Below are 57,671 nucleotides of genomic sequence, written 5' to 3' on the forward strand. Positions count from 1 at the left end.
TTTGTGTTTAGGAGTGTATTTATCCTCATTGTCAAACTCAATCTCCTCTACTTCTAAAAACAGATTATAATCATTACAACTAATTAGCCCATCTTTTAAAAGTTCCTTCAAATTGTCTACCATCTCTTTATTACTTAGTAATCTATCATCTTCATTTAGATTAACTAATTTCCGTTTATTTTCTTTATTCATATGATGTATAGCTGCTACTAATGCTCTTCCTCTATACCCTGTAAAATTACACCTACTGCATCCTCGTTTTTTATATACATTGATTTTTTTGCCTTCACTCTCAATTTCACCTTCTAATACTTTACAATCATCGCAAAGTATCCTTATTAGACGTTGTGAAATAATTCCTACTAAAGAATCTTTTATAATATAATTCTTTACTCCCATATCTTCTAATCTAAAGAAAACCTCTCTTGCTGTTTTAGTATGTATAGTCGAATATACCTTATGTCCTGTTATTGCAGCAGTAGCAGATATTACAGCAGTCTCATCATCCCTAATTTCACCAACCATTATTATATCTGGATCTTGCCTTAATGTGCTTCTTAAAGCCTCTGCAAAATTCAAGTCAATAGTCTTGTTTAGAGCAATTTGATTTATACCTTGCATAACAACTTCTACGGGATCTTCAAGAGTCGTTATGTTTACCTCTTCTGTATTTACCTCTTGTAATATTGTATATAATGTTGTTGATTTGCCAGATCCTGTTGGTCCGTTAACTAACACAAGTCCATTGCTCACTTTTATTATTTCTTTAATCTTCTTCATTTGATTTTTAGTTAATCTTAAACTTTCCAATTTATAATTAAAAACCTGCCCATATAATATTCTTACTACAAGTTTTTCTCCAAATATTGTGTTAGTAAATGAAAGTCTTAAATCATAATTTTTATCCATTTCTTTAAAAGTAAGTTTACCATCCTGTGGTCGTCTTTTTTCTGTAATATCTAAATTACTTTTAACCTTTAACTTAGATATTATCTTTAAATGTTCTTCTAATGTTAAAATATTGGTAATAACAAGCTTACCATCTATTCTCATTCTAACTACTGTAAATTTCTCTCTTGGTTCAAAATGTATATCTGATGCATTTAATTCTATAGATTTTCTTATTATTATCTCTTCTACATCATCTTCTAAACCTACATATAATCTTTCTATCATTCCAAAAAGAGTATTTTCATCTATTTCTTTTATCTCTAATTCTTTATCAAAAATAAATTTCAATTCATTTTTAATGTTTAGGTTTACATTAGAAGCAATAATATATATTTTTTCACCTTCATTCCTATAAGGAATAGCCTTAAGTCTCTTTGCATCGTCTTTTGTTATTTTTCTTAAAATTTTAATATTAATTTTTTCAAAGTCTATCAACATCTTTTCACCCTTTAAAGTAATTTCCAATTTATTACTTCTTTAATCATTACTTTTAATATTAAAAGTAAAAAAATAAAGATTTCAGACTTTAAAGTCTAAAATCCCTTAATTCATATTAATGAAAGTATATTTCCCTTTACTTTTTGATATTAAATTTACAGTTCCATCAGAATAACTGTATATATTTTGTTCATTATAATCTTCATTACTTCCCATAAACAATAATTCACCCTTTGGACTTACAGATAAACCTTTTTCTAAATTAATCATAAGCGGAAAATCATATACTACCCTATGTAAATCATTACCTAAAATTTCATAAATAGAATATACATCATCTTTTACTTTTCCTAATATGTATATATTTTCATCTATTTTTATTATATCTTTTATATCTATTATTTTTTCAGTAATTTCTTCAAAGCTATTATTTTTTTCTAAGGAAATTAATATTTTCCTATTTTCCATATTATCTTCTATAAACACAACTTCATCGTCTATAGCCTTTAAAAATGAAACATATCCCTTATTTATTTCATATACTAGCTCTTCTGTTTTATTTGATAAGTCATACGTAAAAATTCCACTTTTTTTATCTTCATTTCTTATTCCATAATAAATAAGTGTATTATCTGCTACCCAATCAGCAAATTGACCTGAAATCATAACCTTATTATCAATAATTACTTCTGTTTCATTTTCCAAATCAATAACTTTTGGTTCTAATATTCCATTATCGCAAAAATAAAATATATATTTTCCATCATTAGATAACTTAGGTGATTTTATCTTATTATCATTAATTTTAATATTTTTACCTAAGTACTTAATAAATACATCATCATCTTGGATAAAAATATAATTTCCACTTTCACTATTATATGAAATCACCAACTCGTCTGTATCTATCTTTTCATAGATATTATCTTCATTTAAAGAATATATACTATTACTTTCCAAGTTCCTATAAGCACCTTGACTTAATGTAATTCTCTCTTTTTCTTCTCCTGTTTCCCTTTCCTTTTCTTTCTCTGCACACCCAAACATTAGCATAATTATAGATATAACTATTACTACAAACTTTAAATTATTACTTTTCACTTTCATCTTTACCTCATTTACTTATAAACTATCCCCCACATTTAAGTTATATCTTAAATACATATAATCTCTTATAACTTTTTTTACTTATACCTTACCCCTTGTTACCTTGAACATCTATGCATAATAATGTTATACTATCCTTAAAACAGAAAAAGAGAGGAAAACATTTATGGCATTAGATGGTATCTACTTATATAGTTTAGTCCAAGATTTAAAAAAATCAATAACAAATTCAAAAATTGATAAAATAAATCAACCAGAAAAAGATGAAATTATTATAACATTAAGAAAAGACAGAAAAAATGTTAAACTTTTGATTTCTGCCTCTTCAAAATATCCTAGAATTCATCTTACAGAAGTTAGTAAAACTAATCCTCTTCAAGCACCTATGTTTACAATGGTACTTAGAAAATATTTAATAGGTGGAAGAATACTAGAGGTTGAACAAGTTGATGGTGATAGATTACTTAATATATATATAGAAGCTACAGATGAATTAGGGTTTAACAGTATCTATATACTTGTAGTTGAGATTATGGGACGTCATAGTAATATTACATTAGTTAGACAAAGAGATAATAAAGTAATGGAATGTATAAAACATATTGGTGCAGATGTAAATAGCTATAGAATTCTTTATCCTGGAGTTACTTATAAATATCCTCCTAAATCCAAAAAACTTAATCCTTTTAATTTTTCTAAAGATGAACTTGAAGCTTACTTAGAAAAAAATGATATTCCTTTTGACGCAAATTTATTTTCATCAATTTTTACTGGAATCAGTAAGCCACTTTCTCACCACTTTTATTATGAATATTCTAAATCAGAAAGTGATATAAAATCAGATATTATTTATAATTTTATGAAAGATATGTCTACTACTCTTGTAAATAATTCTGTATTTAACATTACACTTGATTGTAATAGAGATTTTATAGATTTATTTTCTATCAAATTAACTAATATAGAAAATGAAAGCAATTCTCTTGTATTTGAAAACCCTCACTTAATGATGGATAAATATTACATAGAGAAAGATAAGCAGGAGCGTATAAAAAGCAGATCTATCAATATTCAAAAACTTCTAACTACTAATATAGATAGATGCTTAAAGAAAGAAGAAAAACTTAATTCATTACTAAAAAAATGTGAAGGAAAAGATGATTTTAAAATAAAGGGCGACTTATTAACTTCATATATTTATACAATAAAAGCTGGTAGTTCTTCTATTGAACTTTTAAACTTTTATAGCGAAAATGAAGAGTATATGAAAATTCCTTTAGATCCTAATAAATCTCCTTCTGAGAATGTTCAAAGTTATTATAAAAAATATAATAAACTAAAAAAATCTGAAGAATCTTCATTAGAACAATTAGAGAAAAATGAAGAAGAACTTCAATATCTTTATTCCGTATTAACTAATATACAAAATTGTGAAAGCTATGTTGAAATAGATGATATAAAAAATGAGCTTATCTCAACAGGATATATAAGAAATAGAAAGTCAAATAAAAATGATAAAAAATCTAAAGCTTCAAAGCCTTTGCATTTTGTTTCTTCTGAAGGAATTGATATTTTTGTAGGTAAAAATAACATTCAAAATGATTATTTATCTTTAAAATTTGCAAATAAGAATTATATGTGGCTTCATACAAAAAACATACCTGGCTCTCATGTAATTATTTGCTCAACAGATGTTCCTGATAAAACATTAATTGAAGGTGCAACACTTGCTGCTTACTATAGCAAAGCACAAACTTCATCAAAAGTTCCTGTAGACTATACTTTAGTCAGAAATCTAAAAAAACCTGCTGGTTCAAAGCCTGGTATGGTAATATATCATACAAATTACACACTTTACACTGAACCGTCAGAATTAAATTCTTTTAACTTAGAAAAAAAGTAAATTCAAAATAATTCTTTATTAATAAAGCCAGCTTATGCTGGCTTTAAATTATTATCATCTTATAAACTTCTAATTAATTTCTTAACAGAAAAAAATCCAGTATAAACTGGATTTTCTCATTAACTTTTAATTAAATTAAATGTGGTTTATTAACATATCTCCATCATTTTTAATTAATGTATTATCAAAATATTGATAATAATAACATTTTATTTTACCATTATATAATTTTCTATTCTTACTTGCTTTTCTTGCAAATGGTCTTTCAAAGTTTTCAAAAGAAGTTAATATATTAAAATCCCAAGTATTATGTATCTTTTTATATTCTCCAAATATTCTATAAAGTTCTCCTACTTCATCCTTATCTCCTAATCTTTCTCCATAAGGCGGATTAGTTATAATAAATCCATTTTTATCTGAAGTCTTAAATTCTCTAAAATCTCTTTTTTGGAATTCTATATATTTTGAAACACCAGCTTTCTCAGCATTACTTCTTGCAACTCTTAAAATTCTACCATCTATATCATAACCAATAAGCTTAATATCATTATGCTTTATGCTTCTTTCAGCACCTTCTTTAACTTGTTCATAGATTTCACTACCTATTGTTGGCCAAGTTTCTGATACGAAATTTCTACATAATCCTGGTGCTATATTTTGAGCTATCATAGCAGCTTCTATTAATATAGTTCCTGATCCACAAAAAGTATCAACTAAAGGATAATTTCCTCTCCATCTAGATATTAATACCATTGCTGCTGCTAAAGTTTCTTTTAACGGTGCTATTCCAGCTTCCTCTCTATATCCTCTCTTATGTAAACCAACACCACTTGTATCTATAGATAGTGTAACTACATCTTTTAATATAGAAACCTCAATTTTATAAACAGGTCCATCTTCCTCAAACTTATCTATTCCATAACTCTCACTCATACTTGTTACTATAGCCTTTTTAACAATTGATTGACAATCTGGAACACTAAATAAAGTAGATTTCACAGATTTACCCACTACATGCATTACCCCATCTTTAGGAATGATTTCACTCCATTTAACTTTTTTAGTACCTTGAAATAATTCTTCAAAGGTTCTAGCTTCAAATTCAGCCATTTTTATAAAAACTCTGTCAGCAGTTCTTAAATGAACATTTGCTATAGCAATATCCATTTCATCGCCTACAAAATGAACCTTACCATTTTCTGTTTTTAAATCTTCATATCCTAACGCTTTTAATTCCTTAGCCGTTATTCCCTCTAATCCAAAGGTAGTAGTTGCAACTAAATTATATTCCATTCTTTTTCTCCTTTTTTATGATTCATATATTTTCACTGAATCATCTTCATCTATCTCTGTTATCTCTACTGCTACAATTTCTGATTTTGATGTAGGAATATTTTTACCAACATAATCAGCTCTTATTGGCAACTCTTTATGCCCTCTATCAATTAACACAGCTAATTGTATTGATTTAGGTCTACCAGCATGAATTATCGCATCTATAGCAGCTCTTACAGTTCTACAAGTGTATAAAACGTCATCTACAATTATAACTTTTTTGCCTTTAACCTCAACACCTAAGTCTATATTTTTAACCTCTGGCATATCCATTATTTCTGATATATCGTCTCTATATAAAGTAATATCTACATAACCTACTGGAACTTTTATTCCTTCAATATTTTCAATATTTTCAGAAATTCTATTAGCAATAGGATAACCTCTTCTTTTTATTCCTATTAATACTATATCTTCAACACCTTTATTTTTTTCTATAATTTCATGAGATATTCTTATTAAACTTCTTCTTATAGCGTTTTGATCTAATAAGTTAGCTTTTAATTTCATAGTTAATCCTCCTATCTTAACTTTCTTATTAACTCTTCAAAATATTCTGGAAGATCTGATGTAAACTCTATGTATTCACCTGTACTAGGATGTATAAACCCTAAGGTTTTTGCATGTAATGCTTGCCCTTCAATTTTAAACTTTTGTTTTTTGAATCCATATGTTTGATCACCTACTAGTGGATGTCCAATTGATGCCATATGTACTCTAATTTGATGAGTTCTTCCTGTCTCTAAAGTACACTTTATTAAAGATACACCTTTATCATATTGTTCTAAAACTTCATAGTGAGTAACAGCTCTCCTTCCGTCTTCCACTATATCCATTTTTAATCTATCCTTCTTATTACGACCTAAAGGTTTATCTATAGTACCTGACTCTTTAGAAAACCTACCTTCAACTAATGCATAATATTCTCTTTTTATAGAGTGATCTTTAAATTGTTTTGCTAAAGAATTATGTGCTTCATCATTTTTAGCTACAACTAAAATTCCTGTAGTATCTTTATCAATTCTATGTACTATACCAGGTCTTATAACACCATTTATACCTGACAAATCCTTGCAATGATATAAAAGCCCATTAACTAAAGTTCCACTATAATTACCTGGTGCAGGATGTACTACCATATTCTTAGGTTTATTAACTACAATTACATCACTATCTTCATAAACTATATCTAATTTTATATTTTCAGCTTTTACATCTAGCTCTATAGGTTCTGGTAAAATCACTACTACCTCATCGTTTATCTTCACTTTATAATTACTCTTTATTATTTTACCATTTACCGTTACAGCTTTTTCTTCAATAAGACCCTGAATAAATGATCTAGTTTTTCCTTCAATAACAGTAGATAAATATTTATCTATCCTTTCTCCAGTATTTTCTTCAGTAACTTTCAATATTATTTCTTCCATATAATTTATTTCTCCGTTTATAATAATTCTTACCACATTATAATATATCTATATATGTTACTCAAGTATTATACAATAATAAATCATATAAAATTAAAAGAGACGTCTCCGTCTCTTTAATATGTATTAGTTTTTTGCGAAGAAACTCTTGATTTCGGAAATATCATCATCTTTAACAGTATTGCTCTCACTTTCCTCATTTACGTTTGACTTCGTCTCAATCTCTTTACTACCTAACTCTAATTCTTGTATAACTTCTGAAACATTATAGTTTTTAGTTAAATCTTTTTCTAACTCATCAAAAGTTTGAAGTTGTGTATTCATAAAGCCTCTAAATTTTGCTCTAAATTTAATAAACTCTTCTTTAACTCTCTCATATTCATCATTTATTCCGATAACATCACTATGTGCTTTATCTAGAATTTTTTGAGCAGTTTCATTTGCATTGTTAACAATTAAGTCTGCTTCTTTTTGTGAACTCTCCTTTGCTTGCTCTGCAGCATTTTGAGCTAATAATAATGTATTCTGTATTGTAGCCTCAAGTCTTTCATAATGGTCAACTTTATCTTTAAGTCTTGTAACAGTTTCTTTTAGTCTTGAATTTTCTTTATATAACTCTTCATAATTTTCAACAACTTCATCTAAAAATTCATCAACTTCATCGGGATTATATCCTCTAATTCCCCTCTTAAATTCTTTATTATTAATATCCATTGGCGTTAATTTCATTTTTCCCCCACCTCGTTCTTTAAATATATTTCTTTATGTTAACTTTAAACCTACCGCTTTTAGTATTACCTACAATATTCCCCATAATATACTTACCTACTCCAGCGATAGTTATCCTTTGTCCTTCTTTAACTTCTAAGCTTTTGCTATTTACTTTACAGTAATCTACTAAAATTTTATTTTGATTTATTAAGTCCAACGCTTTTGACCTTGATATATTTGAAAGCTTAGACACAATACTATCTAATCTTAACGATGATACATTAATTATAACTTCTAAAAAGTTAACCTTAGATAATGTTGTGTCATTTATCACTTCACAGCTAACCGGTGATTTACCTACGGAATTTAATGATGATATAACATACTCAACAACATCCTCATAAACCGGAACAACTGCATAGTTTTCATAAACTCTTAAGTCCCCAAACTTCTCTCTCTCCATACCTAAGGCCATAATTGAGCCTAGATAATCTCTATGAGATAAAGAATCAAACTTTGATTTTTTTTCAATTTTTATTAACTTATATGGATAATCACTTCCATATATATTATTAAAAGATAGTACCCTTCTATCACTTTCTTCAAAGTATCCATTAGCTTCTACCTTAAAATTTTTCGAATTAAAATTGTTAACAAAATATAACCATATGTTTGGAGTACAAAAACTTCTTGAAAACAACGGTATTTCCTTTTCATAAGCTAACTCCATCCATTCATATATTTTTACAACTTCATCTCTTTCTTCTTTACTAAAGTTTCTTATTACTTCTTCTTTTTTTATCATTAGCTATTTTTAGCTCCTCTATTTATTCCAGCTAAATAAAGCTTTACTGCTTATTTCTGTTTTTAATTCGCTAGAAACTTCAACATTTGAAGGTGATAAAAGATATACTCTTTGTTCAATTTCTTGTAATTGTGCTCCTAAGACACAAACGGCACCACTTATGAAATCAACTAATCTTTGTGCTACTTTTGCCTCTAATGCTGTAGTATTAACAACTATAATCTTTCTATTTTTAAGAGCATCTGCAATCTCTTTAGCTTCTTCATAACTTGATGGTTTTACAACCATAATCTTTGGTGAAGCACTATTGTGTATATTAACAACCTTATTACCCTTTTGCTTAGATATAATAGGCTCGACTTCTTCTATTTCTTCCTCTTCTTCATTTTCTTCTATATCTTCAAAATCCTCATCATATTCTCCAAAAACCATTTCTTTAAATTTACTTAACATACTCATTATAACTCCTCCTACAATTTATCTTGCTCCAAAAATTCCAGTTCCAATTCTTATTAAATTAGATCCTTCTTCTATTGCTATTTTGTAATCATGGGTCATCCCCATTGATAAAATTTCCATTGTTATATTTTTATAATTACTATTTTTTAGAGTTTTAAAAATATCATAAGTCCTTCTAAAGTAATATCTATTTTCTTCATCATTACCTTTTGGTATTATAACCATAATACCTTTAACTTTAATATTTTTACATTTCTCTACAGCTTCAATTAATTGATCCAATTCTTCTTCTAATATACCACTTTTAGACGATTCTCTTCCAATATTAATTTGAATTAAAACATCGGCAGTAATATTTTTCTTTCCATATTCTAATTCAATTTTCTCAAGAAGCTTTATACTAGATAAAGAATGAATTAAACTTACTTTACCTACTATATATTTAACCTTATTCATCTGAAGAGCCCCAATTAAATGCCATTTTATATCTTTAGGTAATTTTTCGTATTTATCAACTAATTCTTGCACCTTATTTTCGCCAAAATTTCTTATACCAATATCATAAGCTTCTAAAATATCTTCAACTGGCTTTGTCTTAGATACAGCTACAAGTTGTACGTCATCTGGTATAGAATTTAAAATCTCTTTAATTTTACCTTTTATATCTATAATTAGTCCCTCCTTTATGGAGAATCTTCTACATATTTTTATTCTCCAAAAACCCAAAATTTCCTTCATAAAATTCACATTTTCATAAAATTTTTTAATAATTTTATTATAAAAATTAGTTTTGCTTAAGAATCTGCTCTTTCCATATATTGAAAGTCTAGGATTCTGTTTGTTGGTGGAAAATATAAGTCCTCTCTTTTTTCAACTTCTATTTCTAAGCCTCTTATTATAAGCCTATTTAGATAACTTCCATCCGAGAATAAAGCAGCTTCTAATTCTTCTGGCTTTCCTAATGCATAAAAATAAAATGGCTGCCCTTCTATTGTCTGATTATTATCATTAAAGCCTATAAAAGCCCATTCACACTGTACTCCAGTATCGTTTAATACTCTATAACCATTTATCGCTATAGCCTCAGCCCCTATAGCTCTTAATTCATTTATTAATAAGGCTGCATCAGTTGCATGCAATGTTCTTCTATCAATTTCATATGAAGTGCTTTCACTTATATCATAATATCCATCTTTTATTTTTATTACTATACCACTACCTTCTAATGCTGTAGTTCCTGCAATCTCACTGTAGTCACTAAGCTGCAACTTCATATCGTCTATTACCTTCTGGTGTTTTTCTTCCCCTTGATTGTAATCCCTTAATTTATACATAATTTCGTTATTATTTTCTTTTAAATCAGATATTTCTTTATATAATAAATTTCGTTGCTCAATTGCATCCTTATATTCTATACTTTTCATTGAAAAAAAAGTATCTACTTTACTATCACCAAAACTAATAGATATAAGCGTACCTGTTATAATTGCCGCAATAAAAATCAATATTTTATCTATATGCTTCTTCACTTAATCACCTCTTTGTCGATTTTTAAGTTTTTCAAGCAAGAATCTTCTTATTATTGCGAAATTATCAAATATACGTCCTCCAAAAACAATTACTGCTGCTATATATATAGGAATTCCTAATTTATCGCCTAAATACGCAAGTGCTGCCGCTAAAATAGCATTTCCTACAAAGCCTGAAATAAAAATATCCGGTTTAAAACTTTTAGATAAACTTGCACGTAACGCTCCAAAAACTGAGTCTAAGCACGCTAAAATTGCCACAGACATATATGGAGAAAATTTATCAGGTATATTCACATTCAAAACTAATCCTAGTAGTACACCTACTAATAATCCTATAAATCCAATCATAACTATAATCCTCCTTTATTGTACAGGCTTTATATATTCATTTCTTAAACTTTGTGTAGTCTTATTTATAACTATATCATCACTAGTTTTTGTCTCTACACTATAATTTTTCAACGCTCCATACGCTAAAGAATTACCATAGCTTACACCTACATTAAGCTTTGCTTTATCTCCTATAGCCTTTATTACTATTTTAGATTTTGGATCAACTAATCCAACTGTTCCTATAGAAATACTTCTCCCTGACGTTTTAATTCCTGTTTGAGGTGTTATTCTAATATCATTTACTGAAATAGCCTCAGCTCTTGAATACCATAAAAGGTTTATAATATGAATTAATTCCTCTTCGCTAATCCCAACTGTACTATCTGTAGTATTTTCTCCAAAAATAGTTGTTTTAGGTGTAATTGTTATTACTATTCCTGAGCCTTTAACATCTAACAATCCTAAATGCATCCTTGCATTATCTAACTGTTTCTTTATTTCATTTTCTAAAGCTCCTTCTTCAGCTGCAACTTCTTCTAATCGCTTAATCTCTTCAGATAAGGTTTTATTAGTTTCGGACAGTTCTTCTTTTTCTTTTTTCAATGCTTCTATTTGATATAAAATATCTTGATTTTGTGCAGTAGACTTTGCATCCTCTTGTAATCTTAACATTTTAAATTGGTATGTTAATAAAAATCCTAAAATTGCACATACTATAGCAACCACAAGTTGTGATATTATTTTTTTCATAAATACTCCCCCTAGCTTGATATATTCTTAATTATAGGTGGTCCATCAAAGCTAACGTCTATATATCCTTTAGTTAACTTAATTTCATCTGACAATAATATTCTATAAACATTTTCCATTTTTTCATGTAGATCGGAATCATCACCAAAAAATATTTCCACATTTCCAATTCGACCTTTTATATTTACAATATCTGCAATATTTATTTCATCAAATTTAATAGACTCTCTATTTTGAGCTATGTAAGGATAAAATTTCTTTAATATACTAGGAAGTATCTCATCATCATTAATTTTTTCACCAAGTGATATCTTTTCTGATTCTATTCCTGATATTTTCACTAAATTTCTCCCTTCTATGCTATCGATTTCTTCTATCACTACTAAATCTTCATTTATAACTTCTATAACTCCATTATTCTCAACATAAAACACAGGAGACTCTTCAACTATATTTATAACTAATTTAGATATCCCTTTTCTAGATATCTTAACCTCTTTAACATATTTATCTTGCATTAATGCACTTTTAATATCATTTTCATTTATAATATAAATATTTTCTCCAATAAAAACTTTTAAATTCTCTTTCAAGTTATCAGAACTTATTTTAGATGTCCCAATCACATCGATTGTTTTAATATTAAAGATAGGCGCTTTAGTTAAAAACAAAAGTATAGCAATTGTTAATACAATCATTATCATTATCATCTTTTTCAACTTTTTCTTTCTTTTTTTACTCTTTAGATATTTCTTAATCTCATTACTTTGTTTATATTCTGTCATTTTGCAATATTTCATCCTTTTCTAAATATATCTATATATAATAATATCATTTTTCTTCAAGTTTTTCACCCAAAATTTAGTTACAATTTTATTACATTATTTACATTAACAACAAAAAGTACCTCTATATTTAGAGGTACTCTCTTAAGTTACACTTTTTTCTATTTGTGATGATATATTTAATAGAATTCCCATTGCCATAAGATTTATTACTAGTGATGTTCCTCCATAACTTATAAACGGCATAGGAACACCTGTTACAGGCATAGACCCTGTGACAACAGCAATATTTATTATTGCTTGAACTGCAATTATTGAAGTAATACCTACTGCAAGTAATTTACCATAAGTATCTTTAGCCTTCATTGCTACTCTTATTCCTCTCCAAATAAGAAATAAAAATAATCCCACAATGAACAAGCATCCAACTAAACCTAACTCTTCTCCAATAATTGAAAATATAAAGTCATTATGTGGCTCTGGCATATATAAAATCTTTTGCCTTGATTCTCCTAATCCTAAACCTGTTATTCCACCTGCACCAAGTGCATAAAAAGATTGTATAAGTTGATACCCATCACCAGCTGCATCTTTCCACGGATCTATAAAGTTTAACATTCTAGCTCTACGATAATCAGAGCTAAAAATAAAGAATATAGCTAACGTAAGCATAGCCGGAAATATTATTCCAAATAAATGCTTAATTTGTCCACCCGCAACAAAAAGCATTATAAATGTCACAATCATAATGATCGTAGCAATACTCATATTCTTCTCTGCTAATATCATCGCAGCAAAAAAACCTGCTACACCTAAATAAGGTACTAGTCCATCCCAAAATCTTTTAATTCTATCACCTTTCATATCAATACTCATAGCTAAAAACATAACTACTACGTATTTCGTTAACTCAGAAGGTTGAAATGATAATATACCTAATTTAATCCATCTTCTAGCTCCATTTACTTCTGGAAAAAAGAAAACTGCAATTAACAATGGAATTGTAGCTATTAATAAATATGGTGTTATTTTTTTTAGCTTATGATAATCAAATTTCATCATCATTACTAATGCTATTACACCAATTATAGCAAATGCACCTTGCCTTATTAAGTAATACATACTGTTTTTATATTTAAACATAGCATAGAAAGAGCTAGCTGAATAAATCATAACTATTCCTATAGCCAACAATAGAAATAAAGAATAGAATATACCATAGTCTACTTCCCCTAACTTCTTTTTATTTAGGGGTTCATTAAATCTCATAAACACTCCTCCATATTAAATTTCTAAAGTGCCCAGAATCCTATCATGCATAAAATAACAGTTACTATTGAAAATACTGTTACAATCTTAACTTCGCTCCATCCACATTGTTCAAAATGGTGATGTATTGGAGCCATCTTAAATATTCTTTTACCAGTTAATTTAAATGATGTTACTTGAATAATTACAGATAATGTTTCAAGCACATATATTCCTCCTACTACTGGAATAAGTAGAGGTATCTCTAATATAATTGCAATTGTTGCAATTGCTCCACCTATAGCTAACGAACCAGTATCTCCCATAAATATTTTTGCTGGATATGCATTATATTTTAAGAACCCTATCAATCCACCTATTAAAGCTATACAGAAAAGACCAACTGAATCATGTCCTAATATAAATGCGCTTACTGCAAAAAATGTTAAAACTAAAACTGATACTGTAGATGCTAAACCATCTAAACCGTCTGTTAAATTAACTGCATTTGTTGTTGCTGCATAAATAAAGATTACAAACGGAATATAAAACATTCCAAGAGCCACTTTTTTACCTAAGAAAGGTATTATCATACCTGTACTTAAATTTAAATATCCATAATACGCTATAGCTCCAGAGAAGACCAATAATAGGACCATCTTTTGCCAAGCTTTTAATCCTTCGTTATCCTTTTTTATTATTTTAAGTAAATCATCTAAAAATCCTATAAATCCAAAGGCTATAAGTGAGTATAAAGCTATCATAGCTTCATCATTCCACTTTAATCTTAAAGCAATCATCGTAATTAAAGTAGATCCTATAAATATTAATCCACCAATTGTCGGTGTACCGGCTTTTTTAAGATGGCTTTGAGGTCCTTCTTTTCTTATGTTTTGTCCGAATTTTAATCTTCTTAATGCTGGTATAGCAATAGGCCCTAATGCTAATGAAATTAGCAAACTTAGTACCGCTGCTATTGCATATTTTGATGTTATTATGTTTATCATTTTATCCCCCATTTTTCACTGCTAAAAGCAGTTCACCTCCTCTAATATATTGAGATAGATTCAAGCTCATTTACTACCTCTTCAAATTTCATTCCCCTAGATGCTTTAACTAAAATAATATCATTTTTATTTATATAATCTTTTAGTTTATCTAAACATTCATCTTTAGTTTTAAATGCAACTATACTTTTACCTTTATAGCCACTTCTAAATTCTTCAATATTTTCTCCTATGACTATTAACAATTCAACTTTGTCAGTTGCATAACTTCCAACTTCAGCATGAGCTTCTTTAGATTTAGAACCTAACTCATACATATCACCAAGTATAGCAACCTTTCTTCCTCCGTTATAAGTAGCTAAAACATCTAAAGATGATTTCATTGAATCCGGGCTAGCATTATAACAATCATTTATAATTGTTATATTTTCTTTTTTTATAACTTGCAATCTCATCGATGTTGCTTCTAAATTTTCTAGTCCTTTGTTCATATCTTCAAAAGATAATCCTAAGTTTAATGCAATATCAATTGCTAACATAGAATTTAAAACATTATGCTTTCCTGCCATAGGTAATTTAAATGTAAATTCATTTCCCTTATGATGGGCAGTAAATTCTGTAGAGTTCTCTCTTAATATAATATTAGTAGCGTAAACATCATATTCATGATTATATCCAGTTTTTTTAATTTTAAAACATTTATTATCTAATTTGTTTAATAGTCTATCTTCTCCATTAACAACTAAAACACTATCCTTATCAAAGAAATCAGTAATCTCCATTTTAGCTTTTAAAATATTTTCTTGTGTCTTAAGATTTTCTAGATGAGATAAACCAATATTAGTTATAACAGCCATATCAGGAAGAGCTGTCTTAGCAAGATTGTGTATCTCCCCTAAATCGCTCATTCCCATTTCTAAAACTGCCACATCATATTCACTAGTTAATTCAAAAATCATAAGTGGTAACCCTATTTCACTATTGAAATTCCCTTTAGTCTTAAAGACTTTAAACTTATGACTTAAAAAAGCTGCAACTAAATCTTTTGTAGATGTCTTTCCTGTTGATCCAGTTACCCCAATAACTTTTAGATTTAACTTTTTTCTATAATAGTTAGCTAAATCTAACAAAGCTTTATGACAACTTTCCACCTTTATTATTGTTCCTTCTTTTTTAATATCGGCCTTATCAAAAAATACTTCATCTACTAATACTATATTTGCACCTTTATCAATAGCTTCAATGGCATTTTTATTTGGGTTAAATTTTTCTCCCTTTAAAGCTACAAAAATATTACCTTCTTCAATCTTTCTAGTATCAATACAAAACTTATTAAACTCTTTTTTGCTACTATCTATAATAATTTCACCTTTTATAGCATCCAAAAGTTCTTTGAAAGTTATTTCCATTACTACACCTCTTATTACTTATTTAAAATATCAGCAATTACTTCTCTTTCATCAAAATGCACCTTTCCTTCAGGCATTATTTGATAAGTTTCATGACCTTTACCAGCAAGTACTACTACATCTCCTGGCTCAGCCATATCCATTGCTAACCTTATAGCCTCAACTCTATCTTCAATTGCTAAATAGTTAGTTTTTTGTATATTACAACTAATCTCTTTTAGAATAGCAATAGGATCTTCTGTTCTCGGATTATCAGATGTTATAATTACTAAATCTGCTATTTCGCTACCTATTCTACCCATTTCAGCTCTTTTAACCTTATCTCTATCTCCACCACTACCATAAACAGCAATTAATCTATTTTTTGTAAGTATTCTTAAAGTTTCTAAAAGATTTTTCAATCCATCTGGTGTATGAGCAAAGTCTATTATTAATTCATAAGGAAGGTTGTACTTGATCCCAACTCTTTCGCATCTACCAGGAACTACTACATCTAATAAACCGCTTTTTATATTTTCTTCACTTATTCCTAATGTCTTAGCTGCTGCTATACATCCTAATGCATTATGGACATTATATTCTCCTGGCAAAACAAATTCATATCTTGTACCATTAACTGTAAATATAGTATCTTGGCCTATAAACTCAACTTCTGTTGCCCTATAATCACTTTCTTCACTAATAGAGTAAGTTATAGCTTTTTTATTTAGTTTTTCTAAATCTCTAATTACATTGTATCCGTAGTTGTTATCTACATTTATTATAGAATAATCACTTCTTTCAAAAAGCTTAAATTTTGCATCATAATAATTTTCAAACGTTTTATGGAAATCTAAGTGATCTCTTGTAATATTAGTAAATATACCTATATCAAAATGACAGCCATATACTCTATCTAAAGCTAAAGAGTGAGATGATACTTCCATTACACAATATTTACAACCTTTATCCACCATATTCTTAAATAATTTTTGTAACTCTAATGATTCTGGAGTAGTATGAGTAGATTCTATCTTTTCATCACCTATATAATTAGCTATAGTTCCAATTAAACCAACTTTTTCTCCTGACTTTTCTAAAATTGATTTTAGTATGTATACACTTGTTGTTTTACCATTAGTTCCTGTAACACCAATTAATTTAAGTTTTTTTGTTGGATGATCATAATAATTAGCTGCCATAGTAGCTAATGTTTTTCTTCCTTCATCAACTTTAATAATAGTTACATCATTTGATTCATTAACTAATTCTATATCTTTCTCACATATTATTACTCTTGCACCATTTTCAATTGCCTTATTAGCAAAATTATGTCCATCAACCTCAAACCCTGAAAGACATACGAAAATGTCATTGTTAGTGACTTTTCTACTATCATACTGAATATTGACTATTTCTTTATCTAAAGTTCCTTTTACTACTTTATAATTTACCCCATCTAACAATTGTAATAGTTTCATTACTTCATCTCCTCTTATAAATAGATATCTTAAAAGATAAAAATTTAGCATGTGATATTCCACATGCTAAACTAATGGCAAACTTCTAATCTCCGTAATCCGAAGTAAGTATAAGTTTTACCGTATCACCTATAACAATTACCTCTCCTTGTGGAGTGCTTTGATTGCTAACAACCCCATCTCCCTGAAGAGTATAATTAATTCCTAAGCTTTCTAATAGTTCTATAGCTGCCTCTTTAGAATATCCTATCAAATCTGGCATAACAACATTTCTATTATAATTTCCATCTCCATCAGTGTAAAGATTAATCTTTGATCCCTCTTTTACTACATATCCAGGATATGGTTTTATATCTGTTATTATAGACCCACTTCCTTCAATATTATACTCTAAATTGTTATCTTTGAGAACCTTTTTAGCTTCATCTAATGATAGTCCTCTTAATTCCGGAATTACAACTTCTCTTAAAATAGAATCATTATCCTTAAAAATTTCATCATTCATATAATTTATAATATCATCTATCAACACTTTAGCTACAGGAGCTGTTACAACACCTGCATAGTAATCACCATTACTAGGCTCATCTATACTAACAAAAACCGTAACCTTTGGATTGTCAGTTGGAACCATAGCAGCCATAGATGATATATACTTTCCTGATTCATATCCCCCAGTAACAGGGTTAACTTTTTGTGCTGTACCAGTTTTACCTCCTATATGATATCCAGCTATATATGATCTATTAGAACCACCTTTATTAACTGTTCTTTCTAGATAATCTCTTAAAACTGCAGTCATCTCTTCAGATAAAACATTTTCTTTTACTGTTGGTTCAAAAACCTCGTCAACAACCTCTTCTCCTGTTGATGTTGTATGAGTTACAGTTTTCATTATATGTGGTTGAATAAGGGATCCACCATTAGCTAATGCATTAAATGCGGTCATATACTGTACTGCATTTACAGTGTTAGTTTGTCCAAAAGAAATTGTCGCTAAATCTGCTTCTTTTATTGACTCAGCACTTTTTATTATACCTTTTGCTTCACCTGGTAAATCTATTCCTGAAACCTGTCCAAAACCTAATTTCTTTATATATTCAGTTAATTTTTCCTTACCAATCTTTTCACCTAACTTCATAAATCCTACGTTACATGAATTCTGAAGTATTTCTGGTAATGTTTGCTCACCATGTCCCCCATGCTTCCAACATTTTATTGTATGAGGTCCTACTTGCAAACTTCCTCCACATGTAAACTTATCTGTCTCACTTACAAGACCTTCTTCTAATGCTGTTACCATAGTTACAACCTTAAATATAGAACCTGGTTCAAATGTATCATTCACTAAGCTATTTCTCCACATTTTTTGTAGTTTTTCAGCATCAGTGTTTCCAGTAAAATCAGAATATCCATCAAACGGATTGTTAGGATCAAAATCTGGTTTATTTACCATCGCCAAAACTTCTCCATTATTTGGATCCATTACTAATATTGAAACTCTAGCTGCTTTATTATCTACTAAAGCCTTTTCTGCAGCTTTTTCTGCAAAAGCTTGAATATTTTTATCTATTGTAAGGGTAACATCCTTACCTGTTATTGGCGCTGTAAACTTAGATATCGTATACGAAACATTTGCACTATTCCTATCTAATTCTGATATTCTTATTCCTGGAACTCCAGATAAATATTCATTATACTGTAACTCTACACCTGTCAATCCTTGTCCATCTACATTAGTACTTCCAAGAACATGTGCTAAAAACTCACCATTTGGATAATATCTTTTTGTATCTGGAGATACAATTACTCCACTTATTTCTAAAGCTTTTACTTTATCTGCTGCTTCTTTCTCTATTCTTCTAACAAGATTAGCAGATCCAGCATCAGCTCCACTTGGCAATTTAGTTTCTAACTTTTCAAGTACTTCATCACTTTCTAAATCTAAAGCATTAGCAATTAATGGTGCTATATCCTTTGTTTCCAACCCTTTCTTGTTTAGACTTTGTCTAATTGAATTAAGGTCAAAATCAACCCTATATACATCAGCAGAAACAGCAAGTTCTTCTCCATTTCTATCTAAGATTCTACCACGCCTTGCATCAATCCTAACTTCACTTGTCCATTGTTCTTCAGCTCTCTTAGCATAATCTTCTCTCTTAACAATCATTATGTAGGCTAATCTTAAGCTAAGAATTAAAAATGTCAAAGTTATTACACCAATAACGATTGTCATTCTTTTCTTCATAACTGCTCGGTCTTTGAATGATCTTTTACTCATAACTCTTCCCCCATACCCTGATGAATTAATGAATAAAAGAAAAAGTTAATATCTAATACTTATTCTTTCTAAAGCAATTTTAACTTATAGAAATCCTATAAAGGAATTCTATAAGTTATTCATTAATTCATCCAATTTGCTATTTTTGCTATTAGGCCTGTCTTTGTATTAGTTTCTTTTTTATCTTTTATGTGATCAAAATAATTCTTAGACATATCAATTGTTATACTGCTTGATTTATCAGGATAAGTCATATTTAATCCATTTATAGCTACATTATTTATATTATCAAGAGAAGATACCTTAAGTAAATCTACTTTCATAGCTTCACTTTTTGCTAATTCTACATCCATCTCAACTTCTAAATTTGATAAATTTTTTTGAATTTTATATACATAGCTATCAATAGTTAAACTAGCTACCCCTAAAATCGAAACAATAACTGCTGAAGATATTATTTTTATTCTGTTGTTTTTCCAGTCAAACTCTTTTTTTACTTGTTTCTTTTTTCTTTTAACTTCTTGCTCCTTTATCTTTCTTTCAGGTGCAAGCGCTGTATTTCCTCTTATATAATCATATTCTCTCACAACCATTTTATTCACATCTCCCACACATTAATTTACCCTTTTTATAATTTTTCAATTACCCTTAATTTTGCGCTTCTACTTCTTGGATTCATTTCCACTTCTTCTTTAGATGGATCTATTGCTTTTCTAGAAATCACCTTAACTTTAGCTTTTTCTCCACAAACACAAATCGGAAATTCCTTTGGACATCTACAAGCTACAGCTAAATCTCTAAATTTATTTTTTACTATTCTATCTTCTAATGAATGGAAAGTTATAATTGCCATTCTTCCACCTTTAGACAGCTTACTTACTCCATCTTCTATAGCTCTATTTAAAATTGATAACTCACTATTAACCTCAATTCTTATAGCTTGGAAAGTTCTTTTTGCCGGATGTGGTCCTTCTCTTCTAGCTTTTGCTGGTATAGCATTTTTTATTATTTCTACTAATTCTAACGTAGTTTCAATATTTTTTTCTTCTCTAGCATTAACTATAAATGTAGCTATTCTTTTTGCAAACTTTTCTTCACCATAATCTCTTATAATTCTATATAATTCATCTTCTGAATATGTGTTTACAACCTCATAAGCAGATAATTCATTTTCTCTATTCATTCTCATATCAAGAGGTGCATCTTTCATATAACTAAATCCTCTTTCTCCAGTATCTAGCTGATATGATGAAACTCCTAAATCCATTAGTATTCCATCTACCTCTTCAATATCTAAATCATCTAATATTTGTTTAATATTATAAAAATTATTATGTACGAATGTTACATTATTAAAATTCTGCAACCTTATGGCTGCTGCTTTTAAAGCGTCAGTATCTTGGTCAATACCAATTAAACGACCATTTTCTGACAGTCTTTTAAGAATTTCTGAAGAATGACCAGCACCACCAAGTGTGCCATCTACATAAATTCCATCTTCCTTAATATTTAAAGCATCTAAACATTCGTTTAAAAGAACTGAAACGTGATTAAATTCCATTTTAAAAACTCCTTATATTCCTAAATCGCCCATTTTGTCAGCTATACTATCAAAATCGATATCTGACTCATTATAGCTTTCCCATTTTTCCTTACTCCAAATCTCAACCTTATTTAAAGCACCTATAGTTACTATTTCCTTTTCAATGCCTGCATATTCTCTAAGATTTGCCGGAATTAAACCTCTTCCTTGTTTGTCTGTTTCAACTTCTGTTGCACCAGCAACAAAGAATCTTACGAAAGCTCTAGCATCTCTATTAGTTAGTGGTAAATTTTTTAATTTTTCTTCAAACTTCTGCCATTCATCTATAGGATAAGCATAAAGACATCCATCTAACCCTTTACTGATTATAAATTTCTCTCCTAAGCCCTCCCTTAATTTTGAAGGTACAACTATTCTATTTTTGCTATCTAGACTATGTTGATATTCTCCTATGAACATTTTGCACCTCAGAAATTCACTCTACATCTAACCACTTTTCACCACTTTTAACCACTTTATATATATTTTATAAAACTTTTATGCATTCTTCAAGTAGTTTTGCTACTTTTTAATGAGTTTTTCATTTTTTAAGCTAGTAATTTCAATGCTTCAGGCCTTTTTGGCATTTCTTGTAATTATTTTAAATAATTTTCAAATCATTTTTTCGTACTTTTCTTTACATTTTTCTGAGAAAAAAATAGTGCATATATAATCTTTTCAAATTACATATACACTATAAAGTAATTATTATACGTTAAATCTGAAGTTTACAACATCTCCATCTTTCATAACGTACTCTTTTCCTTCTAATCTATATAAGCCCTTTTCTTTAGCAGCAGCTTCTGAACCACATGCTACTAAATCATCATATCCAACTATTTCTGCTCTAATGAATCCTCTTTCGATATCTGAGTGAATCTTACCTGCAGCAGCAGGAGCTTTTGTTCCTTCTTTTATAGTCCAAGCTCTTACTTCTTGCACTCCAGCAGTTAAATAACTTATTAAACCTAAAAGTTTATATGAAGCTCTTATAAGCTTATCTAACCCAGACTCTTCTAATCCATATTCTTCAAGCATTTCCGCTTTTTCATCATCTTCTAATCCTGAAAGTTCTTCTTCAAGTTTAGCACAAACTACAACTACTCCTGAGTTTTCATTTTCAGCATATTCTTTAACTTTCTTTACATAATCATTTTCAAGATTACCACTCATCATATCATCTTCAGAAATATTGCAAGAATATAAAACTGGCTTAGATGTAATCATAAATAAAGTTTTGATAAATGCATCTTCTTCTTCTGTTACTTCTAAAGTTCTTATTGGTTTATTAGCCTCTAAATGAGCCTTAACTTTTTCCATTATTTCATATTCTGCTTTCGCCTTTTTATCCCCTGATCTTGCAAGCTTAACTCCTTTTTCCATTCTTCTTTCTAAAACTTCTAAATCAGCAAAGATAAGCTCTAAATTAATTGTTTCTATATCTCTAATTGGATCTACAGACCCTTCTACGTGAACAACATTTCCATCATCAAAACATCTTACCGCATGTACTATAGCTTCAACTTCTCTTATATGTGATAAGAACTTATTTCCTAGTCCTTCTCCTTTAGAAGCTCCTTTTACAAGTCCAGCTATATCATAAAATTCTACAGCAGTATAAACTTTTCTTTTAGTGTTATACATTTTTTCAAGTACATCTAATCTTTTATCTGGAACGCTAACAACACCTACATTTGGTTCAATTGTACAGAATGGGTAGTTAGCAGATTCTGCTCCTGCTTTTGTTATAGCATTAAATAAAGTACTCTTCCCTACGTTTGGTAATCCTACAATTCCTAATCTCATCTAAGTACATTCCTTTCTTCCGTATACTAATACTTTTAAAATTATACTCTACAAACATTTTTATTTCAACCATTTAAAATATACAACCATAGATAAATATACCTTAATACTATAAATTCACCCTATACTTAGATTCCTACCTGTAATACATTAAAACTTTTCACTATATCTCATTCATAATTTTCTCTTTGCACAACATTTTTCCCTATATCATCTAACATCTTTTATCATTTTCGCCAGCAAACTTTTCTCCATGCTACTAGGAATCTTTTCCACTTTACGAAGCAAACAACTATGCTCCTTCACTTATAAATCTATACTGTGCCATGTAAAGATTGTAATAAGATCCTTTCTTAGCTAAAAGTTCTTCATGAGTTCCCATTTCACTTATTCCACCACTTTCAACCACCATTATCTTATCACAATCTCTAATAGTAGAAAGTCTATGAGCGATAACAAATGATGTTCTACCTTGTAATAATTTTTCTATTCCTTCTTGAACCAATTTTTCAGTTTCTGTGTCAATATTAGAAGTTGCTTCGTCTAAAATTAGTATTCTAGGATTAGCCAGCAAAGCTCTTGCAAAAGAAACTAATTGTCTTTGTCCCAAAGAAAGCCTTGAACCTCTTTCATTAACCTCTGTTAAGTATCCTTTCTCCATTCCCATAATAAAGTCATGAGAATTTACAGCCTTCGCAGCCTCTATAACCTCTTCATCAGTGGCATCTAATCTACCATATCTTATATTTTCCATTATAGAAGTAGAAAACAAGAAGGTATCCTGTAGCATTATCCCCATCTGCGATCTATATGATTCTAAATTAACTCCTTTGATATTCTTACCATCTACTAAAATTTCGCCATTAGTAGGATCATAAAATCTACTTAACAAAGAAATTATCGTAGTCTTTCCTGCCCCTGTAGCACCTACTAAAGCAACTTTTTCACCCTTATTAACTTTAAAATTTACTCTACTTAAAACTTCGGAACTGTTATTATAAGCAAAGCTTACATTTTTAAATTCAACTTGCCCACTAATTTTACCAATATTAATAGCTTCAGGTATATTCTCTATCTCTGGTTTTATATCTAAAATATCAAATATTCTATCTGCAGCAGCAAAATTAGTTATTATTGTATTATAAAAACTCGAAAGATTTGTAATAGGTCTCCAGAACATTCCTGTATACATTGAAAATGCAATCAATTTACCTATTTGTATTTCTCCAGACTGAATTAATCTATATCCTACAGCAAATACTATTAATGTACCAACTCCCCAAGACAGTTCAACCAATGGCCAAAATAGATCATTCAATTTTATAGCTTTTAAAAATGCATCCTTTTCTTTTCTAACCATTTCTTTATAAGTCTTTTCTGTGGAATCTTCCTTGGCAAAAGCTTGTACCACCTTTATTCCTGAAAAATTTTCATGAGTAAATCCGTTTAAGTTTGACCTTTTATTTCTAAAATCATTCCACCTTTTTCTAGATTTTGTTTCAATACAAAACATAGATATTGCTAATAAAGGAAGCAATGTCATACATGCAATTGCAAGTTTGAAGTTCATAATAATCATTGCTATACATACACAAATTAAACTTAACCCTTCTGGTATTACAGTTTGTATACTTTGATTAAATAAATTCTTAAGTGCATTTACATCTCCAACTACTCTAGCAAGTATCTTTCCAACAGGTCTTGAATCAAAAAAGTCAAAAGATAAACTTTGAATATGACTATAAAGTTCTTTTCTAATATCTACTAACACAGTGTTTGTAACTTCTGAAATCATCCTCCATCTAATTCGCGATAAAATCCATGCAAAAATATTAATTATAACAAGAATTACTCCAATACCCAGCAATCCATTAACATTTTTATTTCCTACATAATCATCTATTGCTATCTGTAATAAGTATGGATTTATTATGCTACACATCATTACGAATATCATAAGCAATATTACAATTATAGTTTTAGATCTATGAGGTTTTAAATATACAAATAATCTTTCTATTATCTCAATCTTACTTCTTTTTAGAGTTTGTTCATCTTTATTTATTGCATTACTACCCATACTATATCACCTCTCTTTCTAAAACATTAAAATCTTTAAATTGTTCGCAATATACATTGTAATAGCTGCCTTTTAGTTCTAATAATTCTTGGTGAGTCCCCTTTTCTTTTATACTTCCATCTTCAAAATATAAAATTATATCTGCATTTTTAACAGCAGATATTCTATGAGCTATTATAAATGTTGTACTCTTATCTTTTCTCTTGTTCAGATTTGATAAAAGTTCATATTCTGTTTCCATATCCAAAGCAGATGTGGCATCATCTAATATCAGAATAGGTGATTTTCTCAAAAGCGCTCTAGCAATTGATATTCTTTGTTTTTGCCCTCCTGATAGTCCAATACCTCTTTCACCAATTTCTGTTTCATAACCATCTGCTAACTCTTTAATAAAATCAAAACAACACGCTGTCTTAGATACTTCTTCAATTTCCTCAATTGTTGCAAATTCATTACTAAATTTTATATTGTTAATTATAGAATCTGAGAACAAAAATATATCTTGCATTACAACAGACATATTATTTCTTAACTTATCTAAGTTATATTCTTTTACATTTACTCCATCTATTAATACTTCACCTTTACAAACATCATAATATCTACCTATAAGATTTAGTAATGTTGATTTTCCTGATCCTGTAGTTCCCATCAAAGCAACTGTGCTACCTGAAGGAATTTTCAAATTTATATCCTTAAGCACAACTTCATCGTTATATTTAAAGCTAACATTATCAAACTCAATATCTCCTTCAATTTTATCAGGCTTATAACTACTTTCTATCGTAAAAATTTCTGATTTCCTATCTATTATTTTAAATATCTTTTTTGCTGAAGCATTACTTCTAGATAATAAATCTAATAAATTACCTAACATTCTTAATGGCCATATTACATTACCAATATAACCATTAAAAGCAACTAAAGTACCTAAAGTCATATTCCCATTCATTACAAAAATTCCACCAATAACTATCATTATAACTAGTGATATATTAGTTAAAAACTCTACTGGCGGAAAGTATTTCCCTATTACTTTTGCCTGTTTTACATTCAAATCATAATAACTTTTATTCATAGATAAAAATTTTAATATTTCATGTTTTTCTCTAGTAAAGGCTTTTACAAGTCTTACCCCAGCAATATTTTCTTCTGCTGCTGTATTTATTTCAGCTGTTTTATCACTTAGTTCGTCATAACACTTCCCAAATTCTTTTTCAAGCTTGACTCCAATAAATCCTATAGGAATCATTACAGCCATACATATTAAAGTTAATTGCCAATTTAGCCAAAATAATATAATAGCTGAAACGACAAAATATATAATATTCTCCACAAAAAGCCTAAGCCCAAAACCTATGGTATCCCATATATTATCAACATCTTCACCAATTCTAGACATAAGTTCACCAGTATTTATATTGTCAAAATACTTAAACTCCAATTTTTGAATATGATTAAACAAAGTATGTTTAATATCTTCCTGTACAAAGCTAGCTAATCTGTCGTATATATATTCTTTTCCATATCCTAATACTGCCTTAACTATAGAAATAATAGCAAATCCTATTAAAATAGGTACTATTAAAGACACTTTTCCTTCTATAATGCCTTGATCTAAAAATATCTTTTGTAAGTACGGGCTGAACAAATCTATTCCTATAATTATAATCATTGATATTGTTCCAAATATTAAACTTCCTTTATACTTCCATACATATTGTAAAATTCTCTTCATCCATCTACACCTCACTTTTCTTAAAATAAAGTAAATCTCTATTCTCTTTAGACAAATAATTAGTTAAATAAAAAAAGCCGTGAATATCCACAGCCTTTAATACGTAAAAATAATAATAAAAAAAATCGCGGATATATATCGCGATCTCACCAAGTAAATTATTACTCTTAATTAACTAATTATTAATACCTAAAGAGACAGGGTTATACCTATATACATACTTCATATTCATTTTTATTTCTAATTTAATGTTATTAAAGTTGAACATAATCCTACCTCCTTCTATTTCTATATATTCCCATTATATACATCAAATCATTCATTGTCAATATTTTAAAAATCAGTTTTATTTTTCCATACGTTTTATTGTGAATATTATTTAACTTAAAGTAAAAAAATATAATGAATAATTTATAAGGGGTGATAATATTGACGTTTTCAAAAAAATTAATAAGAAAAATTATTCCAACACTATTAATAACTTTAACATCAACATTTGCATATACTGCAAATGCTAGTGTTGTCCCAGAAAACTCTGAACTAAATTGGTATTTTGTAAATAGAGGTAAGGATACACTTCCTGAAGGTCCAAAAGAATCTGTAAATATTCTTAAAGATTATGATGCTTACTACCTAGGTGATACAGAGAGTAAAGTTATTTATTTAACCTTTGATGAAGGATACGAAAATGGTTATACTGAAAAAATATTAGACATTTTAAAGGAAAAAGGTGTTCCAGCGGCATTCTTCGTAGTAAAGCCGTATATTACTCAAAATCCAGAAATAATTAAAAGAATGGCTGACGAAGGCCATTTAGTTTGTAATCACTCTTCTCACCATCCATCAATGGCATCTATAACAGATCCTTCAAAATTCAAAAGCGAGTTTACTGAAGTAGAAGATGCCTATAGAGAAGTCGTTGGCACAGATATGCCTAAATTCTTCAGACCTCCAATGGGTAAATATTCAATTAACTCTTTAAAGATGACAAAAGATTTAGGGTATAAAAGTATTTTTTGGAGCTTTGCCTATAAAGATTGGCTAAAAGACGAGCAACCATCAGAAGAGTACGCTATGAAGAAAATTACAAACGGTGTCCACCCTGGTTGCATAATGTTATTACATGCAGTTTCTAAAACAAATACAAATATTTTAGGTGCTGTAATAGATCAAATAAGAGCCGATGGATATGAATTTAAATCTTTAGATCAACTTCCTTAAAATATTAATATAACAAACAAAAATCTCCTTGCAAAATACAAGGAGATTTTTAAACTATTAATCACATTTTCATCTACTAAGATTTTTACTTAGTATCTTTTTTATATATTGAGGATAATATTTAGTAAGTTCTGCATGACTCTCATAATGTTCTAAATCAAATTCACTCTCATAATTCAAGTTTATTAATTCATCTATAAGTGGTTTTAAGTCTGATTCAAAAGTCTCTTCCTTATCTGAATAATGAAGAAAAATCTTATTTTTATTCTCTTTATTTTTAATTAATGCCTCTTTTAATAATTCATTTAATATACTTATAGATTCTTGGTTACAATTTCCCATAATATACTTAAGAATTTCTGTATGCCCAGGTAAATTTAAATAATTACCTAAGTTATACTGTGGAGCACCAACTACAATATAAGTATCTTTTCTTCTAACTCCAAAGTAAAGTGCAGCATATCCACCTTTGCTTGACCCAATATAAAACTCTTTTTTAGGTTCTATTTTCTTACAAATATCATTAATTAAAGATTCCACATCTTTTTCTATAGCGAAATCTCTATCTTTTCCTAAATAATAAGCTCCTCTTTCATCAAACCCAAAATCATCCAAAATAAAAAGTTTATTACATTTAAATTCCTCTAAAGTCTTAATATAATTATATCTTGCCTTTTGACCAACTTTTGTACAAGCCGTAAAACCAATCAATAAATCTTTTGAGCCTTTTTTTTCTTCAAATAGGTATTTAATATTATATTTCTTACCACTATATATCCTTTGTTTGAACTTCATCAAACACTTAGTTTTTAAAAGATCTACAGCCTTTTCAACCTTTATTAGTAAACTCATATCTTCTCTCCTAAAAACCTTAGTTTAGCCTTCAAAACTCTCAACTATTTTATTTTTTCTTTCTAAAGATTCATTCATAAGTTCTTTGCACCTATCTAGAACAAAACTTACAGATTCTTTATTCTTTATACTAAAATAATTGACCTTTACATTAACTATAGCAGATTCAATAGAACTATGTAAAAGAATCGCTGCAACAATTCCATCTGATATCAAGTTTTTATTTCCATATTTTATAGCAAATTCTATATTATCATAAAATTTTATAGCTTTCTCAGCAAGTTCTAAGGGAACGTTCATAGATAATATCGTATTATCTAATATCTTTTTACCTCTTATATCTCTATCTTCTTCTGTTTCTTTAGGCAACTTATAACAATCCATAAGGTTTGTAAAAGCTTCTCTGTCCTTATCCATATAAGTTAACGACTCTTGTATAAGTTTTTTACTTTCTTCTGATAGCTCTATCATTTTTTTCTTCTCTTCTTGATTAAGACTTTCAAAAGTTTTTTTATCTATAGTAAATGAATACACCATAGAATTTAATGCAGAAGCTAAAGCTGTTACTAAAGCAGCAACACTTCCCCCTCCTGGTGATGATAAATCACTTGCTAAATCCCCTATAAACTCATCTATTTTATATTGTTTAAAATCCATAGCTAAAACTCACTTTCTTTTATGATATTCTTATACACAGATATTATCTTATCTGCAATAACATCTGGATTAAATCTATTAAAACAATCTTCTCTTAATTTTTCTGGGATAAATTTATCTTTATTCATAGCCATTTTCTCCATAGCATTAGCTAAAGCATTAATATCATCAACATTAACTATATACCCATTATCTTTAGTTATTATATCCTCTGCTCCACCATTAAAGGTTCCAATAACAGGGGTTCCACTTGCTAAAGCTTCTATATACACAACACCAAAAGTTTCATATCTAGATGGTAATACAAAAGCATCAGCCTGCTTCATCCACTTAGACACATCATGTCTTGATAATGCACCTAGAAATGTTACTTTATTACTAACTCCCTCTTTATTAGCTAACAATTCTAACCACTCTCTTTGACTACCATCTCCACCTATAACTAATTCACAGTTATTTGTGTCTTTAAATGCTTTACTAAAACTTTTTATTAAAGTATCAAATCCTTTTTCACCTTCAAGAAAAGCTAAGGAAAAAAATATAAACTTATCATTTGGTTTTCTATCTTTTAATTGAAAATCAGAAAAATGAATTAAATTACCTATAACTTTAATATCATCACGTTTAGTTAATTCTTCTAATTCTCTCTTCAGCCCATTTCCAACTGCTATTAATTCTTTCGCAGTATTATAAGAATCAACAATACATGGAATATAGCTTTTTCTTATATAAGGACCTCTTTCAACAGATGAATGTTCTGTTATAACTAAAGGGACATTAAACTTTTTCGATAAATATGCAGCACTAATACCACCCCATAATGATGATTGTGCATGAATTATATCAATTTTTCCTTCTTTTTTTTCAATCTCTTTAAACAATTTTTCCATTCTTTTATTGAATACTTTAAACATCAATGGACTTTTAGGAATAAAATTATAATTCTTATATCTGTACGTCCTTAAGTTATCCTCTATATTAAAATATAATCCACTTTTTTCTTTAACCTTATTTATTAATGTAAGTGGCCATATCTCATTATAAGCTACTGTTATTTTAACACCTTTACTTTGTAGTGCTAATGCTTGTTCTTTAAAAAAACTGCCATGAACCTTATTTCTTTCATTTGCATACCAAGAAGGTATAAACATTATATGCATATTGTCTACCCCCTTAATATTTTATTTAATCTTTCTGAAATATTTGCCCACTCATATTCTTTTAGTGGTTTAGTTAATTTATTTTCCTTAACCAACTCAATAATTTTATTTATACCTTCTATGATTTCATCTTCATTGTTATTTACAACTATACATTTATCATTATTTAATACTACATCTTTTATAGGATCATTTTCGTCTCCTAGTATTACAAATATTCTACCTTCTGCTCCAAAATAATCGTAAATTTTTGCTGGTATTTGTTTAGAATTCTTATTTCCAAATAAAAGTAACACTTCACTATTTAACATATAAGATAAAGCTTCTTTATAAGGAATTCTCGGTGATACATTTACATTTTCTACAGATTTTAATTTACTCTCTACTGATTTGTCATCTATATTCCCAAAGAATAAAATATTAAGACTGTTAAATAATTCAATATCTTTTTCTTTAATTTGATTTACAGCATCTATAAATGGATTTACATCTCTTAATTTACTAAAAATTTCACCCGCATAAACAAAATTTACTTTAAAATTATCTATTTTCTCTGGAATTCCTAAAGCTTTAATATCTCTATAAGAATTACTATCATACCCTCTAGTAAGTATGTAAGTTTTTTCTATTGGTATATTATATGTTTTAACATAATCATCTCTATTAGCTTTAGTTACAAAAATAAACCTATCTGAAAGCTCAACCACTCTCTTTTCCCAACGTCCTTCGATGCTCTTTCTTATACTTCCAATACCTTCTCTTGTAGAATCTTTAAGCCAAGGATCGCTCCAATATGTAACCCATGGTATATCTTTAAACTTTTCTTTTATTTTTAAAGCACATATATGGCTTGATGGTGGTTCATGCATCGAAAAAATAACATCATAATTATTCTTCTTCACTAATTCAATTCCATACTTTGATGCTCTCCTAGCCCAATTTAAGTACATATCAGGTACAGCAACTATAGCTTTTGCCTTTTTTAAATTCTTCTTTAAAAAACTACTTTTATTTGAGCCATTATTATCTTCATCTTTATTAAGAGTTTTTTTAGGCATTATCTTTTCGAAAATCTTACCTCCAGATATAATATGAAGATTAACTTTCTTATCTAGCATATTTAAAATATACTCATCATAATAAATCGAATTTTCAGGAAAATTTACTGTTAATAAATCAATTTCATTATCTTTAGCTAAGTTATTCAAATATTGTAATGTTTCTATAGACGCAGAATTATTTATCAAAGGAGAATAACAAGCAATAAATAATATCTTCATATCCTATCTAACCTCTTTTCTTATAAACTTCTTAAGCAGCATATCTAATATTTCTTTTAACTCTTTAACCCTTAGTACAATACATCCTGTAAAGAAGACTATACTACCAATAGCACCATCTATAATTAAGACCATAAAAGGATTACTAATACCTAAGAAATCATTAACTATCTTCACTATAAATATCATAATAAATGCAGATATAGTAATCTTAGATAAGCTTTTTAACATATCTCTTAAATCAATGTTTCCTATAACCTTCTTAGTGGAATAGAATAGTAAAATTGCAGTTACAGCTGACGCAATAGAAGATGCTATAGCTACTCCTAAAAGTCCAATTTTTCTCGATAATGTTATACTTAAAACTATATTAACTACAACTCCTATAACACCATTTATAGTCGTTATCTTCGTTTTTTGCATTGAAAATAGTGATGAATTTAATATATCACGTACTCCTAAAAATGGGATTTGCATTGAATAACCTAAAAGAGCTATAGATGTTAATGTAATCGCACTAGCTCCAAACTGATTTCTTCCATAAAAAGCTGTAACTATTTCTTTATTTAACAGTATTATTGCAAAAGCAATTGGAATTAATAATAGAGATATTATAACTATTGATTTGCATAAATATGTTAAAAATCCTTCATTATCACCTTCGTTTAATTTATTGCTCATAACAGGATATAATACAGATACGATCGACGTTGTAATGGCCGTATTAATAAATACTATAATCTTTTGAGCATAATCTAAAGCTGACATAGACCCTACATCTAAAGTTGAAGATATATTTAAATCAACTATCATATTTAACGAATTAGCTCCAGCTCCAATAATTACTGGCACAACTAATATCAGTACTCTTTTTATCCTCTCATCTTTTAAATTTATATGAGGAATAATTCTATAGCCTTCCTTGTAAAGGGCTGGAATTTGAACTACTACACGTAAGGCATTTCCTATTACATTAGCTACAGTTAACCCTAATATACTTATATCCTTAAATAAAACTAAATAAATTATCATAGGTAAATTTAAAAATAATCCTAAAATCGAAGGTAAAATAAACTTTTCACAAACCTGAAGCATAGAAAGAAAACAAACATTTATCGATAAAAATAATAAATTGATTAAGCTAATCTTCGTTAATGTAATCGCTAAATCCATTCTTTCTTGATCAAAACCTGTTGCTACAATCTTAACTAAATCTTTTGTAAATATAAGTCCAAATACTAAAAGCAATACCGAAATAGCTGAGAGAATGCTTATTATATTATTAGAGAATTTAAACATTTCCTCCTTACCTTTTTCGTATTTAACTTTACTTATCATCGGTATAAATACAGTTGATATTGCTAGCCCTATAATAGTAAATAGATTATCAGGAATAGAAACAGCCGCTTTATATGCATCAGTATACACTCCAGCTCCAAAATTAGATGCAACCAAGATATCTCTAACCATCCCTAAAACTCTACTAAGTAAAGTAACAATCATAACAACAAAGGTTGCTTTAAAAATTTTATTTCCCTTCATAACTTGTTCCTCTATCTTTCACAACAAGCCATAAGAACTTAGGAATACTTCCAAGCCTTTTAATTCTAAAAGGCTCTTTTATAACTCTATATGCCCATTCCATCCCTATATTAATCATCCACCTCGGTGCCCTTTTTACTTTGTCACCTATTACATCAAAACTTCCACCTACACCCATAAAAATCTTCACTGGAAGCTCATCCATATACTTAACTATAAAATTCTCTTGTCTTGGACATCCCATAGCAACAAATAATGCTAATGGCTTTTTATCTTTTATATCATTTATAATTTCATCTGCATTTTCAATATCAAAAAATCCATTTCTAGCACCAACTATTTTTACCTGTGGGTACTCTTCTAAAAGTTTATCTTTACAAGCATCTAAGCTATCCTGTGAAGCTCCTAAAAGATAAATTCCTTCACCATTCTCATTACATCTTTTAATTATTTCTTTCATTAATTCTATTCCAGCAATTTTTTCTTTTACTGGTGTTTTCAAAATCCGTCCTGAAATTTGTGTTCCTACCCCATCTGGAATAATAAGTACTTTATTTGACTTAAAATTTTCTAATAACTTTTCATTTCTAAGTCCTGTGTATAGCACCTCTGGATTACCAGATATAACATGAACTTTCTCATAGGAAAAGACCTTATCTAAACATTCTTTTTTAGTTCCAGAAAAAATTTTATACCCTAAAATCTCTATATATCCCTCTCTATTTTCTATCATATAACATTCCTCTTTAAATTACTTATTTTTTATAATGTTCTCTATTTGTTTAACTATTTCATCTTCAGGATTAAGCTTCTTAGCAATTTCTAAATGAAGATTAGCATTTTCCATATCTCCTATATTTAAGTAACACATTATTATATTTGTACAAATTTCTACATCCCTTGATGCTTCAAAAGCTTTTTTAAATAATCCAATAGCCTTTTCATAATCTCCAATACAAGCATAGTTAAGACCAAGTTCTACTACCACCTCTAAAATACCACTTTCTCTTCTTATGCTCTCTTCTAAGTAATAAATCGCTTTGTCATAATTTTCTAGCTTTCTGAATCCTATTCCTAAATAGTAGTAAATCAATGGATTCTCATCAAACTCATTGCATAAGCTAAGTAAAATCTCTATAGATTTAGTTGGATTATTTTCTAGTAAAGCTATAGCTTTTTCATAATCAGCAATATTATTAATATCTTGATTTAAAATCTTTATTTCTTCAGTCTCTTTTCCACCTTTATTAAAATACTCATTTAATGCTACTCTCGCTGCTTCAAATTCACCTTTTTCCTTTAATATCATAGCTTTATATAAGTAACCTTCTGTTATCTTTAAAAGCCTTTCTTCTGCATACTCTATATCCCCCATAAGTATTTCACTAAATGAGCTATCCTTTTCTCTTATTGCTTCTCCTACTAATAAAAGCTTTTTATAAACATCTAAATCCTTTGAATATCTATAATAACCTTTTAGTAAAAGATATCCCTCTAAAAGCTCATCCTTTTCTATAGCTTTGCTTATTAAAGATTTTATACAAGTTTCTGTATCTTTTATGTAATCTAAAATTAGTTCATAGTCATCATTAAATCTTAAGTTTTCATCACAGCCTATAGCAGTAAACATACCTTCAATAAAACAATATATAGGAATATTCTTTAATTTTATTTCATTTTGTATATTTGAACTTATATATTTTGAATCTATTGGCATATATAATTCATTATTTTTCAATGTAACATATTCAGGGATACCTATATTTTCTTTAAATCCTTTAATATTTATCTCTAAAAATAAAAGTTTACCTAATTTTTCTTTAATCATTGCATTATAATCCATATATTACACTCCTCTAGTAGATTATTTCTTTTATCATAATACATTATTCCTATAAAACTTTCAAATAAAACCATAAAGTGAATCTTTTGTTCTTTTATTTATTAACCTCTCTTAATTATCCCCAATATAGTTAACAGTCTTATTTCTTAAATTAAATAAAAGCTACCGGTTTCCCAGTAGCTTTTATTTTTAACTTCTAATTATTTTTAAATAACTAATATAAAAATTCAGTTTTCAACTTAAACTAACTTTTCATTAACTATAGTCATAACACTTTCTTTAAATCTAGTTAATTTTTCAGCAGAATCTTCTAATCCATTACCTTTAATAGCTAGATATATTTTCATTTTTGGTTCTGTACCTGAAGGTCTTACAACAAACCATGAACCATTCTCTAGTATAAACTTAAGAACATTAGATTTTGGTAAGTTGATTACTTTTTCTGTATTATTAACTAAATCATCTTCTTTGCTTAATCTATAGTCTAGTTTAGTGTTTACCTTAACTCCGTCAACCTCAGTTAATGTTGAGTTTCTTAAAGAATCTATGCATGCAGCAATCTTTTCTTGACCTTCTTTACCTTTAAGTTCTATAGAAATTAAATCTTCTTTAAAGAATCCAAATTCTTTATATAAATCTATTAGGGCATCATAAAGACTCATTCCCTTTTCTTTATAATAAAGAGTCATTTCTGCAATTAACATAGAAGCTATTACTGCATCTTTATCTCTTACAAATTCACCTGCTAAATATCCATAGCTTTCTTCAAATCCAAAAATATATTTTTTATCTCCTGATTCTTGGAATTCTCTTATCTTTTCACCAATATACTTAAATCCTGTAAGTACATCCATCACTTCAATATCATAAGCTTTAGCTATTTCTTTTACTCCTTCAGAAGTAACTATTGTCTTTATAATAACTCCATTTTCAGGAAGTCTATTTTCTTCTTTTAATGCTGATAATATATAGTTACTTAATAATAATCCTGTTTGGTTCCCAGTTAATACTTGGTATTCACCTTTACTATCTTTAACAACTACACCTATTCTATCACAATCTGGGTCAGTTCCAAAGATTATATCTGGATTAGATTCTTTTGCCATATCTAAAGCTAATTTAAACACCTTTGGATCTTCTGGATTTGGATATGGTGCTGTTGGGAAGTTTCCATCTGGCATCTCTTGCTCTTTAACAATTTCAACATTTTCATATCCAAGCTCTTTTAAAACTCTTCTTACAGGCATATTTCCACTACCATGTATTGGAGTATATATAACTTTTAAATCTTTCGCTTTGCTAGCTACTAAATCTTTTCTTATAGTTAATGATTTAACTTCTTCTATATAAGCCTTATCAACTTCTTCTCCTATATATACTAAAAGTCCACTATTAACTGCTTCCTCGTTAGTAATTATCTTGATTTGACTAAAATCTGAAACATTGTTTACTTCATTTATTATTATGTTAGCCTTCTCATCAGTTACTTGTCCACCAAATTCGTCATAAACTTTATATCCATTATATATTTTTGGATTGTGAGAAGCAGTTATAACTATTCCACCCTTACACTCTAAATGTCTAACTGTATATGAAAGCATTGGTGTAGGTCTTAAACTTTCAAATAAATATACCTTTATATTATTAGCACAAAGTGTTAATGCTGCAGATTCAGCAAATTCCTTTGACATATTTCTTGAATCATATGCTATTGCTACAGATGGATTTTCAAATGAATTATTTAAATAATTTGCAAATCCTTGTGTTGCTTTAGACACTGTATGAACATTCATTCTATTAGTACCAGCTCCTATAATCCCTCTCAATCCACCAGTACCAAAATCTAAATCTTTATAAAATCTATCTTCAATTTCTTTTTCATTAGTAACACTTCTTAGTTCTTCCTTAATTTCTTCATTTATGTCTTTTGAGTTTAACCATAAATTATACTTTTCTTTGTATCCCATACTTATACCTCCTAAATGTTATCTTGTATATTATATAACATTTTTGGAAATTTTCAAATAAAAAGTATGAGCTTTTTTAGCAATTATTGCTATAGCTCATACTCCATAATTTTATTCTGCTTCTTCTACTGCATCCATATCATCTGAAACAGTTTTTCTTTCATAACTAACTGCTGCTACAACTGAATTTAAATCATCTAAAATTGATATTTCTGATGCAACTTCTAAATCTCCAAGCTTATATACAGAACCTACTGTTCCATCACCAACATTTAGATTTATAAATTTTGGTAAAGAATCTACATTGCATTCGATTTTTACGCTATCTTTTTCCTTTTGTAATACTGTTCCTCTGCGATTTATATATTCTTCTCCAACATAGTGTATTGGTACAGATGAAACAATTTTATCTTTACCTTTTAACTCTTCTAAATCTAAATGAATAATTTTATTTGTTGCAGGGTCTCTTTGTATCTCTTTAATTAAAGCTTTATGATTTTCTCCATTTAAAAGTACATCAATTATTCCATGCTCACCAGTTGAAGATATTTCATGTATAAATTCTAAGTCTCCAACCTCAAACATTAAATTATTTATTGCTTTTCCATATAGCACTCCAGGAATATTCCCATTCTTTCTAGATTTTTTTGCACTATTTGGTATATTTTTATCTCTTATTTTCAATTCTAAACTTGACAAAATAATTCCTCCTATCAATAAAACTCTCTTGAATATTCTTAACAAAAAATCTATCTTTTATTCATTTCTTTTACGTTTATCCAAAAAAACAATATATTTCTATGAATAAATTCCTCTAATTACTGAACTTCATTCCATTCATTTAAAGTTTTATCTAATCAATCCATATAAACATTAATAAACTGAAAATTTTTTATAAAAAACTATTTATAAAATATAATGATATTTTTATTGAGTTTTTTCATCATTTTTTTCATGTAACAACTTGCAAATTTTGTACTATATTATAATTAAGATTCCAATTTTTGAAATATTTATTCTAGACAAAAATAATTTTTATGATAGAATTAAGTCGTTAAATAATTTTTCAAAGAAAGGAGGACAATATTATAGAGTTTAATTTTTATCACAAAAATAAAAAGCGCCAGAACTTAAGTGTGATAATCCTTACTAATAAATAAAATTAGTAAGATGAAAAATCGTAGATTTGGATTTTTTAAGCCGCTCAGCTTATGCCGAGTGATATAGGCTAACTGAATCTAAGATTTTCATATAAAAATTTCAGCTAAAAATCAGGTAAGTTCATCTAACTAATTAAAGATTTGTTAGATTGAATAGGAAACTCCTACTGTGTAGGAGTAAGTTCGCCTAACCAAATCAGAGATTTATTTAGGTTGTGAGAAACTCCTATACAGTAGGAGTAAGTTCCACCAACTAAATCAAAGATTTAGGATCTCACTTAAGTTGACGAGGATGGGGAGTATCGAATTCTTCGGCGGGTGCCCCACGGTATCGCACTACCGTTAACAGTTAGTAAATCTATGAAGTGATTTGTAGGACAACACTAACTTGGTGTTAAAACCACCTATTGGTTTTGGATTTATAGGGATTTTATACCCTTTTTGAAAACAATAGTTATAACTTAATTATTATAAGAGAATAGGAAGGAAGATTAAATTTATGTGCGGAATAGTTGGATATGTAGGAAAAAGACAGGCTTCTTCTGTCTTAGTAGAAGGTTTATCAAAATTAGAATATAGAGGATATGACTCTGCAGGTATTGCAGTAATTAACGATGGAGAAATAGAAGTTAGAAAGTTTAAAGGTCGTCTTCAAAATCTTGCAAATAGTTTAAATGAAAAGCCTATAAACGGTAATATTGGAATCGGTCATACAAGATGGGCTACACACGGAGAACCATCTGATGTTAATTCTCATCCACACTCTAATGCTAATGTAACTTTAAGTGTTGTTCATAATGGAATAATAGAAAATTATATTAAATTAAGAGAGTGGCTAATTTCTAAAGGATATACTTTTTTCTCTGAAACAGATACAGAAGTAATACCAAATTTAATAGATTTTTATTATGATGGTGATTTATTTGATGCTGTTGTTAAAGCAACTTCAAAATTAGAAGGAAGCTTTGCCATAGGTGTTATAAATAAAAATGAACCTGATAAACTTATCGCAGTAAGAAAAGATAGTCCATTAATAGTTGGTTTAGGTGAAGATGAATTCTTTATAGCTTCAGATATTCCTGCTGTTTTAAATTACACTAGAAATGTCTATCTTTTAGAGGATAAGGAATTTGTTATTTTAACAAAAGATGGTGTAGAGCTTAAAACTGAGGAAGGCGAAAAGATAGATAAAGAAATTTATCATGTTACTTGGAATGTAGATGCAGCTGAAAAAGGTGGATATGAAGACTTTATGTTAAAAGAAATTCATGAACAACCAAGAGCTGTTAAAGATACTTTATTAGGTAAAATATCATTAAATAAAGAGATTACTCTTGATAATATAACCTTCACTAAAGAAGATCTTGAAAACTTTGATAAAATATATATAGTAGCTTGTGGTACTGCTTACCATGCTGGTGTAGTTGGTAAAACAGTTATTGAAAAACTGGCAAAAATCCCTGTAGAAGTAGATATAGCTTCAGAATTTAGATATAGAGATCCTATGATTACAGATAAAACTTTAATAATTGTAGTTTCTCAATCTGGTGAAACTGCTGATACACTTGCAGTATTAAGAGATGGGAAAAAACAAGGTGCAAGAATATTAGCAATAACTAATGTTGTTGGTTCATCTGTTTCAAGAGAGGCTGATGATGTATTCTATACTTTAGCTGGACCTGAAATCGCAGTTGCCTCAACAAAAGCATATGTAACTCAATTAGCAGCTTTCTATATTCTTGGATTATATTTTGCATCATTAAAAAACACTTTAAGTGATGAAGAGATTGAAACTATTAAGTCTGAATTATTACAAATTCCTGATAAAATAGAAAAAGCTCTTACTATGAAAGATTCATTACAAAAATTTGCATCATCACACTATAACCATAAAGATATGTATTTCTTAGGTAGAGGGTTAGATTATGCAGTTGCAATGGAAGGTTCATTAAAGTTAAAAGAGATATCTTACATTCATTGTGATGCATATGCTGCTGGAGAATTAAAACATGGTCCTATAGCATTAATAGAAAAAGATACTGCTGTTATTACTCTTTTAACACAAGAATTCTTAAAAGATAAGATGATTAGTAATGTTAGAGAAGTATCTACTAGAGGTGGTAATATATTTGCTGTCGTTAATGAAGGTGATACTATAGCTAAAGAAGTTTGTGATGATTTAGTTTATATTCCAAAAACTATAGACTTATTAACACCGCTTGTAAGTGTAGTTCCACTTCAACTTATTGCATACTATATAGCTAAACAAAAAGGTTGCGATGTTGATAAACCAAGAAATTTAGCTAAGTCTGTAACAGTTGAGTAGTTGTTTTGTTGGAGGTATTAAAATGCACGAAGAGGTATTGAGACTTTTAAACCAATATAAAGAAACCGAAGCATTAATGAACCAATATATTAATCTTCTAGATGAAAAAGATTATGCTCAAGGTAAAATAGATTTAATTAAAACAATAATTGCTGACTTAGAAAGTTTATTAACTTTATCTAAATAGATAAAAATAGCTAGAGATAAAATCTCTAGCTATTTTCATATTTCTTTATTAAATTACAGTTGATAAAAACTTTCGTAATTCTAAATCTAAAGAGTTATCTTTTAAGTACAATAATCTATAATTTATTTCATTATCATCTTTATTTAATGAATAATAACTTACAGCTGCTTTAACTCTAATATCGTCTGGCACATTAGTAAAATCTATAATGCCTTTTTCACCTTTTAGTATTAAATCTGCGTCTAATTTTCCATCATAAAGAGCTAACACTTTAAAAAATATAAGCTCATCTTCTATATAACTTCCTCTTAAATTAATTCTATTAATTACAGTATCATAAGCATATTCTAAATTATTATCTAATAAATATTTTTTATAATATAACTCTAATAGTCTATCTACTTTTGCACTATTCTTAATTTGAGATAAGAAAGTTAAAACTCTAATAATTTCATCTTCTCTTAATGGTTTCATAATATATATTATTGAATCAATAATTTTTTGTCTTTCAATATCTCTTGCTGCAAGCTTACAAAGCAAATTAATAGCTTTAAAGCTTACTTCTGACGGCATTACAGATATCTTTAATAACTCATCAACACCATCCTCACCAAATCCATATAAAATGGTTAGAACCGCATTTTCAACCGTCCTACCCCATTGTCCTAATTCTTCATATTTCATCTTCCATCTTTGTGGTTTTGATACTCTTCCCTTTAAATAATCTTTAACATGCTCAACGTTTCTTACACCAATGGCTCTTGTAGCTTCTTTAACAGTGTTTTGTACAGAATCAAAATCTGTATAGTTTTCAATTACTTTTAAAATTTCTTCAGTGATTATATAATCTAATCTCTCTGGAGACATTTCTTCAAAGTTCTGCTCTACCTCTTTAGATTTTATTTCATCAAAACTTTCCTCTATTTTAAAATTATATTGGATGCTTTCTATTGTTTTTATTTCTTCATTTTCCCCATAACTATCTTCTTCATTTATATATTCTATTTTTTCTTCATCTTCTACTCTTTTATGTTCTTTATTTTTGAAAAAATCAAATATCCCCATCTATTTTCCTCCTATATCATTTTCACTTATAACAGAAATTCCGTTTTGAACTAAAATTTCTGCAGTAATACCTCTACCTTTTATTTTATTTCCCTTAAAAGTCCCATCATAAATATAATTAACACCACACGAAGGACTACCATCTTTTAATATAGCACCTTCTATATTAAGCTTTTTAGCAATTTCTTCAACTTCTTTTGCGCCTTTTACAAATTCTTCTGTAACATCCCTTCCATCTTTAGTTAATATTTTACCTCTTCTTTTTAATATTTCCTCAGCTTCATTATTCATTTCACTAGGAACTCTAGGAGTAGGTAATCCCCCTAATTGTTCAGGACAAATAAGTATTGCCTTACCACTTTTAAATAAATCATCGCAATATTTAGAATAATTATTACCACCATTATATTTACAATTTACACCACATAAACAAGCACTAATTAAATACATACAATATCCCTCCAATATACTACAATTATAGCATAGTCTATTTATCTTTTAAATTACATAACAATTAATTTATCCATAAAAATTGGAGCAAAGATATATAAAATCTTTACCCCAACTAGTATCTATTTTAACTCAACTATAGTTACTCCATCTCCACCTTCACCATATACACCTAGTCTATATGATTTAACATGAGGATGTCTTTTTAACATATCATTTATAGCTTTTCTAAGAATTCCAGTACCTTTTCCATGAACAACAGTAACTTCTCCTAAATTAGCCATATATGCTTCATCTAAATATTTATCAGTTCTATAACACGCTTCCTCAGCATCCATTCCTCTCAAATCTATTCTACTCTCAACAGATTTTAAATTTAACTTTACCTCTCTTTTTTTCTTTTCTTTCTTTACTGGAGTAACTTCAACTTTTCTTAAATCCTTTAGTTTAACATTTATTTTCATTATACCTGCTTCAACTTGTACTTCACCTTTATTGTCAGGCATTGAAATTACAATAACTCGTTGATTTAAAGAAGGTAAAAATGCTTCCATTCCTAGTGTAACATTTTTTAAAGGCTCTCCATTGTTTTCTCTTACTTTAATCATTGCAGCTTCTTTTTCCTCAAGACTTTCCTTAAGCTTTCTTCTTTCTGCTTCAAGCCTATTTCTTCCACCTTCTGCAATTCCCATTTTCTCAAGTTCTCGCATAGCCTTAACTATTTCATCGGCTTCATCTTTAGCTCTGCTTATTATATCTTTAGCTTCTCTTCTTGCTTCTTCATATGCCTTATCTCTAACTTTATCTAACTTTTGAAGTTTTTCTTCGTATTTCTTTTTAAGCTCTTCTGCTTCTTCTTTTATTCTCTTTGCTTCTCTTGCATCTTTATTAGCAATTATGCTCTTTTCTTGTAAATCTCTAATAAGATCTTCAAATTGAAGATTTTCTTTAGACATATAATCTTTAGCTTTTACAATTATATCTTCACCTAATCCAAGTCTTTTAGAAATTTCAAATGCATTTGACTTTCCTGGAATACCAATTAACAACCTATATGTAGGCTTTAAAGTCTCAACGTCAAACTCTACAGATGAATTCTCAACTCCTACTGTTCTAAGCGCATAACCTTTTAACTCACTATAGTGAGTTGTTGCTATAAGTCTAGTACCTCTATTTTTAAGTGTTTCAATTACCGCTACAGCCAAAGCAGCCCCTTCAGTTGGATCTGTACCTGAACCTAATTCATCAAATAACACCAATGAATCTTCATCAGCATCTTCTAAAATTGATACTATATTAGTCATATGAGATGAAAAAGTTGATAAAGATTGCTCTATGCTTTGCTCATCACCAATATCTGCAAATATTTCTTTAAAGAAACCTACTGCTGATCCATCTCTTGCTGGTATTAACAATCCACTTAATGCCATAAGGTGTAAAAGTCCAACAGTCTTTAAAGTTACTGTTTTACCACCAGTATTAGGACCAGTAATCATAAGTGTTGTGAATTCTTCCCCTAAATATATATCCGAAGGAACAACTACCTTCGGGTCAATAAGAGGATGTTTTCCTCCAATTATATCAAAGCTTCTATCCTCTCTAACAGTAGGTATTACTGCATTTAGATTTGATGCGTATTTACCTTTCGCAAAAATAAAATCTAGCTCTGTTAAAATTTTATAATTGTTCCTTACTTCTTCGATATTATCATATACTTTTGAAGAAAGTTCAGATAATATTCTTTCTATTTCCGCCTTTTCTTTAAGCATAAGTTCTTTTATTTCATTATTTAAATTAACTAAGCTCATTGGTTCAATAAACAAAGTAGCTCCGGTAGAGCTTTGATCATGTACTAATCCTGGAACGGCACCTTTATATTCTGCCTTAACAGGTATTACATATCTATCTCCTCTCATTGTATAAATAGAATCTTGTAAATACTTAGAATTAGCTCTAACTATAGAATTAATCTTTTCCCTTACAGATGAATTTTTCTCTTTTAAACTTCGTCTTATTCCATATAAAGTTCCACTTGCCTTATCACTTATTTCCTCTTCAGAAACTATAGCATTTTCAATATCACTCTCCAACTTTCTTATCGGTGTAAGAATATATGCCAAGTCTTCTAAATGCTTATATGATATCTCATCTTCTTTTCTTTCAATATACTCTTTAAATCTCCTAGAACATCTAAGCATTCCACCAATTCTTAAAAGTTGACCAGCTGTTAAAACTCCACCTTTTCCCGCTCTTTCTAAAGCTTCTCTTGTATCAAATAACCCTTCAAATGGCGGTGCTCCTTTTCTTATAAGTATATCTAAAGCCTCATTGCTTTCTTCTAATTTATTCTTCACTTCAAATATAGACTTATATGGCGCAAGTTCGTCAACTAATCTCTTAGCACTCTCTGTTATTGCATATGATCTTAATTTATGTTTAATTTTATTAAATTCTAGCACTCTTAGAGTTTTTTCTTTCATAACTCTCTCCTTATTTACCTACTTAAATTCGTTTATCTTATTATCATATTTTATTCTACTTAAAATACTAAAGATTATAAAAAGCACAGCAAAAATTATTGATATTATACTTATAATATTTTCGTATCTATTCCCAATCTTGCTAAAAGTAGATAATACTATTAAAATCATTCCCAGCATCAATGCTATTAAAATTATATTTTTCTTCCAAAAATTTTTTAACAATGCTGTGGCATTAATTTTTTTACTTCTATCAAGACTTTTAAACCACTCATATCTTATTAATTTATTAGAATCTATCATTTCATATATACTAAAGATACATCCTATAAAAAGTAATAATATAGCAATTATTTTCATGACCATCCCTCTTACTCTATTCCTCTTCTAAATTGTCCTTTTGTATAATCTTTACTTTCAAAGTCTAAATTATTTTTATAAATATTATAAACTTTCTTAACTTCATCATAGCTTTCATCTCTAAAATCAAATCTGAATGATGTTATTCCAAATTCTTTTATAGAATCTATTTCATCAAATAAGTTTAATGGAACAGGATTTAATATATAACTTCTACAATAAAGATCAGTCATAACTCTTAATCTTTCATTAACTCTATCAATAAGTGTAAATTTATCCTTTGAACATGCAATATTACACTTCTGTTCTGAATTTTTTCCACCAAAAGTACTTCCTATAGGACAATATTCACTTATCATTAGCTCTGGTTTGCCATAAACTATCATAGCCATATTTCCTTTTGCTTTTTTAGCAAGAGCTTTTATTTCTCCTCTATTAAGTTCTAAGCTTAAAGTAGGTAACTCTATATCCTTTTGATAAAATTTTAAGCTTTCTGAATTCATTATATTTAATTTATAATCACCAATTATATATAACTCATCCTTAAATACATTTATTATCCCTACATTAGAACTAACTATACCTTTAATATAAGGTTTAACCTTATTTATAGTTTCACATACAGAGTTAAATTCACCTTTAACTATAGTAGATGTCTTTACATAAAATCTAATATCACCTTTATATTTCTCACTAAGCTCTATTAAATCCTTTGATCTCAAAGCATTTAATTCTCTACTAAATAAATCAAATGCTATATCCTTAGCTCCACATTCTATTAATGCATTTGCCTGTTCTTTTGTAATACAGCTAAATACTTCATTTATATTTTCCTTATTAATTATATTATCTTTATATATTATCTTATCAGGTCTTCTTCTTCTATAACTCTTACTTATGCTTTTAGCTATAGATTCTAACGCATCTCTTCTTAAATTATTTAAATCAGCTACTCTTAAAAATCCATCTTCAAAATTTTCAAAAACTACTTCTTCAAATTTAAAAGGAACATCTCCTGATTTTTTTAAAGCATCTTCTATTCTCTCTTTATCTAATGGTCTTTTTTCAGCCCTTTGAACGACTTCTCCTAAGAATTTGTAGTCTTTTCCATTGTAAGTAACTTCTAAAGAAAAAGGTTTATCAATCTCAAATCTTACATTAGCTTTTAATGGTATCTTCTTATAAAATGGTTTTAAATATCCTTCTAATTCATCAAATAACTCTTTATTTAAGCTTTTAAATAATTCATCACCTTTTTTATAATCTATTGGAAATATTTTTACTTTATCTCCTCTTTTACCTTCTTTAATCTCATTACCATTTAAAAGCATCTTACTTAATGTAAATCCTTTATCTCTATATCTAATTCCATCACCAAGCTTAATATCCTCTTTCAGCACTACTTCACCATTATTATCAACCTTTCCTAATGGAATTCCTGCATTTTTAGGTGAATTATAGCTCATCATATCCTTGCCTGTATCTTTTTGTAAGAATGCTTTTGTAAATCCACTTCTATTAAATAATTGAAGTAACTGTCTCTTTCCAGCTTGACTATCATATTTTGAGTTAAATAAAGCTTTATCTACTGCTTTTCTATAGTTATCAACTACACCTGCCACATATTCAGCTCTCTTCATTCTACCTTCAATCTTTAATGAATACGTACCAGTATTTATAACTTCATTTACATCTTCTATAGTACACATATCTTTAGGACTTAATAGATATCCTCTTTTTTCACCAGACTTTTCACCCTTTAAAGTGTATTCCATTCTACACGGTTGAGCACATCTACCTCTATTACCACTTCTTCCACCTATAATAGAACTCATTAAACATTGTCCAGAATAACTTATACATAATGCTCCATGAACAAACATTTCTGTCTCTATAGCTAAATCTTTAGATATATATTTAATTTCATCTAAACTTAATTCTCTTGATAAAACTATTCTATGAAACCCCTTGTCTTTAAAATATAAAGCTGCTTCTCCATTGTGTACTGTTAATTGAGTTGATGCATGCAATTCAAAATCTTTAAAATCTTCTCTTATCCTCTTTAGCAAGCCTACATCTTGTATTATTAAAGCATCTACTCCTATTTCATATAAGAATCCTACATATTTTACAGCCTCATCTATTTCATTTTCCTTAAGAATAGTATTTAATGTTACATATACCTTAACGTCATAACTATGAGCATAATCTATAGCTTTAATCATATTATCATTATCAAAATTTGATGCATATGCTCTTGCTGAAAACTTATTTCCTCCAAGATATACTGCATCAGCACCTTTATTTATCGCAGCATAAAGACTTTCCATGCTACCAGCCGGAGCTAAAACTTCCACTCTTTTCATAAGAATCTCTCCTATATAATTTAAATTTACTCTTTTGTTTATTTTGTACTTATTTTGTTATATCATAAATATATTTACTTTTCCATCTTAACTTAACCATATTTCTAAAAGAAAAGCCTGTCCGCAATAGGACAGACTCTTATTTTAACAATGGATTTTTTATTTTTTTCTCTATTGCAAGGTTAAAATTTGCATCATTTAATTTTTTCTCTAAGTCTAATAATTTATATCTTGAATTTTGCAATTTGAACTTCAACTCTTTATTACTCTTTTTAAGAACTTCTTTTTCATTTTCTATACTATTTATTCTACTCTTTAGTTTTTTAATTTCATCACTATTATATTTACACTCTTCAATTTCTTTTTCCTTTAATATTACTTCATCTTTTAAAGAAACCTCTGCTTTTTTCAACTCTTCATTTTTTAAATTAAGTAAAGTAAGTTCTTGTTTTTTACCTTCTAAAGCATTCTTTAATTCTTCTACTTTTCTATCATAAGAGTCTGTTAAACTATCTTTTTCATAAGCAAAATTTTGTTTTAACTCTTCTGTTTTTGTTACAAAATTCTTTTCTAATTCTTCCTTTTCAGCTTGTAACTTTTGCTTTGTTTCTTCTAATTCTTTATGCAAATTATCTATTGTACTATATAAATTATCAACTTCTTTAATTTTCTCTTCCATAGAACAAATAATACTTTTTAAATTATCAATCTCATTGTTCTTTGTTTTGTTATACTCTTCAGAATCTACCTTAACTTCTTTAAGTCTTTCTTTTAGAGCCATACACTTTTCTTCTAAAGAATTTTTTCTTTTAACTAATTCTTCATTATCTAGTTCACACTTAAAATATTCATCAGCAATATTTAAGGCTGATAATACAGCAACAGCTGTGGTACTTAGCTTATTATTATTTGCTGATATTTCTTTGAACTTACCATCAACATACTCTGCTACTGCTAACAGATATTTTTCATTTTCTTTGCCTTTTAAATTATATTCCACACCATTTATCTTAACCGTTACCGTGTTCATGTTACACCCCTCGTTTACTATAATTACTTATATTATACCATATTAAGCTTTAAATAACTATACCTTCCTTAGTTAATACCACAGTTTAGGAGATTATTTGATAAATTTTCTTAACCTTGATATACTTTCATAGAGGTGTTTATATTGAACTATAATTTTTTATTAGAAAAATGTACTCTTTGTGTAAGAAACTGTAATGTAAATAGGCTTAATGGCCAAATAGGTGTTTGTAATTCTACTGCTTCATTAAAAATAGCAAGAGCTAAACTTCATTATTGGGAAGAGCCATGTATTTCTGGAAATAACGGATCTGGTACAGTTTTCTTCTCTAATTGTAACTTAAAATGTGTATTTTGCCAAAATCACTCTATATCACAAGAAGGAAATGGCTTAGAAATATCTATAGAAAGATTGTCAGAAATATTTTTAGAACTTCAACTTCAAGGAGCCCATAATATTAACTTAGTTACACCAACACATTATGTACCTCAAATAATTGAAGCTTTAAAAATCTCAAAAAGCAAAGGACTTAATATTCCTATACTTTATAACACTAATTCATTTGATTCATTAGAAACTATAAAAATGCTTAATGGATATATAGATGTTTATCTACCAGATTTTAAATACTTTGATGATAAATATGCAATTAAATATTCAAAGGCTCAAGGTTATAGCAAAAATACATTAGAAATCATAAAAGAAATGGTTTCACAAGTAGGTAAGCCACAATTCAAAGATGATATAATTCAAAAAGGAGTTATAGTAAGGCATTTATTACTACCTGGTCTTTTGTTTGATTCTAAGAAGGTTATAGATACACTTTATAACAACTTCGGAGATGATATATATATATCTTTTATGAATCAATACACTCCTTTACATAATGCTAAGAACTTTCCGGAAATAAATAAATCTATAAATCCTAAAATTTATGATTCACTTGTAAATTATGCAATAAGTATAGGTGTAAAAAACGGATTTATCCAAGAGGAAGGTACTAGTTCCGAAAGTTACGTTCCTAGCTTTAAAAATGAAGGAGTAAAATCTATAGATAGTTAAAGATTAATAATTAATATAAAAAGTCAGCTTTCGCTGACTTTTATAAATAAATTCTTGTTTACTAATTCTTAATTATTAATTAAACTATTCCCATCTTACTGATAACTCCATCTAGTAATGCTTTCTTTTTTTGATTTAAGTATTCCCCATAGTACTTTTCTTCTTCACCAGCAAACAATGCTTCTACTGCAACATTATCAACTTCTCTTAAAATTATCATATTAATATCTCTTCTATACGTCTTTTCTAATGTAGAGAACATTTTATTATATTCTTCAATTCCTCTTGTCTTTTTATATTTTCTTATTAATGAATCAAGACTAGTATCATACTTTTTAATCTTATAAATTATATTCTCAATAGTTTTATTTTTATTTTTTAAGAAATATTTCTCATAATCTAATTTTATACCTAATAATTCATTTATAGAGTATTCTTTATTACAAACATTAAATGTTACTTTACCTTCTTCAAAAAGTTTAGTAATAATATAATTCATTATTTTGTCATTATTACTCCACTTATCTATTATTTCTTCTTGTCCACCAACTATCTCAATAGCTTTTTTAAGTTGTCCAATTTTTTCTTCTAAAACTTTATTATTTATACTACTCATTGTCTACTCCTTAATGTCTATTTCTTCATAATAGAAATTTATTAATTAATACTTAATAGTTTTTCTTTTATATTTTACATATATTCATATATAATTACAAGTTTCTATTTATCTTTCTAAATATCATTATAATTATCACCATCTCTTTTCTAAAAAAATATTATAAACTATATATATTTTTTCACAAAGGAGAGGACAGTTTTGTTAGATTTACATCCAATTTCTTATAAAGATAAAAACTTGATAAACTACTATTCTAATTTTATAAATACATCTTCATATGAATATTCTTTTAATTCACTATATTTATGGAAAGACCTTTGTAAAACTAATTTAACTACTATTTACGATACCTTAGTAATTCAAAAATATGATGATGAAAAAGGCTTTTTCTTCATGATGCCTTATTATAAAAATGTAGAATCATTATATAAAACTTTAGATTATTTAAAATCAAACTATGAAAATTATCAATATCTATTAGGTGATATTGATAGTGATCATATTGAGCTACTAAAAAACAATTATGACTTAGAAATACTTGAAAATAAAAAATCATTTGAATATATCTATCTTACTAGTGATTTGATAAACCTTAAAGGGAAGAAGTATCATAAAAAAAGAAATCATTACAATAATTTTATTAATTTATACAACTACAATTATTCGTCTATTAATAATGAAAAAATTATTGAAGACTGCTTAGATCTTCTAAATAAATGGGAAAATAAAAAATGTATTTGCTCTAAAGAGCTATTGATAGAACCTATAGCTGTAAAAAATATTTTATATTCACTTGATGATTTATCTTTGAAATCTATAGCATTATATGTTGATAACAAGTTAGTTGGTTTTTCAATTGGAGAAAAATTTAAAGATTCAGCAATAATCCATATCGAAAAATGTAATGCAAACTATCGTGGTGTATATGCTTTTATTAATAATGAATTTTTAAAAACAAGCTTTAGTGATACTATCTACGTAAATAGAGAAGAAGATTGTGGTCATGAAGGTTTGCAAAAATCAAAAGAATCTTATCACCCTTATAAAGTTTTAAATAAATATTTTATAAAAATAAAGTAGTAATTCAAAAGCGAATTACTACTTTGTTTTTAAGTTAAAAGGAAACTCCTACTCACATACGTTCGTAGGAGTAAGTTCACCTTGCCAAATCTAAGATTTGGAGGCTTACTTAGCTATGCATAAATTCCGATATCCAACTTCAAGATTTGGATCGTCATTTATACTCTGTATAACTTTCACTAGCTAAATCTGTGATTTAATTTTTTATGAGAAACTCCTTCTCCTTAGGTCGAAGGAGTAAGTTCGCCTTGCCAAATCTAAGATTTGGAGGCTTACTTATCTTAACACAGCTCCTAGTTTGTGTTCTAATGCTTTTAGAATTTTATCGTGAACTTTAGATATATCTTTATCTTCTAAAGTTTTCTTTTCATCTCTGTAAGCTATAGCGTAAGCAATTGACTTTTTACCTTCTGGTATTTGTGCTCCCTTATAGATATCAAATAATTGTACTTTCTCTACTAAGTTTCCACCAGCTCTTCTTATACAATCTTCTATATCTGCAACTAATATAGAGTCATCACATAAAAGTGCAATATCTCTAGTTACAGCTGGGAACTTTGGTAATGGTTTATATGCCTTTACAGTTGTTGCTGCTTGGAATAACATATCTAAATCTAATTCTGCAACATAACAATCTACATCTATACCATAATTTTCAGTTACATCTGGGTGAACTTCTCCAAATACTCCTGCTTTCTTATTTCTAACCATTAATGCAGCAGTTTTTCCTGGATGGTAGCTTGGATTTTCACTTTCACGAGCATATTTAGCTTTATCTATCCCTAATCCTTCGATTACATTTTCAACTATACCTTTAAGATCAAGGTAATCGCAATCTCCATATATACCTATAGTTAAAATATTCTTTTCTGTTGGTAGCTCAGTTTCTACTTCATTAGGAATATATACTCTTCCTATTTCAAATAATCTAACATAATCATTATTTCTAGAGTAGTTTCTAGCTAAACATTCCATTATTGATGGTAAAGTAGTAGTTCTCATTACACTGTAATCTTCACCTAATGGATTCTTTATCTTTACAACATTTCTAAGTTCACTATCTTCAGGTATATTAACTTTATCAAATACCTTAGGTGATACAAATGAGTAGCTAATAGATTGATTTACACCACTACCAATCATTATATCTACAACTTTATCAGTTAGTAATTCATTCTTATATTTAGGTTCTCTCTCAGTTGATACCTTAAATACTGTTGTTGGAATCTTATCATATCCATAAATTCTTGCTACTTCTTCAGCAATATCTTCTTTTATAGCTATATCTATTCTAAATGTTGGTATAGTTATTACTAACATTTCACCGTTAATCTCTGTTTTTAAATCTAGAGAATCTAAAGCTTCTTTCATTTCTTCCTTAGATATCTCTGTTCCTAAGAACTTATTAATCCAAGCTGAGTCTACAGTTATAGAACCTTCTTCTTTAACTTGATTATAAACATCTATAGTTCCTTCCATAACTTTTCCGCAACCTAGTTCGCAAATAAGTGCACAAGCTCTATCTATTGCAAGTTTAGCTAAGTTTGGATCTATATCTTTATCAAATCTTGAAGAACTTTCAGATCTTAAGTTTAACTTCTTAGAGCTAACTCTTATATTAGTTCCTTCAAAGTTTGCTGATTCAAAAATAACTTCTGTTGTATCATCTTGAATTTCTGAGTTTAATCCACCCATAATTCCAGCTATAGCAACAGACTTTTCTCCATCTTTAATCATTAAGAAATCTGAAGTTAATTCTCTTTCAACTTCATCTAAAGTAGTGAACTTTTCTCCATCTTTAGCTTTTTCAACAACTATTTTACCGCTTTCTATTTGTCTAGCATCAAAAGCGTGCATTGGTTGACCAATCTCTAACATAACAAAATTAGTTATATCAACTATGTTATTAATAGGTCTAACCCCTGCTTCTAAAAGTCTTTCTTGCATCCAACCTGGCGATGGCATTACCTTTACATTTTTAACACCTCTAGCCATGTATCTTCTACATAAATCATCTCTAACTTCAACTTTTAATTCATCATTAATATTAGCTGATGACTTAACTTCATAGCTCATATTTGGCATCTTATAAGAAGTTCTTAACGTTGCTGCTGTTTCTCTAGCCATACCAACTATACTTAAACAGTCAGGTCTATTTGAAGTAATTTCAAAATCTAATATAGCTTTATTTAATCCTAAATATTCTTTTATATCCATTCCAAGAGGTGCATCTTGTGGTAATATCATTAATCCATGAACTGGTTCATCTCCAGCAATTCCTAATTCTTCTTCAGAACAGAACATTCCGTTAGATACTACACCTCTCATCTTACCTTTTTTAATTTCAGTTCCATCAGCTAAAATTGATTTATGAAGAGCAACTGGAACTACATCATCTTCTTTCATATTAGTTGCTGCTGTAACTATTTGTATTTCTTCTTCAGCCCCAATATTTACTTGACATACACTTAATCTATCAGCGTCTGGATGCTTTTCAATCTTAGTAATTTTACCCGTCACAACATTTTTTATATTGTCACCTTGTATAATAACCTCTTCTACAGCTGAACCTGAAAGAGTTAATTTATCACCTAATGTAACTGCATCTACATTTACTTCTGCATAATCTTTTAACCAATTATATGGTACTTTCATCTCACTTTACCTCCTAATTAAAATTGATTTAAAAATCTCATATCACTTTCGTATAATAATCTGATATCATCTATTCCGTATTTAAGCATAACCATTCTATCTACACCAAATCCGAAGGCAAATCCACTATAAACTTCTGGGTCTACTCCGCAATTTCTTAATACTTCAGGATGAACCATTCCACATCCTAGTATTTCAATCCATCCGCTTCCTTTACATACTCTACAACCTTCACCACCACATACAAAACAAGTTGCATCCATTTCTGCTGATGGCTCTGTAAATGGGAAGTGATGTGGTCTAAATTTAGTTACTACCTTATCTCCAAACATCTTTTTAGCAAATAATTCTAAAGTTCCTTTTAAATCTGCAAAAGTAACTCCCTTATCAATTACTAAACCTTCCATTTGATAGAATATTGGTGAGTGAGTAGCATCTACAGCATCTGATCTATAAACCTTCCCTGGAGATATCATCTTTATAGGAGGTTCTTGTTTTTCCATAGTTCTAATTTGAACTGGAGAAGTTTGAGTTCTAAGTACTATATTATCGTTTATATAAAAAGTATCTTGTTCACTTCTCGCTGGATGGTCTTTAGGTATATTTAATGCTTCAAAGTTGTAATGATCTAATTCAACTTCTGGACCTTCTTCTACAGTAAATCCCATTGAAATAAATATTTCTTTCATACTTTCTAATGTTAAATCTAATGGGTGTCTTTTCCCTATAACATTTCTTTTACCAGGTAACGATATATCTATAACTTCACTAGCAAGTTTAGCATTCTTTTCTTTTTCTTTAATCTTTTTGCTAACCTCTTCTAATCTTTCTTCTACTTCATTTTTAGCTTCATTAACTAACTTCCCAACTACTGGTCTTTCTTCTTTTGATAAAGCTCCCATACTTCTAAGAATAGTAGTAAGTTCCCCTTTTTTCCCAAGGTATTTAACTCTTATTTCTTCTAATGCTCCACTATTTTCTGCAGCAGATATTTCATCAAAAGCAGCTTCTTTAATTGCTAATAATTTTTCTTGCATTTGTATTCTCCCTTCTAACGAATTAAATTATGGTATTTTTTTCAATAAAAAAAGGATATTCAGCCCCCTACAAAGGGACGGAATATCCGCGTTACCACCCTAATTGATATTTATTATAAAACAAATATCCAACTTAATTTTAATAACGGCAAAAACCGCTAGCTACTACTTTGTTTCACAGCTAGTACTCCTGAGCGAACTTCAATATAAATTCTAATAAAAAGGCTTACAGTCATGACCTTTTCTCCCTGAAAAAGTCTTTATATCTACTCTCTCAATCATAGTATTTTTATATTAAATTACAACTGATTATACATCTAAAAGACAATATTTTCAATAGTTTTATGTAAATTTATTTATTTGATATATTTTGTCTAACTCTTTCAAATAAAATTATTGATGTTGCTATAGCTACATTTAATGACTCTGCTCCACCTGGCATTGGTATTTTCACTTTGATATCTGCCATTTCAAATATTTCATCACTGATACCATTTCCTTCATTTCCTACTGAAAGAATTATCTTTCCACTTAAGTCCTCTCTAAAGAAATCCTTAGATTCTTGAAGAGATGTAGCAACTAAGCTAAATCCATCATCTTTTAGTCCTTTTAAAAAAGTTAAATCATTATCATGTATTATTGGAACATAAAATATAGAACCCATAGTAGATCTAATAACCTTATCGTTATATATATCTACAGTACCTTTTGTTAATATTATTCCAGTTACTCCTGCTGCATGAGCAGTTCTAATTATAGTTCCTAAATTACCAGGATCTTGAACTTTATCGCATAGAAGATAAAAATCACCATTTAAATTTTCTCTGTTATCTTCAATTTCTAATAATGCAATTATACCTTGTGGATTCTCAGTTGAAGTAAGCTGCGAAAAAAGGCTATCTTCCATTAAATATACTTTTACGCAGTCTATATACTGTTCTAAATATTGATTTATTTTCTTTGCACCATCATTATTTACAACAATAGAATCTACTTTGCATCCTGCTTTAAATGCTTCTTGTATCAACCTAAAACCTTCGATTATATATTTTTGTTCTTTACTTCTACCTTTTCTATCTTTTAACTTTTTAGCTAATTTAAAAAAAGCATTTTCTTTACTTTCTATTGATATCAACTTATACACCTCTATTTTTGTTTAGCCATAATTTCTTCTATTTTAGCTAAGTCTTCTGCTGATCCAATAGCTACTATTATATCATCTGAAGAAATAACTTCATCAGCACTTGGAGAAATATTTATATCATCATCTTTCTTTATAGCCATTACGTTAATTCCATACCTACTTCTAAGCTTTAACTCTGTAAGATTCTTTCCATTCCACTCTTCTAAAGCTTTCATTTCCATTATACTATAATCAGGTGAAAGTTCTATATAATCTAAAATACTTGCAGATACAAGATTATGAGCTACTCTCACTCCCATATCCTTTTCTGGTAATACTACTCTATCTGCACCTATTTTATATAATACCTTAGCATGTAAATCACTTTGTCCTTTTGCTATTATATATTTAACTCCTAGATCTTTAACTAGAAGTGTTACCATAACACTAGCTTGTATATTTGAACCTATTGTTACTACTGCAACGTCAAAATTTCTTAGCCCTAACGTTCTAAGAGCTGACTCATCAGTTGCATCCATTTGTACTGCATGTGTTACAGAGTCTGAAATCTCTTGAACCATATCTTCATCCATATCTATAGCTAATACATCATGGCCTAATCCATAAAGTGTCTTTGCAACAGACTCTCCAAATCTCCCTAACCCTATAACTACGAATTGTTTATTTTTTGACATAATTACTCTCCTAACCTATTAGAATTTTTCCTTCTGGATATTTTACACCATTATTTTTTTTGTTTCTCATTAATGATAGAACTACTGTTAATGGGCCAACTCTACCTAAATACATCATTATCATTATTAAAACCTTACCTACTTCAGTAAGCTGTTGAGTTAATCCTACAGTTAATCCTACTGTTGCAAAAGCTGATGTAGTTTCATATAAAAGTGAAAGGAATGATGCTCCTTGTTCTGTATATGATAAAAGCATAGTAGCACTCATCACTAAAACTCCACCTATAAAAAATAATGTAAAAGC

The 57,671-nt window shown here is 28.6% G+C and carries 52 protein-coding genes and 1 other annotated feature (3 of these 53 running past the window's edge); of the genes, 6 read left to right on the forward strand and 46 right to left on the reverse strand.

Features of this window, described 5'->3' with window-relative positions:
• Positions 1-29, reverse strand: the start of a protein-coding gene (locus ARA56_RS08910) for a type II secretion system F family protein (protein WP_055265864.1). Its footprint begins 1,006 nt before the window's first position; 29 of the gene's 1,035 nt are visible here — the first part of the coding sequence; the start codon lies at positions 27-29; its stop codon lies beyond the left edge, outside the window.
• Positions 1-1,416 carry the 5' portion of a GspE/PulE family protein gene (locus ARA56_RS08915; protein WP_231071617.1) on the reverse strand. 6 nt of this gene lie to the left of the window's left edge, so the window shows 1,416 of its 1,422 coding nt (coding positions 1-1,416); the start codon lies at positions 1,414-1,416; its stop codon lies off the left edge, out of view. Before ARA56_RS08915 ends, ARA56_RS08910 begins: the two co-directional genes overlap by 35 nt.
• 78 nt (positions 1,417-1,494) lie before the next feature.
• The gene (locus tag ARA56_RS08920) at positions 1,495-2,496 is read right to left on the reverse strand and encodes a hypothetical protein (RefSeq protein WP_055265866.1); all 1,002 of its coding nucleotides are present in this window, start codon (positions 2,494-2,496) and stop codon (positions 1,495-1,497) included.
• A 166-nt stretch (positions 2,497-2,662) separates the two neighbouring features.
• On the opposite strand from ARA56_RS08920, the gene ARA56_RS08925 reads away from it, so the two are divergent.
• Complete coding sequence (locus ARA56_RS08925; RefSeq protein WP_055265868.1) at positions 2,663-4,399, forward strand: Rqc2 family fibronectin-binding protein; 1,737 nt, start codon at positions 2,663-2,665, stop codon at positions 4,397-4,399.
• 135 nt (positions 4,400-4,534) lie between these two features.
• Here the strand turns inward: ARA56_RS08925 and ARA56_RS08930 are convergent, their stop codons facing one another.
• The 22 genes from ARA56_RS08930 to ARA56_RS09035 all read right to left on the reverse strand — a co-directional run bounded on the left by ARA56_RS08930 (position 4,535) and on the right by ARA56_RS09035 (position 27,150).
• A complete protein-coding gene (locus tag ARA56_RS08930) occupies positions 4,535-5,692 on the reverse strand; it encodes a THUMP domain-containing class I SAM-dependent RNA methyltransferase (RefSeq protein WP_055265870.1) in 1,158 nt (385 codons plus the stop codon).
• Between the two features lie 15 nt (positions 5,693-5,707).
• Positions 5,708-6,244: a bifunctional pyr operon transcriptional regulator/uracil phosphoribosyltransferase PyrR gene (gene pyrR / locus ARA56_RS08935; RefSeq protein ID WP_055265871.1), complete on the reverse strand. Its 537-nt coding sequence runs from the start codon at positions 6,242-6,244 to the stop codon at positions 5,708-5,710.
• An 11-nt stretch (positions 6,245-6,255) separates the two neighbouring features.
• Positions 6,256-7,164 carry an RluA family pseudouridine synthase gene (locus ARA56_RS08940; protein ID WP_055265873.1) on the reverse strand — a complete coding sequence of 303 codons (909 nt, stop codon included), beginning with the start codon at positions 7,162-7,164 and terminating at the stop codon, positions 6,256-6,258.
• A 126-nt stretch (positions 7,165-7,290) separates the two neighbouring features.
• Positions 7,291-7,893: a DivIVA domain-containing protein gene (locus tag ARA56_RS08945; RefSeq protein WP_055265875.1), complete on the reverse strand. Its 603-nt coding sequence runs from the start codon at positions 7,891-7,893 to the stop codon at positions 7,291-7,293.
• A 19-nt stretch (positions 7,894-7,912) separates the two neighbouring features.
• Positions 7,913-8,680 (reverse strand): YlmH family RNA-binding protein, encoded by a 768-nt coding sequence (locus ARA56_RS08950; RefSeq protein ID WP_055265877.1) that lies wholly within the window; start codon positions 8,678-8,680, stop codon positions 7,913-7,915.
• An 18-nt stretch (positions 8,681-8,698) separates the two neighbouring features.
• Positions 8,699-9,142, reverse strand: coding sequence for a cell division protein SepF (locus tag ARA56_RS08955; protein WP_055265879.1), 444 nt, complete (start codon positions 9,140-9,142; stop codon positions 8,699-8,701).
• A 15-nt stretch (positions 9,143-9,157) separates the two neighbouring features.
• Entirely contained in the window at positions 9,158-9,808 is a 651-nt protein-coding gene (locus ARA56_RS08960; protein WP_055266000.1) for a YggS family pyridoxal phosphate-dependent enzyme, read from the reverse strand.
• Between the two features lie 125 nt (positions 9,809-9,933).
• Complete coding sequence (locus ARA56_RS08965) at positions 9,934-10,668, reverse strand: DUF881 domain-containing protein (protein ID WP_055265881.1); 735 nt, start codon at positions 10,666-10,668, stop codon at positions 9,934-9,936.
• Entirely contained in the window at positions 10,669-11,019 is a 351-nt protein-coding gene (locus tag ARA56_RS08970) for a small basic family protein (RefSeq protein WP_055265883.1), read from the reverse strand.
• 15 nt (positions 11,020-11,034) lie between these two features.
• A complete protein-coding gene (locus ARA56_RS08975; RefSeq protein WP_055265885.1) occupies positions 11,035-11,754 on the reverse strand; it encodes a DUF881 domain-containing protein in 720 nt (239 codons plus the stop codon).
• Positions 11,755-11,765: 11 nt separating this feature from the next.
• Positions 11,766-12,539, reverse strand: coding sequence for a cell division protein FtsQ/DivIB (locus tag ARA56_RS08980; protein ID WP_055265887.1), 774 nt, complete (start codon positions 12,537-12,539; stop codon positions 11,766-11,768).
• A gap of 144 nt (positions 12,540-12,683) precedes the next feature.
• On the reverse strand, positions 12,684-13,808 hold the full coding sequence (gene spoVE / locus ARA56_RS08985; RefSeq protein WP_055265889.1) for a stage V sporulation protein E: 1,125 nt from the start codon (positions 13,806-13,808) through the stop codon (positions 12,684-12,686).
• 23 nt (positions 13,809-13,831) lie between these two features.
• A complete protein-coding gene (mraY, locus tag ARA56_RS08990) occupies positions 13,832-14,794 on the reverse strand; it encodes a phospho-N-acetylmuramoyl-pentapeptide-transferase (protein ID WP_242855907.1) in 963 nt (320 codons plus the stop codon).
• Positions 14,795-14,835: 41 nt separating this feature from the next.
• Entirely contained in the window at positions 14,836-16,203 is a 1,368-nt protein-coding gene (locus tag ARA56_RS08995) for a UDP-N-acetylmuramoyl-tripeptide--D-alanyl-D-alanine ligase (protein ID WP_055265893.1), read from the reverse strand.
• A gap of 14 nt (positions 16,204-16,217) precedes the next feature.
• Complete coding sequence (locus ARA56_RS09000) at positions 16,218-17,663, reverse strand: UDP-N-acetylmuramoyl-L-alanyl-D-glutamate--2,6-diaminopimelate ligase (protein WP_055265896.1); 1,446 nt, start codon at positions 17,661-17,663, stop codon at positions 16,218-16,220.
• An 85-nt stretch (positions 17,664-17,748) separates the two neighbouring features.
• Positions 17,749-19,944, reverse strand: coding sequence for a stage V sporulation protein D (locus ARA56_RS09005; RefSeq protein WP_055265898.1), 2,196 nt, complete (start codon positions 19,942-19,944; stop codon positions 17,749-17,751).
• A gap of 122 nt (positions 19,945-20,066) precedes the next feature.
• Positions 20,067-20,537 carry a hypothetical protein gene (locus tag ARA56_RS09010; protein ID WP_055265900.1) on the reverse strand — a complete coding sequence of 157 codons (471 nt, stop codon included), beginning with the start codon at positions 20,535-20,537 and terminating at the stop codon, positions 20,067-20,069.
• Between the two features lie 35 nt (positions 20,538-20,572).
• The gene (gene rsmH / locus ARA56_RS09015) at positions 20,573-21,505 is read right to left on the reverse strand and encodes a 16S rRNA (cytosine(1402)-N(4))-methyltransferase RsmH (RefSeq protein WP_055265901.1); all 933 of its coding nucleotides are present in this window, start codon (positions 21,503-21,505) and stop codon (positions 20,573-20,575) included.
• Between the two features lie 12 nt (positions 21,506-21,517).
• Positions 21,518-21,946: a division/cell wall cluster transcriptional repressor MraZ gene (mraZ, locus tag ARA56_RS09020; protein ID WP_055265903.1), complete on the reverse strand. Its 429-nt coding sequence runs from the start codon at positions 21,944-21,946 to the stop codon at positions 21,518-21,520.
• 288 nt (positions 21,947-22,234) lie between these two features.
• Complete coding sequence (gene ychF / locus ARA56_RS09025) at positions 22,235-23,332, reverse strand: redox-regulated ATPase YchF (RefSeq protein ID WP_055265905.1); 1,098 nt, start codon at positions 23,330-23,332, stop codon at positions 22,235-22,237.
• Positions 23,333-23,624: 292 nt separating this feature from the next.
• Positions 23,625-25,412 carry an ABC transporter ATP-binding protein gene (locus ARA56_RS09030; RefSeq protein ID WP_055265907.1) on the reverse strand — a complete coding sequence of 596 codons (1,788 nt, stop codon included), beginning with the start codon at positions 25,410-25,412 and terminating at the stop codon, positions 23,625-23,627.
• Between the two features lies 1 nt (position 25,413).
• Positions 25,414-27,150, reverse strand: coding sequence for an ABC transporter ATP-binding protein (locus ARA56_RS09035; RefSeq protein WP_055265908.1), 1,737 nt, complete (start codon positions 27,148-27,150; stop codon positions 25,414-25,416).
• 477 nt (positions 27,151-27,627) lie between these two features.
• Between ARA56_RS09035 and pdaA the strand changes: the two genes are divergently transcribed.
• The gene (gene pdaA / locus ARA56_RS09040) at positions 27,628-28,371 is read left to right on the forward strand and encodes a delta-lactam-biosynthetic de-N-acetylase (protein WP_231071846.1); all 744 of its coding nucleotides are present in this window, start codon (positions 27,628-27,630) and stop codon (positions 28,369-28,371) included.
• A gap of 69 nt (positions 28,372-28,440) precedes the next feature.
• Here pdaA and ARA56_RS09045 read toward each other — a convergent pair whose 3' ends face one another.
• The 9 genes from ARA56_RS09045 to ARA56_RS09085 form a co-directional block, all read right to left on the reverse strand.
• On the reverse strand, positions 28,441-29,223 hold the full coding sequence (locus ARA56_RS09045) for a hypothetical protein (protein ID WP_055265912.1): 783 nt from the start codon (positions 29,221-29,223) through the stop codon (positions 28,441-28,443).
• 24 nt (positions 29,224-29,247) lie between these two features.
• Positions 29,248-29,880 (reverse strand): cyclodeaminase/cyclohydrolase family protein, encoded by a 633-nt coding sequence (locus tag ARA56_RS09050; protein WP_055265914.1) that lies wholly within the window; start codon positions 29,878-29,880, stop codon positions 29,248-29,250.
• Positions 29,881-29,882: 2 nt separating this feature from the next.
• Positions 29,883-31,040 (reverse strand): glycosyltransferase, encoded by a 1,158-nt coding sequence (locus tag ARA56_RS09055; protein ID WP_055265916.1) that lies wholly within the window; start codon positions 31,038-31,040, stop codon positions 29,883-29,885.
• 5 nt (positions 31,041-31,045) lie between these two features.
• The gene (locus ARA56_RS09060; protein WP_055265918.1) at positions 31,046-32,320 is read right to left on the reverse strand and encodes a glycosyltransferase; all 1,275 of its coding nucleotides are present in this window, start codon (positions 32,318-32,320) and stop codon (positions 31,046-31,048) included.
• Positions 32,321-32,323: 3 nt separating this feature from the next.
• Complete coding sequence (gene murJ / locus ARA56_RS09065) at positions 32,324-33,862, reverse strand: murein biosynthesis integral membrane protein MurJ (RefSeq protein ID WP_055265920.1); 1,539 nt, start codon at positions 33,860-33,862, stop codon at positions 32,324-32,326.
• Positions 33,849-34,595, reverse strand: a complete 747-nt coding sequence (locus ARA56_RS09070; RefSeq protein WP_055265922.1) for a WecB/TagA/CpsF family glycosyltransferase — start codon at positions 34,593-34,595, stop codon at positions 33,849-33,851. The genes murJ and ARA56_RS09070 overlap by 14 nt, the downstream gene beginning before the upstream one ends.
• Before the next feature lie 18 nt (positions 34,596-34,613).
• A complete protein-coding gene (locus tag ARA56_RS09075) occupies positions 34,614-35,705 on the reverse strand; it encodes a tetratricopeptide repeat protein (protein ID WP_055265923.1) in 1,092 nt (363 codons plus the stop codon).
• A 239-nt stretch (positions 35,706-35,944) separates the two neighbouring features.
• Entirely contained in the window at positions 35,945-37,672 is a 1,728-nt protein-coding gene (locus ARA56_RS09080) for a phospho-sugar mutase (RefSeq protein WP_055265924.1), read from the reverse strand.
• A gap of 111 nt (positions 37,673-37,783) precedes the next feature.
• A complete protein-coding gene (locus ARA56_RS09085) occupies positions 37,784-38,371 on the reverse strand; it encodes a 50S ribosomal protein L25 (RefSeq protein WP_055265927.1) in 588 nt (195 codons plus the stop codon).
• A 960-nt stretch (positions 38,372-39,331) separates the two neighbouring features.
• Between ARA56_RS09085 and glmS the strand changes: the two genes are divergently transcribed.
• The gene (gene glmS / locus ARA56_RS09090; RefSeq protein WP_055265929.1) at positions 39,332-41,158 is read left to right on the forward strand and encodes a glutamine--fructose-6-phosphate transaminase (isomerizing); all 1,827 of its coding nucleotides are present in this window, start codon (positions 39,332-39,334) and stop codon (positions 41,156-41,158) included.
• A 22-nt stretch (positions 41,159-41,180) separates the two neighbouring features.
• Complete coding sequence (locus ARA56_RS16795) at positions 41,181-41,345, forward strand: hypothetical protein (protein WP_172675755.1); 165 nt, start codon at positions 41,181-41,183, stop codon at positions 41,343-41,345.
• Positions 41,346-41,393: 48 nt separating this feature from the next.
• Here ARA56_RS16795 and ARA56_RS09095 read toward each other — a convergent pair whose 3' ends face one another.
• The 6 genes from ARA56_RS09095 to ARA56_RS09120 form a co-directional block, all read right to left on the reverse strand.
• A complete protein-coding gene (locus ARA56_RS09095) occupies positions 41,394-42,410 on the reverse strand; it encodes a hypothetical protein (RefSeq protein WP_055265931.1) in 1,017 nt (338 codons plus the stop codon).
• The gene (locus ARA56_RS09100) at positions 42,411-42,860 is read right to left on the reverse strand and encodes a 2-thiouracil desulfurase family protein (RefSeq protein ID WP_055265932.1); all 450 of its coding nucleotides are present in this window, start codon (positions 42,858-42,860) and stop codon (positions 42,411-42,413) included.
• A gap of 122 nt (positions 42,861-42,982) precedes the next feature.
• Complete coding sequence (locus ARA56_RS09105) at positions 42,983-45,340, reverse strand: endonuclease MutS2 (RefSeq protein ID WP_055265934.1); 2,358 nt, start codon at positions 45,338-45,340, stop codon at positions 42,983-42,985.
• 18 nt (positions 45,341-45,358) lie between these two features.
• Positions 45,359-45,700 (reverse strand): hypothetical protein, encoded by a 342-nt coding sequence (locus ARA56_RS09110; protein ID WP_055265936.1) that lies wholly within the window; start codon positions 45,698-45,700, stop codon positions 45,359-45,361.
• 11 nt (positions 45,701-45,711) lie between these two features.
• Positions 45,712-48,066: a U32 family peptidase gene (locus ARA56_RS09115; RefSeq protein ID WP_055265938.1), complete on the reverse strand. Its 2,355-nt coding sequence runs from the start codon at positions 48,064-48,066 to the stop codon at positions 45,712-45,714.
• Positions 48,067-48,205: 139 nt separating this feature from the next.
• Positions 48,206-49,096 (reverse strand): cell division protein ZapA, encoded by an 891-nt coding sequence (locus tag ARA56_RS09120; protein WP_055265940.1) that lies wholly within the window; start codon positions 49,094-49,096, stop codon positions 48,206-48,208.
• A 144-nt stretch (positions 49,097-49,240) separates the two neighbouring features.
• Between ARA56_RS09120 and ARA56_RS09125 the strand changes: the two genes are divergently transcribed.
• Positions 49,241-50,158, forward strand: coding sequence for a radical SAM protein (locus ARA56_RS09125; protein WP_055265942.1), 918 nt, complete (start codon positions 49,241-49,243; stop codon positions 50,156-50,158).
• Between the two features lie 79 nt (positions 50,159-50,237).
• Here ARA56_RS09125 and ARA56_RS09130 read toward each other — a convergent pair whose 3' ends face one another.
• Entirely contained in the window at positions 50,238-50,774 is a 537-nt protein-coding gene (locus ARA56_RS09130; RefSeq protein ID WP_055265944.1) for a hypothetical protein, read from the reverse strand.
• Between the two features lie 201 nt (positions 50,775-50,975).
• Here ARA56_RS09130 and ARA56_RS09135 point away from each other — a divergent pair, with 201 nt between their 5' ends.
• A complete protein-coding gene (locus ARA56_RS09135; RefSeq protein WP_055265946.1) occupies positions 50,976-51,857 on the forward strand; it encodes a DUF2156 domain-containing protein in 882 nt (293 codons plus the stop codon).
• 276 nt (positions 51,858-52,133) lie between these two features.
• Here the strand turns inward: ARA56_RS09135 and pheT are convergent, their stop codons facing one another.
• The 5 genes from pheT to ARA56_RS09160 all read right to left on the reverse strand — a co-directional run.
• Positions 52,134-54,512 (reverse strand): phenylalanine--tRNA ligase subunit beta, encoded by a 2,379-nt coding sequence (gene pheT / locus ARA56_RS09140; RefSeq protein ID WP_055265947.1) that lies wholly within the window; start codon positions 54,510-54,512, stop codon positions 52,134-52,136.
• A gap of 17 nt (positions 54,513-54,529) precedes the next feature.
• The gene (gene pheS / locus ARA56_RS09145) at positions 54,530-55,549 is read right to left on the reverse strand and encodes a phenylalanine--tRNA ligase subunit alpha (RefSeq protein ID WP_055265949.1); all 1,020 of its coding nucleotides are present in this window, start codon (positions 55,547-55,549) and stop codon (positions 54,530-54,532) included.
• Between the two features lie 70 nt (positions 55,550-55,619).
• Positions 55,620-55,840, reverse strand: a binding site (T-box leader).
• Positions 55,841-55,901: 61 nt separating this feature from the next.
• Positions 55,902-56,684, reverse strand: a complete 783-nt coding sequence (locus ARA56_RS09150) for a TrmH family RNA methyltransferase (RefSeq protein ID WP_055265952.1) — start codon at positions 56,682-56,684, stop codon at positions 55,902-55,904.
• Between the two features lie 11 nt (positions 56,685-56,695).
• Positions 56,696-57,367: a potassium channel family protein gene (locus ARA56_RS09155; protein WP_055265954.1), complete on the reverse strand. Its 672-nt coding sequence runs from the start codon at positions 57,365-57,367 to the stop codon at positions 56,696-56,698.
• Positions 57,368-57,377: 10 nt separating this feature from the next.
• On the reverse strand, positions 57,378-57,671 hold the end of the coding sequence (locus ARA56_RS09160; protein ID WP_055265956.1) for a TrkH family potassium uptake protein. The gene runs 1,053 nt beyond the window's last position; 294 of the gene's 1,347 nt are visible here — the last part of the coding sequence; the start codon falls outside the window, past its right edge; the stop codon is at positions 57,378-57,380.

The sequence above is a fragment of the Clostridium disporicum genome (genome assembly GCF_001405015.1).
GTDB lineage: Bacteria > Bacillota > Clostridia > Clostridiales > Clostridiaceae > Clostridium > Clostridium disporicum_B.

What these genes read in the sequence shown, in the direction of transcription:
- ARA56_RS09100 (WP_055265932.1), bottom strand. Translation starts at nt 42,860, where the DNA reads ATGTATTTAATTAGTGCTTGTTTATGTGGTGTAAATTGTAAATATAAT.
- ARA56_RS09005 (WP_055265898.1), bottom strand. Translation starts at nt 19,944, where the DNA reads ATGAGTAAAAGATCATTCAAAGACCGAGCAGTTATGAAGAAAAGAATG.
- ARA56_RS09105 (WP_055265934.1), bottom strand. Translation starts at nt 45,340, where the DNA reads ATGAAAGAAAAAACTCTAAGAGTGCTAGAATTTAATAAAATTAAACAT.
- ARA56_RS09030 (WP_055265907.1), bottom strand. Translation starts at nt 25,412, where the DNA reads ATGGGTAGTAATGCAATAAATAAAGATGAACAAACTCTAAAAAGAAGT.
- ARA56_RS08995 (WP_055265893.1), bottom strand. Translation starts at nt 16,203, where the DNA reads ATGGAAATAACTTTCAAAGAACTTTTGGATGCTATAAAAGGTGAAATT.
- ARA56_RS09110 (WP_055265936.1), bottom strand. Translation starts at nt 45,700, where the DNA reads ATGAAAATAATTGCTATATTATTACTTTTTATAGGATGTATCTTTAGT.
- murJ (WP_055265920.1), bottom strand. Translation starts at nt 33,862, where the DNA reads ATGAAGGGAAATAAAATTTTTAAAGCAACCTTTGTTGTTATGATTGTT.
- ARA56_RS09070 (WP_055265922.1), bottom strand. Translation starts at nt 34,595, where the DNA reads ATGATAGAAAATAGAGAGGGATATATAGAGATTTTAGGGTATAAAATT.
- ARA56_RS09130 (WP_055265944.1), bottom strand. Translation starts at nt 50,774, where the DNA reads ATGAGTAGTATAAATAATAAAGTTTTAGAAGAAAAAATTGGACAACTT.
- ARA56_RS09050 (WP_055265914.1), bottom strand. Translation starts at nt 29,880, where the DNA reads ATGGATTTTAAACAATATAAAATAGATGAGTTTATAGGGGATTTAGCA.
- ARA56_RS09060 (WP_055265918.1), bottom strand. Translation starts at nt 32,320, where the DNA reads ATGAAGATATTATTTATTGCTTGTTATTCTCCTTTGATAAATAATTCT.
- mraZ (WP_055265903.1), bottom strand. Translation starts at nt 21,946, where the DNA reads ATGTTCATAGGAGAATATCAACATAGTCTAGATAGCAAAAATAGAATA.
- pheT (WP_055265947.1), bottom strand. Translation starts at nt 54,512, where the DNA reads ATGAAAGTACCATATAATTGGTTAAAAGATTATGCAGAAGTAAATGTA.
- ARA56_RS08930 (WP_055265870.1), bottom strand. Translation starts at nt 5,692, where the DNA reads ATGGAATATAATTTAGTTGCAACTACTACCTTTGGATTAGAGGGAATA.
- ARA56_RS16795 (WP_172675755.1), top strand. Translation starts at nt 41,181, where the DNA reads ATGCACGAAGAGGTATTGAGACTTTTAAACCAATATAAAGAAACCGAA.
- ARA56_RS08975 (WP_055265885.1), bottom strand. Translation starts at nt 11,754, where the DNA reads ATGAAAAAAATAATATCACAACTTGTGGTTGCTATAGTATGTGCAATT.
- ychF (WP_055265905.1), bottom strand. Translation starts at nt 23,332, where the DNA reads ATGAGATTAGGAATTGTAGGATTACCAAACGTAGGGAAGAGTACTTTA.
- ARA56_RS09075 (WP_055265923.1), bottom strand. Translation starts at nt 35,705, where the DNA reads ATGGATTATAATGCAATGATTAAAGAAAAATTAGGTAAACTTTTATTT.
- ARA56_RS09120 (WP_055265940.1), bottom strand. Translation starts at nt 49,096, where the DNA reads ATGAACACGGTAACGGTTAAGATAAATGGTGTGGAATATAATTTAAAA.
- mraY (WP_242855907.1), bottom strand. Translation starts at nt 14,794, where the DNA reads ATGATAAACATAATAACATCAAAATATGCAATAGCAGCGGTACTAAGT.
- ARA56_RS09115 (WP_055265938.1), bottom strand. Translation starts at nt 48,066, where the DNA reads ATGAAAAGAGTGGAAGTTTTAGCTCCGGCTGGTAGCATGGAAAGTCTT.
- ARA56_RS09035 (WP_055265908.1), bottom strand. Translation starts at nt 27,150, where the DNA reads ATGAAGAGAATTTTACAATATGTATGGAAGTATAAAGGAAGTTTAATA.
- ARA56_RS08940 (WP_055265873.1), bottom strand. Translation starts at nt 7,164, where the DNA reads ATGGAAGAAATAATATTGAAAGTTACTGAAGAAAATACTGGAGAAAGG.
- ARA56_RS09010 (WP_055265900.1), bottom strand. Translation starts at nt 20,537, where the DNA reads ATGGTTGTGAGAGAATATGATTATATAAGAGGAAATACAGCGCTTGCA.
- rsmH (WP_055265901.1), bottom strand. Translation starts at nt 21,505, where the DNA reads ATGGAATTTAATCACGTTTCAGTTCTTTTAAACGAATGTTTAGATGCT.
- ARA56_RS08925 (WP_055265868.1), top strand. Translation starts at nt 2,663, where the DNA reads ATGGCATTAGATGGTATCTACTTATATAGTTTAGTCCAAGATTTAAAA.
- ARA56_RS08920 (WP_055265866.1), bottom strand. Translation starts at nt 2,496, where the DNA reads ATGAAAGTGAAAAGTAATAATTTAAAGTTTGTAGTAATAGTTATATCT.
- ARA56_RS08970 (WP_055265883.1), bottom strand. Translation starts at nt 11,019, where the DNA reads ATGATTGGATTTATAGGATTATTAGTAGGTGTACTACTAGGATTAGTT.
- ARA56_RS08980 (WP_055265887.1), bottom strand. Translation starts at nt 12,539, where the DNA reads ATGACAGAATATAAACAAAGTAATGAGATTAAGAAATATCTAAAGAGT.
- ARA56_RS09045 (WP_055265912.1), bottom strand. Translation starts at nt 29,223, where the DNA reads ATGAGTTTACTAATAAAGGTTGAAAAGGCTGTAGATCTTTTAAAAACT.
- pyrR (WP_055265871.1), bottom strand. Translation starts at nt 6,244, where the DNA reads ATGAAATTAAAAGCTAACTTATTAGATCAAAACGCTATAAGAAGAAGT.
- ARA56_RS09155 (WP_055265954.1), bottom strand. Translation starts at nt 57,367, where the DNA reads ATGTCAAAAAATAAACAATTCGTAGTTATAGGGTTAGGGAGATTTGGA.
- glmS (WP_055265929.1), top strand. Translation starts at nt 39,332, where the DNA reads ATGTGCGGAATAGTTGGATATGTAGGAAAAAGACAGGCTTCTTCTGTC.
- ARA56_RS09055 (WP_055265916.1), bottom strand. Translation starts at nt 31,040, where the DNA reads ATGCATATAATGTTTATACCTTCTTGGTATGCAAATGAAAGAAATAAG.
- spoVE (WP_055265889.1), bottom strand. Translation starts at nt 13,808, where the DNA reads ATGAGATTTAATGAACCCCTAAATAAAAAGAAGTTAGGGGAAGTAGAC.
- ARA56_RS09080 (WP_055265924.1), bottom strand. Translation starts at nt 37,672, where the DNA reads ATGGGATACAAAGAAAAGTATAATTTATGGTTAAACTCAAAAGACATA.
- ARA56_RS08950 (WP_055265877.1), bottom strand. Translation starts at nt 8,680, where the DNA reads ATGATAAAAAAAGAAGAAGTAATAAGAAACTTTAGTAAAGAAGAAAGA.
- ARA56_RS08945 (WP_055265875.1), bottom strand. Translation starts at nt 7,893, where the DNA reads ATGAAATTAACGCCAATGGATATTAATAATAAAGAATTTAAGAGGGGA.
- ARA56_RS09095 (WP_055265931.1), bottom strand. Translation starts at nt 42,410, where the DNA reads ATGGGGATATTTGATTTTTTCAAAAATAAAGAACATAAAAGAGTAGAA.
- pheS (WP_055265949.1), bottom strand. Translation starts at nt 55,549, where the DNA reads ATGCAAGAAAAATTATTAGCAATTAAAGAAGCTGCTTTTGATGAAATA.
- ARA56_RS09000 (WP_055265896.1), bottom strand. Translation starts at nt 17,663, where the DNA reads ATGAAACTATTACAATTGTTAGATGGGGTAAATTATAAAGTAGTAAAA.